At 66.8% G+C, this 53,255-nt stretch carries 39 protein-coding genes and 1 tRNA gene; 9 read left to right on the top strand and 31 right to left on the bottom strand.

Going from position 1 to position 53,255, the window contains the following annotated elements; genetic code table 11:
• Positions 1-358: Gfo/Idh/MocA family protein (locus tag EOE66_RS04600; protein WP_205702633.1), on the bottom strand; the 358-nt coding region annotated here is incomplete at its 3' end.
• Positions 359-761: 403 nt separating this feature from the next.
• On the opposite strand from EOE66_RS04600, the gene wecB reads away from it, so the two are divergent.
• The 3 genes from wecB to EOE66_RS04585 are packed head-to-tail and all read left to right on the top strand — an operon-like array spanning position 762 to position 4,610.
• Entirely contained in the window at positions 762-1,829 is a 1,068-nt protein-coding gene (gene wecB / locus EOE66_RS04595) for a non-hydrolyzing UDP-N-acetylglucosamine 2-epimerase (RefSeq protein ID WP_128227444.1), read from the top strand.
• Between the two features lie 31 nt (positions 1,830-1,860).
• On the top strand, positions 1,861-3,156 hold the full coding sequence (locus tag EOE66_RS04590) for a glycosyltransferase (protein ID WP_164884996.1): 1,296 nt from the start codon (positions 1,861-1,863) through the stop codon (positions 3,154-3,156).
• Entirely contained in the window at positions 3,153-4,610 is a 1,458-nt protein-coding gene (locus tag EOE66_RS04585; RefSeq protein ID WP_128227442.1) for an oligosaccharide flippase family protein, read from the top strand. Before EOE66_RS04590 ends, EOE66_RS04585 begins: the two co-directional genes overlap by 4 nt.
• 44 nt (positions 4,611-4,654) lie before the next feature.
• Here the strand turns inward: EOE66_RS04585 and EOE66_RS04580 are convergent, their stop codons facing one another.
• From EOE66_RS04580 to EOE66_RS04560, 5 genes are all read right to left on the bottom strand, one after another.
• Positions 4,655-5,785, bottom strand: a complete 1,131-nt coding sequence (locus tag EOE66_RS04580; RefSeq protein ID WP_128227441.1) for a glycosyltransferase family 4 protein — start codon at positions 5,783-5,785, stop codon at positions 4,655-4,657.
• Positions 5,785-7,149 (bottom strand): GMC family oxidoreductase, encoded by a 1,365-nt coding sequence (locus tag EOE66_RS04575; RefSeq protein ID WP_205702619.1) that lies wholly within the window; start codon positions 7,147-7,149, stop codon positions 5,785-5,787. The genes EOE66_RS04580 and EOE66_RS04575 overlap by 1 nt, the downstream gene beginning before the upstream one ends.
• A gap of 44 nt (positions 7,150-7,193) precedes the next feature.
• The gene (locus EOE66_RS04570; protein ID WP_164884995.1) at positions 7,194-8,237 is read right to left on the bottom strand and encodes an NAD-dependent epimerase/dehydratase family protein; all 1,044 of its coding nucleotides are present in this window, start codon (positions 8,235-8,237) and stop codon (positions 7,194-7,196) included.
• Positions 8,234-9,172, bottom strand: coding sequence for a glycosyltransferase family 2 protein (locus tag EOE66_RS04565; protein WP_128227439.1), 939 nt, complete (start codon positions 9,170-9,172; stop codon positions 8,234-8,236). The genes EOE66_RS04570 and EOE66_RS04565 overlap by 4 nt, the downstream gene beginning before the upstream one ends.
• A 153-nt stretch (positions 9,173-9,325) precedes the next feature.
• Positions 9,326-12,718, bottom strand: a complete 3,393-nt coding sequence (locus tag EOE66_RS04560) for a hypothetical protein (RefSeq protein ID WP_205702618.1) — start codon at positions 12,716-12,718, stop codon at positions 9,326-9,328.
• Between the two features lie 255 nt (positions 12,719-12,973).
• Here EOE66_RS04560 and EOE66_RS04550 point away from each other — a divergent pair, with 255 nt between their 5' ends.
• Positions 12,974-14,650, top strand: a complete 1,677-nt coding sequence (locus tag EOE66_RS04550) for an asparagine synthetase B family protein (RefSeq protein WP_128227437.1) — start codon at positions 12,974-12,976, stop codon at positions 14,648-14,650.
• A gap of 36 nt (positions 14,651-14,686) precedes the next feature.
• Here EOE66_RS04550 and EOE66_RS04545 read toward each other — a convergent pair whose 3' ends face one another.
• From EOE66_RS04545 to EOE66_RS04455, 19 genes are all read right to left on the bottom strand, one after another.
• Positions 14,687-15,649, bottom strand: coding sequence for a polysaccharide deacetylase family protein (locus EOE66_RS04545; protein WP_245478892.1), 963 nt, complete (start codon positions 15,647-15,649; stop codon positions 14,687-14,689).
• A complete protein-coding gene (locus EOE66_RS04540) occupies positions 15,642-16,982 on the bottom strand; it encodes a putative O-glycosylation ligase, exosortase A system-associated (RefSeq protein WP_164884994.1) in 1,341 nt (446 codons plus the stop codon). Before EOE66_RS04540 ends, EOE66_RS04545 begins: the two co-directional genes overlap by 8 nt.
• Positions 16,979-18,196 (bottom strand): glycosyltransferase, encoded by a 1,218-nt coding sequence (locus tag EOE66_RS04535; RefSeq protein ID WP_128227435.1) that lies wholly within the window; start codon positions 18,194-18,196, stop codon positions 16,979-16,981. The genes EOE66_RS04540 and EOE66_RS04535 overlap by 4 nt, the downstream gene beginning before the upstream one ends.
• An 8-nt stretch (positions 18,197-18,204) precedes the next feature.
• On the bottom strand, positions 18,205-19,452 hold the full coding sequence (locus EOE66_RS04530) for a glycosyltransferase (RefSeq protein WP_164884993.1): 1,248 nt from the start codon (positions 19,450-19,452) through the stop codon (positions 18,205-18,207).
• The gene (locus tag EOE66_RS04525) at positions 19,449-20,765 is read right to left on the bottom strand and encodes a nucleotide sugar dehydrogenase (RefSeq protein ID WP_128227433.1); all 1,317 of its coding nucleotides are present in this window, start codon (positions 20,763-20,765) and stop codon (positions 19,449-19,451) included. The genes EOE66_RS04530 and EOE66_RS04525 overlap by 4 nt, the downstream gene beginning before the upstream one ends.
• Before the next feature lie 35 nt (positions 20,766-20,800).
• On the bottom strand, positions 20,801-22,753 hold the full coding sequence (locus EOE66_RS04520; protein ID WP_128227432.1) for an XrtA/PEP-CTERM system amidotransferase: 1,953 nt from the start codon (positions 22,751-22,753) through the stop codon (positions 20,801-20,803).
• 16 nt (positions 22,754-22,769) lie between these two features.
• On the bottom strand, positions 22,770-23,927 hold the full coding sequence (locus tag EOE66_RS04515) for a TIGR03088 family PEP-CTERM/XrtA system glycosyltransferase (RefSeq protein ID WP_128227431.1): 1,158 nt from the start codon (positions 23,925-23,927) through the stop codon (positions 22,770-22,772).
• A gap of 7 nt (positions 23,928-23,934) precedes the next feature.
• Positions 23,935-25,215 (bottom strand): nucleotide sugar dehydrogenase, encoded by a 1,281-nt coding sequence (locus EOE66_RS04510; protein ID WP_128227430.1) that lies wholly within the window; start codon positions 25,213-25,215, stop codon positions 23,935-23,937.
• 50 nt (positions 25,216-25,265) lie between these two features.
• Entirely contained in the window at positions 25,266-26,822 is a 1,557-nt protein-coding gene (gene xrtA, locus EOE66_RS04505; protein ID WP_128227429.1) for an exosortase A, read from the bottom strand.
• A complete protein-coding gene (locus EOE66_RS04500) occupies positions 26,819-28,084 on the bottom strand; it encodes a TIGR03087 family PEP-CTERM/XrtA system glycosyltransferase (RefSeq protein WP_310733088.1) in 1,266 nt (421 codons plus the stop codon). The genes xrtA and EOE66_RS04500 overlap by 4 nt, the downstream gene beginning before the upstream one ends.
• A complete protein-coding gene (locus EOE66_RS04495) occupies positions 28,084-29,121 on the bottom strand; it encodes a FemAB family XrtA/PEP-CTERM system-associated protein (protein ID WP_128227427.1) in 1,038 nt (345 codons plus the stop codon). Before EOE66_RS04495 ends, EOE66_RS04500 begins: the two co-directional genes overlap by 1 nt.
• 8 nt (positions 29,122-29,129) lie before the next feature.
• Complete coding sequence (locus EOE66_RS04490; protein ID WP_128227426.1) at positions 29,130-29,984, bottom strand: XrtA system polysaccharide deacetylase; 855 nt, start codon at positions 29,982-29,984, stop codon at positions 29,130-29,132.
• Positions 29,985-30,059: 75 nt separating this feature from the next.
• Complete coding sequence (locus tag EOE66_RS04485) at positions 30,060-31,169, bottom strand: XrtA/PEP-CTERM system-associated ATPase (protein ID WP_128227425.1); 1,110 nt, start codon at positions 31,167-31,169, stop codon at positions 30,060-30,062.
• A gap of 3 nt (positions 31,170-31,172) precedes the next feature.
• The gene (locus EOE66_RS04480) at positions 31,173-32,732 is read right to left on the bottom strand and encodes a TIGR03016 family PEP-CTERM system-associated outer membrane protein (protein WP_128227424.1); all 1,560 of its coding nucleotides are present in this window, start codon (positions 32,730-32,732) and stop codon (positions 31,173-31,175) included.
• A 15-nt stretch (positions 32,733-32,747) separates the two neighbouring features.
• Positions 32,748-33,791 (bottom strand): XrtA-associated tyrosine autokinase, encoded by a 1,044-nt coding sequence (locus EOE66_RS04475; RefSeq protein WP_128227423.1) that lies wholly within the window; start codon positions 33,789-33,791, stop codon positions 32,748-32,750.
• Positions 33,792-33,803: 12 nt separating this feature from the next.
• A complete protein-coding gene (locus EOE66_RS04470; RefSeq protein ID WP_128227422.1) occupies positions 33,804-35,393 on the bottom strand; it encodes an XrtA system polysaccharide chain length determinant in 1,590 nt (529 codons plus the stop codon).
• 33 nt (positions 35,394-35,426) lie between these two features.
• Positions 35,427-35,975 (bottom strand): XrtA/PEP-CTERM system exopolysaccharide export protein, encoded by a 549-nt coding sequence (locus EOE66_RS04465; protein ID WP_128227421.1) that lies wholly within the window; start codon positions 35,973-35,975, stop codon positions 35,427-35,429.
• A 293-nt stretch (positions 35,976-36,268) separates the two neighbouring features.
• On the bottom strand, positions 36,269-39,052 hold the full coding sequence (gene prsT / locus EOE66_RS04460; RefSeq protein ID WP_128227420.1) for an XrtA/PEP-CTERM system TPR-repeat protein PrsT: 2,784 nt from the start codon (positions 39,050-39,052) through the stop codon (positions 36,269-36,271).
• A gap of 240 nt (positions 39,053-39,292) precedes the next feature.
• Entirely contained in the window at positions 39,293-39,952 is a 660-nt protein-coding gene (locus EOE66_RS04455; RefSeq protein WP_164884992.1) for a PEP-CTERM sorting domain-containing protein, read from the bottom strand.
• Positions 39,953-40,507: 555 nt separating this feature from the next.
• Between EOE66_RS04455 and EOE66_RS04450 the strand changes: the two genes are divergently transcribed.
• The 5 genes from EOE66_RS04450 to EOE66_RS04430 all read left to right on the top strand — a co-directional run bounded on the left by EOE66_RS04450 (position 40,508) and on the right by EOE66_RS04430 (position 49,062).
• Positions 40,508-41,842, top strand: coding sequence for a TIGR03013 family XrtA/PEP-CTERM system glycosyltransferase (locus EOE66_RS04450; protein WP_245478891.1), 1,335 nt, complete (start codon positions 40,508-40,510; stop codon positions 41,840-41,842).
• Positions 41,843-41,936: 94 nt separating this feature from the next.
• Positions 41,937-44,006, top strand: a complete 2,070-nt coding sequence (gene prsK, locus EOE66_RS04445) for an XrtA/PEP-CTERM system histidine kinase PrsK (protein ID WP_245478890.1) — start codon at positions 41,937-41,939, stop codon at positions 44,004-44,006.
• The gene (gene prsR, locus EOE66_RS04440) at positions 44,003-45,379 is read left to right on the top strand and encodes a PEP-CTERM-box response regulator transcription factor (protein WP_128227416.1); all 1,377 of its coding nucleotides are present in this window, start codon (positions 44,003-44,005) and stop codon (positions 45,377-45,379) included. The genes prsK and prsR overlap by 4 nt, the downstream gene beginning before the upstream one ends.
• 114 nt (positions 45,380-45,493) lie before the next feature.
• On the top strand, positions 45,494-48,238 hold the full coding sequence (prsT, locus tag EOE66_RS04435; RefSeq protein ID WP_164884991.1) for an XrtA/PEP-CTERM system TPR-repeat protein PrsT: 2,745 nt from the start codon (positions 45,494-45,496) through the stop codon (positions 48,236-48,238).
• Positions 48,235-49,062 (top strand): S1C family serine protease, encoded by an 828-nt coding sequence (locus EOE66_RS04430; protein WP_128227414.1) that lies wholly within the window; start codon positions 48,235-48,237, stop codon positions 49,060-49,062. Before prsT (EOE66_RS04435) ends, EOE66_RS04430 begins: the two co-directional genes overlap by 4 nt.
• Positions 49,063-49,104: 42 nt before the next feature.
• On the opposite strand, the gene EOE66_RS04425 is transcribed toward EOE66_RS04430, so the two are convergent.
• The 6 genes from EOE66_RS04425 to rpsD all read right to left on the bottom strand — a co-directional run bounded on the left by EOE66_RS04425 (position 49,105) and on the right by rpsD (position 53,170).
• The gene (locus EOE66_RS04425) at positions 49,105-50,112 is read right to left on the bottom strand and encodes an NAD-dependent epimerase (RefSeq protein ID WP_128227413.1); all 1,008 of its coding nucleotides are present in this window, start codon (positions 50,110-50,112) and stop codon (positions 49,105-49,107) included.
• A 59-nt stretch (positions 50,113-50,171) separates the two neighbouring features.
• Positions 50,172-50,759 (bottom strand): malonic semialdehyde reductase, encoded by a 588-nt coding sequence (locus EOE66_RS04420; RefSeq protein ID WP_128227412.1) that lies wholly within the window; start codon positions 50,757-50,759, stop codon positions 50,172-50,174.
• Between the two features lie 82 nt (positions 50,760-50,841).
• Positions 50,842-50,918, bottom strand: a tRNA-Met gene (locus EOE66_RS04415).
• A gap of 17 nt (positions 50,919-50,935) precedes the next feature.
• A complete protein-coding gene (gene rplQ, locus EOE66_RS04410) occupies positions 50,936-51,334 on the bottom strand; it encodes a 50S ribosomal protein L17 (RefSeq protein ID WP_128227411.1) in 399 nt (132 codons plus the stop codon).
• A 70-nt stretch (positions 51,335-51,404) separates the two neighbouring features.
• Complete coding sequence (locus tag EOE66_RS04405; RefSeq protein WP_128227410.1) at positions 51,405-52,391, bottom strand: DNA-directed RNA polymerase subunit alpha; 987 nt, start codon at positions 52,389-52,391, stop codon at positions 51,405-51,407.
• Positions 52,392-52,546: 155 nt separating this feature from the next.
• Positions 52,547-53,170, bottom strand: coding sequence for a 30S ribosomal protein S4 (gene rpsD / locus EOE66_RS04400; RefSeq protein WP_128227409.1), 624 nt, complete (start codon positions 53,168-53,170; stop codon positions 52,547-52,549).
• Positions 53,171-53,255: the final 85 nt, after the last annotated feature.

Genomic DNA, 53,255 nt, shown 5'->3' with positions numbered 1-53,255 from the left:
CGCAGGCACGCACCATGGCCAGCCCGTCGTGCCAGCGCGTGGCCATGGGCTTTTCCGTCATCACGTCGATGCCGGCACGGGCCACCTCGATCGCCTGGCGCGGGTGCAGGCCGCTGGGCGTCGTCAGCACCACGCAGTCCACCTGGGCCTTGGCCAGCAGTTCGGTGAGCGAGGCGAAGGGCTCCGCACCGGTCTTCGCCTGTGCCGCAGCCAGCGCCGCAGGGTCGGTGTCGCAAATCGCAACCAGCTCGGACCGCTCCGAGTGCTTCGTGATGGACTCGAAGTGGTTCTGCGCAATGCGGCCGCAACCAATGACCGCAAAGCGGACCTTGCGGTCGGTCACAGGACGGCGGTGGATGTGCATGAAGCCTAAAGCTGTTGAAAGGGCCCGGACAAGGCACGTAGTGACGGCCTACGTGCACAACGAGCGCCGTTCTTGAGCCCTGAGCATGTCGCGTACGGCTGGGAATTCTGCTACGCGACCATTGCCATGGCCGTCACACCTCAACCTCGACTGGCGCACTATGCACGCGCCGGAGCACTTTCTGCATGCGAAGGCCCGTTCGGGCTGCGCAGAACCGGGCAAGTTAGATGTGTGCCCTCAAAGCGTGATGCCTGCCACGGCACGTACCTCCATTAGGGCGCTGACGGCGCGCGTCCTGAGTTCGCTCTAGGCAAGTGCCCGAGAATCTGCCGACTTTGGACAGCAGCCGCACCATCGCGGGTGCGCCTCCTCCGCTCAAGAGCAAGGCTCGTCGCATATGGCAAAGAAGATAGTCTCGATCGTGGGCGCGCGCCCGCAGTTCGTGAAGGCTGCGGTGGTCAGCGCTGCCCTCGTGGAAGCCGGCTTGTCAGAGAGGCTCGTCCATACTGGGCAGCACTATGACGCCAACATGTCCGACGTCTTCTTTCAGACGCTGGGCCTCCCCGTGCCCGCGCACCACCTTGGTATCGGTGGCGGCATGCATGGCGAGATGACGGGCAGGCAACTCATCGCCATCGAGCGCTGCCTGGTCGATGAGCGGCCCGACGTTGTGCTGGTCTTCGGCGACACCAACAGCACGCTGGCGGGTGCGCTGGCGGCCAGCAAGTTGCACCTGCCTGTCGCGCACGTCGAAGCGGGCCTGCGCTCGTTCAACCGCAAGATGCCGGAAGAGGTGAATCGCATCCTCACCGACCGGATCTCCGACGTCCTGTTCACGCCGTCCACGGTGGCCACAGGCCATCTGCTTCGGGAGGGCGTGGCGCCAGAACAGATCGTGCAGGTGGGCGACGTGATGTACGACGCAGCACTGCGCTTCAGCCAGGTAGCGGCCTCAGACGGCACCCCGGGCCTTGCAGCCGGTGGCGTGCTGGTGACGGTGCACCGTGCAGAGAACACCGATGACGGTGAGAAACTGGCCAAGATCGCCACCGCCCTGGGCACACTTTCGCGTGAACGGCCGGTGCTGTTTCCGGTGCACCCCCGAACGAGGGCACGCATCGAACAGTTGGGGCTGGCCGACCGCTTCGAGGCGGTGGAGATGGTGGCGCCACTGGGCTATGTGGAGATGCTCGCCGTGCTTCAGCGCGCGTCCCTCGTCATCACCGACTCTGGCGGCGTGCAGAAGGAAGCCTACTTTATGCAGGTACCCTGCATCACGCTGCGCGAGGAAACGGAGTGGGTAGAAACCATCGAGATGGGATGGAACCAACTTGTCCCGTCACTCGACCCCGCCGAGATCGTGGCGCAGGCGAAAGCGGCCACCCGGCCGTCGAGCTCAACAGAGCAGCCCTATGGCGACGGACGGGCAGCCGCGAAGATTGCCGAGTATCTGGCGCGGATGTGAGTCCGTAGGCCGCCCTCAAGGAAGACAGCAATTGCGGCGCGTTCTCTTCATCGCCTACCTTTATCCGCCCATCGCCAATTCAGGCACCCGGCGCAGCATTGAGTTCGCAAACCACCTGCCCGACAACGGCTGGGAGCCGGTCGTGCTGACGATCTCGAACCCAGACTCCCGGCCCGACCGCTACGACCCCGAACTGCTCTCCGACGTTCGAGCTGGAACCCGCGTGGAACGCGCACCGCTGGCTACGGAAGCCTGGGCGCAGCGACTCGGTGCGCTGTTGCCGGCGCCGATGGGCACACGAGTCGCTGCATCGCTGGCCTGGCGCCTTCCTGCGCTGTGGAAGGTGCCCGACGATGTGGCCGCATGGCGTTCATCGGCCGCAGCCCTCGGTATCAAGCTGCACCGCGAACAGCCCTTCGATGCCATCTACGCCAGCGGCTCGCCATGGACCTCGTTCCTGGTTGCGCGCGACATCAGCCGGGCGACCGGGGTGCCCTACGTGATCGACTACCGCGACATGTGGTCGCCCAGCGGCGATGCCCCATGGGAGCAAGAAACGCGGCTGCAGCGCCGGTTCCGCCCTCATCTGGAACGCAAGACCGCCCGGGACGCAGCCGCCGTCGTCACGGTGACGAAAGCCCTGGTCGAGAACATCGGTGCGCGCGTGGGGCGCGATGATCTGCGCTGCATCACCAACGGCTTCGAACCCGCCGACTTCGCCGGACTTCCACAGCCGGTGGACGACGGCAAGGTGCGAGTGAGCTACACGGGCGTCTGGCGGATGGGCTACGGGCCCGAGTTGCTCTACCGCGCGTTGCGGCTGGCAAAGCTGCGCCAGGCCCCCTGGCTGGACTGCCTGGCCGTGGATGCCGCCGGATTCAAGCCAGGTCCCGCGCACGAGTTCGGTATCGAAGACCGGGTGACGGAGCATGGGCGGGTGTCTCACGCCCAGGCCCTGGGAATGATGGGGCGTTCGAATGCCGTGTTCCTCCCCGTCTCGGAAGGCTTTTACGCAAGCGCTTCCTTGCCCGGCAAGTTGTTCGAGTACATCGGCAGCCAACGTCCAATCATCGCTGCAGCACCTGCCAATAGCGAGGTGGCGCGGGTTCTCGACGACGTTGGTGGGGCTTGGCGTCTGGAACGCGACGACGAGGAAGGCCTGCTTGCAGTGCTGCAGTCGCTGTGCACGGATGGCGCCTATACGGGCTTCACGCCCCGACGATCCGAACGGCTGATCACGTACACACGCGCAGCCACGGCGCGGCAACTGGCCGACGTCCTTGACGAGGTGCAAGCCAGACCGCACCCCGGGCGCGCGGGCGCATGAGCAGCCTGCGCGGGGCGCTGGCCTTCTCCTTCATCGAACGATGGCTGTCCATCATCATTGCGCTGGGCAGCAACATGCTGCTGGCGCGGCTGCTCACGCCCCAGGCCATCGGCATCTACTCGGTCAGCCTCGCGGTGCTAGGCATTGCGCAGGTGCTCAGGGACTTCGGCATCGTCGGCTTCCTGATCCAGGAAAAGAAACTCACCGATGCACACCTGCAAACAGCCTTCGGCCTCTCTCTGGCTCTGGGCGGTCTGCTCTTCGGTGTGGTGTTCATGGGCGCGCCGTGGGTGGCACAGTTTTACAAGAGCTCCGACGTGGCCACCACGCTGCGCATCTGCGCCCTCAGTTTCCTGGTGCTGCCCTTCTGCACGGTCTCGATGGCGCTGCTGCGCCGGAACATGCACTTCAAGCAGGTGGCGGCAGCTAACCTGGCCGGGGCCGGGCTGGGTGCGGTGGTGAGCATAGGGCTGGCATGGTTGGGCCTCGGCGTTGTCAGCCTAGCCATCGGCGCAGTGGTGGGCACGGCTACCACCGGACTTGCGTCATTCATCTTGAACGCCGAGCGGCGCTTGCTGTGGCCGGCGTTCACGGCCTGGCGGCAGATGATCAGCTACGGGGCGCAAAGCTCGCTGACGGGCACCGTGACCTCGCTATCGATGGATGCCAACGACTTGGCGATCGGGCGCGTGATGGGCTTCGAGCCTGTTGCGGTCATCAGCAAGGCGCAAGGCTTGATGGGGCTGTTCCACAAGGACGTGATGGGGGCTATCCGCAATGTCATGCATCCTGCGTTTGCCAGGACGCACCGGGAAGACGGCGAGATGGAACCCTTCTACCGCTTAACACTGGCCAACGTGACGGCCATCGCGTGGCCTTTCTACGCATTTATCAGCCTATACGCGCTAGAGACAATGCGGCTGCTGTTCGGCCAGCAGTGGGACCAGGCCGCCAAGCTGGTTCCCGTGTACTGCCTGGCCGGCGCAATTGCTGCCCTGGCTAGCCTGATCGGCACCCTGTTTCTGGCGATGGGCCGCATCGACCTGACCACACGCGTCGAGCTGTTGTTCCAGCCGTTCCGCGCGGCCCTCATTGTGGCTGGAGCGGTGGTGTTCCAGAGCATGGAGGCCTGCGCCTGGGCCCTGGTGCTGGCCCTTGCTTTGCAAGTCCCGCTGCTGTATGCCTACAAGGGGCGTTGCGTGCCCACACAGTGGCTGGCACTGGGCCGGCAGTTGCAGCGCAGCTTGCTGGTGTGCCTGCTCAGTATTGTGGTGCCCGCCGCGATTGCTCTAACCTGGGGCCTGGACCGGGCCGAGCCCGTGCCCCTTGGTGTGTTCGTAGCTGCCATCGCCAGTTGCATTCTCAGTTGGCCGCTAGCGTTGACGGCCTGTCGGCACCCGCTGGCCGCCGACCCGACGTTTCTGAAAGTGCGCCGAGCCTTACTGCGCTTTTGAGGCGGTACCGGCCCGTTCGGGAGGACTCTCTCGGCCTGCAGGCCTCAGTTCAGCCGGTCGCCAGCCAGTACTCGGCGATACAGGTCAAGGTGCATCTGGGCGGTCTTGCGCCACGCGAAACTCCGGGCCCAGCGCTGTGCTGCGCTCACTCGCTCTGCCCGCGCCGTCGGCTGCAGGCTGAGAGCGTCGCGCAAGGCTACTTGCCAGGCTGCCGGGTCTTGGGCCGGCACCGCCCATGTCAGCGGCCCCACCAGATCAGCCAGGCTGCTGACTGGACTGAAAAGCACAGGCGTGCCTGCGGCCTGTGCCTCGACAGCCGGGAAGCCGAAGCCCTCGTAGAGGGTGGGATAAAGCGCCACCCGCGCCCCCTGATACAGCGCCACCAGTTCGGCATCCGAAACGAAGGGAGCGAAGTGCACGCGCCCGACCAGGGACGACGGTACGACGGCTGCCTGCGCTGCTGCAGCGCCGAAACCACAGGCCACCAAGTGCAGCGCGCTGTCGTCCGCGCTGGCCAACAGGTCCAGGGCCCACCCGAAACGCTTGCGCGGCTGCGGTCCGCCTACATAGAGCAAATATGGCTTACGTCCTTGTCCGTCTTCCAGCACCGCGCGCAAGGCCGGAGGAAGCGGGGCGGTCGCTGGCTGGAAGAACTCATCGGCAATGCCGTGCGGGATAACCACCAGCCGGTCAGCCAGAAACGGCCAGCGCCGGGCAATGTCGCGCCGCGATGATTCACTGATGGTGATGACCGCTGAGCAGCGCCTGTAGGCTAGGCCCTGCACGTGATGCAAGTAGTGGTAATCCAGTCGCGTGGGCCTGGGCTCCTCCCACAGCACCGTGTCGTGGATGGTCACCACCGTGGGCATGGGTTGCCACAGCGGCACGGTGTTTTCGCCGCAATGCAGCAGTTGCACGCCGGCCCGCCGCGCATGCAGCGGCAGCCCGATCTGTTCCCACAGCTCGAAGCGGTCGCCTCGAAACCCGAACACGTCGGTCTCGCCTGCCAGGTCTGCGGGCACGCGTAACGGCAAAGCGGGATTGTTGGCGAACACAGTCCAATGCACGCCGTCTGCAGCTTTGCTGTTGCGCAGCACTTCCTGGATGTACCGGCCCGTGCCGCGCAGGTGGGGCGCGTTCAGCGTGCGAGCCACCATCCCGATGCGCAGCGTCATCAGCGCCTCGCCTGCAGGTGAGCAGCCAAACGCAGGGCCAGAGCAGCAATCGTTAGCCCTGTATTCGCCACGCCGCTGGCGGGAATGACCGCCCCGTCGCACACGTAGAGGTTGCCGACGCCGTGCACTCGGCAGTCTGCATCGCAGACGCCGCGTGCGGCATCGACGCTCATGCGCGCCGTGCCCGAATGGTGGGCGCCTGTGCGCAGTTCTTCCCACCAGTTGGGAAACAGGTTGGCACGGCGCACCACGGGCTGCAGTTGTTCGAGCAACTCGTCGATGGCAGCGCTCAGCTCTTGCCGGTAGGCGGACGTCAGCACCCACCGCCGCTCGCGATGGCGCACATTGGCATCCTTTCCCTCCGCGGCGACGATGGCCAATTCAAGTTGCGGCGGCATCTCGGCCATCATCAGCAGCGTGTAGTGGCGGGTGGGCCAGTGCACACCAAACTTGAACGACAGGATGTCCAGCACGTCGTCCCAATGTGCGAAGAGCTTGAAGTAATTCCAGAGGTTCCAGGGAGCGCGGCGCAACTCATTCAGCACTGTTCCCACACGCTGGCGGCGGGTGTCTCGGTAGTAGGTGGCTGCAGGCCGGAGTTGGAAAGAGATGTCGATGCCCGGCCTCCGGACGACGAACGGCAAACGCAGATTCCCGTCGGTACCTGGCACACGAAAGTTCCAAAGGCGGTACAGAGGCACAGTCACCTCCACCTCGCCCACGAAGCCCATGGGGTGATCTTCGTAGTGCAGACCCGCATGCTGCAGCGCTGGCAAGCTGCTGCCGGCAGCCGCAAGTGTCTGCAGCAGCACCGGCGTGCCAAGGCCGCCGGCGGCGAAGACGAACACGTCGCCCTCAAGCCTTTGCGTCTGCCCTGGCGTGCGCAGTTGAAGCGCTCGCACGGACTCACCTTCCCTTAGCTCGACGCCCACCACGTCAGCCTGCACCAGCTTCACGCTGTTGGCGAGGCCCAGGGCCTGCCAAACGTTCATTGGTGTCTGGGGGTAGAACAACCCGGGCAGCCCGTCCGCCGGCAAGCCGAGGGCCCGGTAGCGCTTAGCCAAGTCTTCGATGGCTGCACGCACCAGCCCGATTTCCAGGCCCGAGAGCAATTGGAAGGCTGAGGCATAGAAAGCGTCGAGTTCGGACTTGGGGAAGGGCCACCCCCGCTCGAAGACCGAAGCCTCGATCTCGATGAGCCCGTTGTGCCACAACTGAGTGGAACCACCAGGCCCAGCGCCCACATGCGGCCACATGCCTGCCGGGCGAGCTCGGTCGACTACAGGGTAGAGGTCGTGCGAACCCGCGCTACCGCGCTCTACCAGCGTCACCTCGTGCGTGTCCTTGATGGCGTGGGCCAGCACGCAGCCCCCAAGCCCTGCACCCACGATCACTACGCGCGGGCGGGTCACAGCAGATGGCCTTTCGCGCTCAACCACGCCCGGGTGAGTTCTGCACCGCGCTGGAAGCTCACCTGCGGCGACCAATCCAGAAGGGTCTTGGCCTTCTCGTTGCTGAATGCCACGGGAAAGCACTCCCGCTGTACACGTCCGAGGGGCGGCCACGGAGCCAGGGGCGGCTGCCAGCCACCCAGGTGACGCACCTTGCGCCAGGCCCGCAGCCACAGCGCGGGCGGAGGGGCAGGCGGGTGCACGGCCCAATACTGCACCGCTGCGGCTGAAGAAAGCTGCACTCGGCGAGGCAACGGCTGGACCATCATCGCAAAAGTGGAGATGAACTCGCCCCACGTGATGGGATGGTCGTCGGTGATGAACATCGCTTCGCCGACGGCTCGAGTAGTCTGCAGTGCGGCCTCAATTGCCCTGCAGACGTCATCCACGTAAACCGCGTTACAGACGCCACGGCCCTCGTCGAACACCGTGTAGGCCCCAGCACGGGCTTCCTGCACCACCTGCATCACGAAATGGGCGGCTGGTCCATAGACGATGGTCGGTCGCAGGATAACGACCTCCACGTCACCGCGCGCGTAAGCTGCCTGGACAGCCTCCTCTTGCTCGGCCTTCGAATCCGAGTAGTCATGCGCATAACGACCGATGCGTGCTGAGGCCTCCCGGGCGGCCTCCGGGCCTGGAGCCGGGCCGTGCACGGCCATCGAACTGACGTACACGAAGCGCTTCACACCATGCTTTGCGGCCAGTTGCAAGAGGCAGCGCGTCACCTTCGGGCCCTGCTCACCGTGCGCCAGATGGACAACTGCGTCGCAGCCCTTCAGGCCGGCGACCACGTCGACGGGGTTTCGCAGGTCGCCCTGCACCGCTTCCAGTCCCTGCGTCCGGAGCAGTTCTGCGGACTGAGCGCCCCTGACGAAAGGCACCTGCCGCCACACGCCGGCCCCCTTTAGGTGCTGGCACAGATGGCCACCGATGAAGCCAGCCGCCCCCGTAACGAATACGCGACTCAGAACCGGGGTGTCTGCCGGGCGGTGGCTCACCGCGCCGCTCCTTGCGACAGGCTGCGCAGCCAAGCGCGGCCCCAGTGCAGCCAAAGGGGAAGCCTGAAGGGTCGCTGGCGCAAGCAGGCTGCGAAGGCCTGGCGAGCAATCGCAGGGTCACCACCTTGGAGGTGAGCCCAACCATGCTGGAAGTGCAAGGAGTACAGCCTGCGTTGAAGATCTTCCAAAGGAAGAGGTGGATGGTCGGACTGCTGAATTCGGAACCTTTCCAAAGCACGCTGCAGCACCAGCAGTTCATGGTTCACCCCATGTGGCCTGCGCGAGGCAGACCCAGGCACCACGCGGTACAGAGCGCCGTCGAAATTCAGGCGGTCGATGTTGGTGCGCAGGGCTAGGCGCAACCAATAGTCGTAGTCTTCGCCTACCGGCAGATTGATGTCGAACTCACCCTCGGCCCGTGCGATGCTGGAGCGAAGCATCACCGTGGTGGTCAGCAGCCGGCAGTCGAGGAGAAGGTCGCCGAATATGCGGCCCGAGCGGGCAGGCACTGCGGCTACGCCTTCGAAAACCTCGGGCCATCCTTCAGGCCGATGCCAACTCCCCGCAGTGGAGTGCCAGACATGCCAGCCCGTGTAGCAGACGCCAGTCTCGGGATGGGCCTGCAGGTGAGCCACCTGCGCAGACAGTTTGCCGTGAGCCCACACGTCGTCCGCATCAAGAAAAGCAATGAACTCGCCCTGGGCTTCGCGCATGCCCAGGTTGCGTGCGCGAGCCGGGCCGCCGTTAGGGACGCTGATGACGCGGATGGTCGAGCCGTAGCTGGCTAGGATGTTTGTCGTGCGGTCTCGCGAACCGTCATCGATGACCAGCACTTCTTTGGACGGATAGTCCTGCGCTAACGCGCTGTTCACAGCTTCAGCGACGAAACGCTCACCGTTGTAGACGGGAATGATGACCGAGACCTGGGGGTACATGGGAGCGGGCGTGCCGCCATGGCAGCCAAAAGGCGCCCGGGGGCGCGGTGCCAAGGATGATAGTTAGCGGCAACTGCCCTTCACGGGCCGCGGTCGGTACCCGCGCAGCCATTGTTCACGCTGCAGGCTCACTTCGGCCCATCTTCAAACCAATCAGGCCGTTCGCACGAAGAAGATATTTGCATCGGCTCTCGGCATGACGATGAACCCCCCCAGCGCCGGCACGTAGCGCAGTCGGCCGTTTATGCCCGCTGGCACAGTGGCAGGGGGCGGCGTACCCGTGATGGGCAGCAAGCTGATGTCCCACACATTGCCGCTGTTTGGCGTGATGGCATACACGCGGCCCACCGCAGCGCCCCGGCCGTCATAGAACAGGAAGCGATCGTTGGCCGCGTCGTAATCCATGCCGGCATAGATGGGCGCATCGCTGATGAACTGAGTCAGCGCCGCACTTTGGTTGAAGGTCAAGGCCGTTTGCGCCCCGGTACGAGCGTTGAACTTGGACGCCACCACGCCACGCGCCAGGTCGAAGCCCTGGCCATCACCGAACTGCAATGTGAAGAACTGGCCGCGAAGAGGGTCGTACACGGCAGGCCAGCGCCAAGACACGCTAAAGGCAAAGGGGCCGGTCCAGGTGTTGCTGGACTGGTTCCACAGCCGCCCACTGTTGGTCCACACGTTTCCCGTGGTGGGGTCGTGCGCCACCCCGAAAGAGTTCGCACCGGCCACTGTGCCCCAGGTCCCTGCTTGATCCCAGGCCCATGCGCCGGTCACGGAATGTCCGTCAACCGCGAAGCCGTCTCCTCCATTCGCATACCAGGCTCGCGCGCCGAATAGCATTACCCGCCCACGCTGCTTGATGTAGTGCGCGTGGTGGTAGCCGTGTCGAGACACCGGCTTGCCGTCAGGCATGTAACTGGCGTTGGCCGTTACGGTGGGGCTGGGTGCAATGCGCTGCACCCAGGTCGGCGCATCCTGCAAGAGGTCGATGCTGGTAACGCGGTTGTCGGCGCTGTCGTTATGGCCGCCGTTGGCTGGCGACACCAGCGTGCCGGTGCCTTCGATCAACACCAGCGTGCCCCAGGCATCGATGGCAGCACCGCCGCCTCCGTTGGTGCCAGGGATAGCCACCCACTCGTTCAATGGGCTGTTGCGCGCCCAGGACGGGGCCGGGCTGGCTGGGCCTACCGACCAGACAGGTCGCGGATCGAAAGCTGCTGCGAGGCTGGGCCAGTTCGCAGCGCCTGTCATGCGCTCGTAGGCATCGCGCGCGCCTGGCACGGCATGACGCACGGCGTAGGCGATGGCGGGCTGCAGATTGCCCCACATGCCACGTGCTGTGGCGCCGTAATCGGGCTGGAACTCGAAGGCCAGGGTGCCCTCGGTGCTGCCCAGCCAGCTTGGCGGCGTGGCATAGGTGGCGGCATAAAAAGCAGCATCGCTAGCCGCCCAGGGTCCTACCCCGGTGGTGAAGTTGCTGGCGCTCAGGGCCGCCGTGCTGATCCGTGTGTTGAACGGTGCACCGTTGATGTACCAGAACCCATTGCGGTCGCCCAGCCGCATCACGGCGCTGCGGGCCTTCCAGGTGAAGAACTCGGACAGCTTGGTCTTGGCGGCCGCTGCCACCGGCAGGTCCATGGAGACCGCCCATCCGAACACCGCGGTCACGAAGTCTTGCTGCCACGGCGCGCAGATGCTGATGCTGTTGTTGTAGGCCTCCCCGGGCAGGATGTAGCCGAAGGGGTTGTTGGGCTGCGCCACATAGCGGCCGTGGAAGTGATCGATGTTGCTTTCCACGCAAGCGATGAGCTCGGTCCGCAGGGCGGTGTCGTTGTCAGGCACCACCGTCAGCGCCTGCACCTTGCTGCGCCAATCCCAGGCGCAACTGCGGGTCTGCCAGGCCTGCACGGCCGTCTGCACCAGCCCCCGGGCGCCGGTTCGGAGTTGGGCGTTGTCGCCATTGCCCAGGTAGTTCGCCGTGGCGGCGAACAGCACCTCTTCCATGAAGTACCAGCGGCCGGTCACCAGGTAAGCCAGGTAGCCCACTGAGGGGCTGTGAGCGACGTCCCAGCCCGGCGGGTTGCCGCCCGTGGCCGCGGGCGTGCGCGTGCTCGTGGTACTGCCGCCGTTGTCCTTGAAGCCCTGCCCGTCAGCGATCACACGCGTCGGGTGCTGGCTGAAGCGCAGCGGCCGGTTGGTGCTCTCGTCGCGGTAGTGGATGCCGTAGCGGCCCGCGCTGAAGCCGTTGCGCACCACCGCAGCGTGTGTGGCCATGCTGGCACCCAACAGGTGCAACACATCGTGCTGGGGCAGCAGCCCGATCGGGTCTTGGTAACCCGACTGCGCCATGTCGTCGCTGGTGTAGTTGAAGCTGCCCGCCTGCAGCGGCGTGAAGCTCGAAGGAAGCGCATTGATCACCGTGGTGGCCGCACCCTCGGCCGCAAAGTAGGTGGGCACCAGTTCGGTGGACATCAGGTAGCGGGCGTCGTGCAGCACGTTGAGCTGCGGGTCGGCCACGTTCCAGTACGACAGGGCGGCGCCGCTAACGAGTGGTGTGCGCTGGTGGTGCTTCAGGTCGATAGCGGCGTTGAATCGCTCGGTGCCTGCCAGCTTGAAGGTGTAGGTGGCCGCCTTGTTCGAAGGGGCTGCAACGGCGATGTAGCCGTTCTCGATCCAGGGCAGCACTTCCACGGCGCCGGCCGCGAACACCCGCACTTCCAGCCAAGCCGTGAGATGCGCATCGGCACCCACCTGGCGGCGGTAGATCCAGGACGACATCAAGGGGCCGGAAACCCAATTCTCGAAGGGCGTGTCCCAATCGGTGCCACCCCAACTGACGGTACCGAAGCTGCCGCAGCCCACTTCGGCGGTGACGCCGGTGCGCTTCAAGTCGGCCAGGTTCAGGGGCGTGCCAGTCAGGGGCGCACTGGCGCGCCGCAGGTTCAGCGGCGTCGGCGTGCCCGCTGGCAGATCCACCTGCCCCGCCAGCACCGCGAACTTCAAGGAGCCGTCGGGCCAGGTGTTTTTCGGCGTCACCTGCAGGCTGCCCAGGCTGCCTGAGACCGAGGCCCCAGCCGGCACGTCGCCCTTGCGGAACGCGAAGCCCACGCAGAACGGTGCCGCGCGGGTCTGGGCTGCGCTGCTCAACCAGACCCGCATCGCCCCGGTGGACGAAACCACACCCACCGGCGCAGGAGGCGGTGGTGGTGGCGGTGGCGGCGGTGGTGGGGGAGGAGGAGGAGGCGGCGGCGGCGGTGGTGGTGGCGGCGGCGGGGGAGGAGGAGGTGGCGGCGGAGGAGGCTCGCCAGCAACAGGTGGCCTCTGCGCTTCTTCGGCGGGTGACCCGCCCCCCCCGCAGCCCACCACAGGTACGGTCCCTGCCACGAAAGCCGAGTACTGGAGAAACGCCCTGCGCTTGCGATCAACCATGCTGTTTCCTGAGGACAACGATTGCCCCACGAGAGGTGCGGGGCGGAATGGGGGGATTCTGTGCCTGGACAAAGGCAGCCTGCGTGATGAACTGGCCGCGGAAACCAGGTCTGACAAATGCTCACAACAGCTGGGCTGAGGGCGCCTTGACCGGAGACAGCGGAGGCTGCCATTTGCAACCGACAGTAAGGATCCCGCAGGCGGCCCGCTCGCGCAAGCCACCCCCCCAGCTTTGAAACCAGTGAAGCGGAAGCCCCGCTGGACAAGGCTTGCGCACGGCAAGCGGGAGTCGCCGTGAAATGCATCAAGAGTGATGCCCATGGACAGCGGAGACAATGTCGGGATGCCTTCCACCCTCGATCGCCTCTTCCCATGACCACCCCTGACGAACTGCTCAGCCTGGGCAGCCCCCGCTTCGCAGATGCTGCACTGCAAGCTGTGGAAACGGCCGAGGGCGCCGAGGCTGCCTGGAAGGTGGCACTGAGCCGCGCGCCGCAGCCCGCTGCGGCCATCGCCCTCGCCCAGGGGCACTTCGCCATGGGCCTGCGGCGCGAAGACGGGCACGCCGTGCTGGCTGTCGACCGCTTTGCCGCTCAATCCTTGTGTTACGCCGAGCGAGACGGCCGCCTGGTGTTTGCCGAGCGTGCCGACACGCTGGCCGGCCCAGACGCGCCGCTGGACCTGCAGGCGCTGTACGACTACCTTTACTTCCATGCCATCCCCTCGCCGCGCACCGTCTTCAAGGGCGTGCGCCGTCTCACGGCCGGGCACTGTGCCTACAGCGATGCCAGCGGCGTGCACCTGCAGCGCTACTGGGCTCCGCACTTCGAAGAAACCGCCACCACCTTCGAGGCCGCGCGCGAGCGTTTCCGCACGCTGCTGCGTGAGGCCGTGAAGGCCCAGCTGGACGGCAGCACGCCCGCCTGCTTCCTGAGCGGCGGCACCGACAGTTCCACCGTGGCCGGCCTGCTGGCCGAGGTGACGGGCAGCAAGCCGGTGTCGTACTCCATCGGCTTCGAGGCCGAGGGCTACGACGAGATGGAGTACGCGCGCATCGCGGCACGCCACTTCGGCACCGACCACCGCGAGCACTACATCACCCCCGCCGACCTGGTTCGCCTCATACCGCGGGTGGCGCAGCACCACGACCAACCTTTCGGCAACTCATCGGCCCTGCCCACCTACTTCTGCGCGCTGAAGGCGCGTGAAGACGGCGTGACGCGGCTGCTGGCCGGCGATGGCGGCGACGAGCTCTTCGGCGGCAACACGCGTTATGCCAAGCAGCGTGTGTTCGCCCATTACGACAGCGTGCCAGCCGGCCTGCGCAATGGCCTGCTGAACCCGCTGACCGACAGCGGCGCCATCGACAAGCTGCCGCTGCTGCGCAAGGGCGCCAGCTACGTGCGCCAGGCGCGTGTTCCCATGCCCGACCGCCTGCAGACCTACAACCTGCTGCACCGCCTGGGTGAGACCGAGGTCTTGACGCCGGCCTTCCTGGCCCAGGTGAACCCTGAAGATCCGCAGGCCCAGCAGCGCGCGGTGTGGGCTGAAAGCGAAGGCGCCAGTTTCGTGAACCGCATGCTGGCCTACGACTGGCGCTACACCCTGGCCGAGAACGACCTGCCCAAGGTGCGTGGCGGCACGCAGCTGGCTGGCGTGCAGGTGGCCTACCCTTTCCTGCACCAGGCCATCGTCGACTTCTCGGCCACGCTGCCCACCTCGTTCAAGCTCAAGGGCTTGAAGCTGCGCTGGTTCTTCAAGGAAGCACTGCGCGGCTTCCTGCCCGACGCCATCATCACCAAGAAGAAGCACGGCTTCGGCCTGCCCTTCGGCCTATGGGCCACGCGGGATGCCGCGCTCAAGGCCCTGGCGCGCGACAGCGTGCAGGGCCTGGGGGCGCGCGGCATCGTGCAGCAGGCCTTCACGCACAAGCTGGTGGACGAGCTGCTGCCCCAGCACCCCGGCTACTACGGCGAGATGGTGTGGATCCTGATGATGCTGGAGCAGTGGTTCCAGCACCACCAGCCGAACTTCAAGCTGGGCCGCTGAAGCCGGCAGCAGGCCGGCCACCGGCCTGCAGAGCCCTCAGGTGCGCAGGTTCATCGCCAGCCGCGTGCCCCACCGCCAGCGCTGGCGGTCCCACGGGGTGAAGCGGCGCAGTTCGAACAGCGGGGCCTGTGCGCCGTTGGCACCGGGGTGGGTGCTCACGGCAGCCTCGAAGCCCAGGCTTTGCGCCAGGGCCGCGTCACGCGGCAGGTAGTCGCGGCCAGGCTTGCCATTGGGGTAGGCGAACAGCGTGACCTCGCGCTGGAGCCATTGCTGCAACTGGGCGCGGCTGGCAGCCATCTCGTACCGCGCCGTTTCGTCGTCCAGTCCGGCCAGGATGGGGTGGTTCACGGTGTGGGCGCCCAGCACCATGCCGCCGGCGGCCATGGCCTGCACCTGCGCCGTGTTCATCATCAGATCGTCCGGCAGGCTCACGCCGGCACGCCGGGCCAGGGCCTCCACCACCTCGCTGCGGCGGGCTGGCGCCAGGTACTTGGCCGCGTTCAACACGCTGTGCAGCGCGTGGCGGCGCTGTTCGATGGTGCCGAGCGCCAGCGTCTGCAGGCCATCCAGGCCCAGGCCGGTCACATCCAGCTGGCTTTGCGGGCAACGTCGCACGGTCTCCACCACGGTGTCGTTCCACATGCGGCCGCCGTTGATGAAGCCCGTGGCAATGAAGAAGGCACCCGAAAGACCGTGCGCCTGCAGCACAGGCAGGGCGTGGTCGTGGTTGTCGGCATAACCGTCATCGAAGGTGATGCACAGCGCGCGCGCTGGCAGCCGCCCCTCGCGCAGGGCGTGCACGGCCTCGTCCAGGGGCAGCACCTGGAACCACGTCTTCAGCCAGCGGCAGATCTCGTCGAAGCGCTGCCGGTCGGGTTCGTCGGGGAACAGCGGGTCGGGCTGGGCGTGCACACGGTGGAAGATGGCGATGGACAGCCGACCCTGCGGCCCCGCAGGGGCCAGCCGGCCCAGGGCGGCGCGGAGCAGAGGGTCAAACATGGCGGCGTGGGGGGGGCGGCGGCTGCCCTGCAGGGCCACCCTGCTCGCGGGGTGCTGCCGGCGGAACGGCCATCTGCGGCCGCGCCGGGGCCCGTGCCGCATCGCGGACAGCCGCGCGTACCAGCCGCTGTGCGACGGTGGCCATGATCATCACGTTGTAGGGCAGGTCGTAGTAGGACAGGCTGAGAAAGGCACCGGCCGAGGCGTAGGAGATCATGCTCACCTGGATCATCGGGCCCAGGTCGGCTGCCCACTTGTGCTCGGGGTGGGCCCGGCCCAGTTTGATCAGGTCGCGCGCGGCAAACCACGTGGCAGCACCGATGGCCATCCACAAGCCCAGGCCAATGAAGCCGTGCTCGCCCATCACCTGGAAGTAGATGCTGTGGGCCGCGTGAACCCGATCGGGCTCCGGACCGTAGATGGCGAAGATGGACCCCGTCCAGATCATGAAGCCGCCACCGAAGATGCGGTCCTTGGCGAGGTTCCACGCCATGCCCCAGGCATTGATTCGGCCCAGGGCAGAGTCATCCTGCTCGTAAGTCTTGATGGTCTCCATGCGATCCCACCAGGTGTCGGGCATCATCGGCAATGCGAGCAAGGCGATGGCCAGGATGACAGCGCCCGACAACAGTTTGCGGTTGCCCTTGACCCAAAAAAAGGTCCCCATGCAGACCAAACCGACCAAGGCCCCTCGGCTCTGCGTCCCCAAGGCTGTGGCCACACACAGCAGCATGGCCCCGGTGAAGGCATGAATGGCCCAGCGCTTGGTCTGCTGCATTTGCAGGAAACGCAATAAGGGTGTGACGCTGAGAACCGCCAACGCAATCTCATTGTTGCCCTGGATGAAGCCGCCAGGGCCCCAAACCCTGTAGCTACCGCCGGTAGCGATGGTGAAGACGCCGCCCTTCACCCCGAAATAGCCGATGGCGATGACATTGATCCAGATGAAGACCGTGAGCTTTTTCTTGGTGTCCAGCAGGGCCAGCGTGACGAAGACCATCAAGTAGATCTTCATCGAACGCTCCCAGAGGCCAAAGCTGGCCTCATAGAGCAATGAAAACGGCAACGTGATGCAGATCCACACGGTGAAGGCCAGCAGCCACTTCGGCCCGGCACCGACCAGCGGGTTTTGCCGCTCTTGCGTGAACAACAGACCCAGTATGGTGGCTGCGGCATAGCCCGTGGCCACGGGCCAAGCGGCGGCGGCGTAGCCGAACTCGGCATGCGGGCTCATCAGGCTGACCAAGGTCCAGCCCATGATGCCTATCCAGGGGGCCTTCAGGGCCCACAAGACCGTGACCACCAGCAAACCCAGGATGATCAGGTCTCTCACGGGGAACCCCCAGCGCCCACCGGGGACTGCGCAGCACCCGAAGCCGCCACGCGCGAGAACAGTTCCACCTGAGCCCGGCTGACCGGGCCCCAGCCCATGCCGAGTGCGTGGCGCCGCACTTCTTCACGCGCATACGGGAACGCCAGCGCACCGCGCAGGGCTTCGGCCAACTGCGCCGGAGTGTCGAAGCTGACGGCCTTGCCCAGGCTGTCGTGGCTCACGATTTCGGGCACGCCCCCCACGCGCGAAGCGAGCACGGGCGTGCCGCAGGCCATGGCCTCCAGCAGCACGTTGGGCCAGCCCTCGCGGCTGCTGGCCAGCACCAGCAGGTCGGCCGCGCTGTACCACTGGGCCAGCACAGGCTGCGGCACCGGGCCTGGCAGTTGCACGGCGTCGGCCAGGCCCAGGGCGGCGGCCTGGGCTTGGAGTTCGGCATGCTGTGGCCCGCCCCCCACGATGACCAGCCGTGCCTGCGGGTGGGTCTGCCGCAGCAGCGCCAGCGCCTGGATCACCAGGCCGTGGCGCTTGACGGGCAGCAGGTTGCCCACGGAAAGGAGCAGCGGCGAGCCCTGCACGCCCAGCTGCTGCCGCGCTTCGGGCTGCGGCGAGAACCGTTCGGTGTCGACGCCGTTGCGCAGCACCTGCACCGTGGGCGGCGGGGCGCCCAAGGCCAGCAGGCGCTGCGCCAGCGCGGCGCTCACCCCCACGTTGGCCGCGGCGCAGCCGGCCGCCCAGCGCATCAGCCTGCGCGGCAGCGCGTGCTGCGCAATGAGGTTCACATCGCTGCCGCGCGCGGTGATCACCAGCGGCCTGCGGAACCAGCGCGCCAGGAGCGCCGCAGCCACGCCATCAGGGTAGAAGTAGTGCGCGTCGATGAGGTCGAAGTCGAAACCTTCGTCCCGCAGCCGCTGCACGGCGCGGCGAGCACCCAGCGCCAGCATCAGCGGTGCGCTGCTCATGCCGATCTTGGGCAAAAGGGCGTAGCGGGGGTGCAAAACGTCGATGCCGTGGCGGGTTTCGCGGTGGGGGGTGCGCGCCATGGCAGCATGTTCGCCGAACCTGCTGTGGCCCGACGGGAACCAAGGCACAGGGGCCACGACCCGGGCATCCACCTGCCCGGTCTTGAGCAGTTCGCGCAGGCGCGTTTCCACGAAGATGCCGTGCCCCGGCCTTTCGCTGCTGGGATAAAGCGTGGAGAACAGCAGCGTGCGCATGCGCTCGCTCAGGCCGCCGCAGTGGCTCGGGGCGCGGCCTGCGCCAAGGCCCGTTGGCAGATGCCCTCGAACACCTGCGCCACCTGCCGGTGCCCGAACCGCGCCTCCACCAGCGCGCGGGCCGCGCGCGAGAGCCGCTCGCGCTGCGCTCCGTCAGCCAGCAAGGCCAGCAGTGCGGAGGCCATCGCCGCGGCTTGATCGCACTGCACGAAATGCCGGCCGGGCTCAGCCTCCAGCCCTTCCATGCCGATGGTGGTGGACACCACCGGGCAGCCCATGGCCATCGCCTCGAAGGCCTTGATGCGCGTGCCGCCGCCCACCAGCAACGGAATGACGAAGGCATGCGCCGCATGCGCGTAGGGCCGCACGTCGTCCACGAAACCCGTGAACTCGACGTTCTTCGAAAGCCGCGCCGCAGCCTGCAGTGCGGCCGGCGGGTTCTTGCCCACCACGACGAAACGGGCCTCGGGCATGGCCGCCAGGACCAGCGGCCACACCTCGCCCAGGAAGAACTGCACGCCGTCGATGTTGGCGCGCCAGTCCATGGACCCTGTGAACACCACCGTGGGCGGGTGTGCGGCATCCACCGGCGGCGGCGCCTGCCAGGCGAAGAAATCAAGGTCGACGCCGGTCGGGATGGCCTCGGCCTGCTGCACGCCGTACTGGCTGCGGAAGGCCTGTGCGTCACGTTCAGACACCGCGATCACGCGCGCGAAGCGGCGCAAGGCTTCGCCCTCGAAACGCAGCATCTTGCGGTGCTGCGAACGCCACAGCCAGCGGCGCAGTGCGTTGGGCGCCTGCTGGGCATGACGCGCGAAGATTTCAGCCTCCACGTTGTGCGTGAAACACACGGCGGGTGCGCGGGCGGATGCCGGCTGCAGCACGGCGGCGTGCACGAAATCGAAGACGATGAGGTCGATGTCCTGGCGGGCCGCCAGCGCGCGCACCGCCGCCAGCCCGGCGGCCGTGCGGTCGGCCACCACGTTCACTGGCAGTTCGCTCAGCAGTTGCAGGGCGCGCGCCCACTGCGGGCGCGGCGGCGTGGGCTGCCAGGCGATGAACTCGTCGCAAACACCCTTCAGTTCGGCCTGCCAGCGGTCTTGCTGCTCGCCGGTGGCCGGCGAAAGCAACACGATCTCGAAACTGCCGCCCTTCAAGCCCCGCAGGATGTTGGTGCTGCGTATCTTCCCGCCCGCGTCGTTGGGGAAGAGAAAGACCGGCGAGACGAATGCCAGACGTGGCCGACGGCTGCTCACCAGCAAATGCCTTCGTAGGCGCCGGCACCTGCAGCGCGGAGCTCGGCATAGCCCGAGAGGTCCACGATGCGGCGACCGCCGGCATGCTTGACGATGAGGCGGCGCGCCTCCGCGTCGGCATGCCCCACGACGATGACTTCGGCGTCCTTCAGCAGGGATTCGGCGTCTTCCGAGAGCAAGCGGTCGAGGTGGGGAATCTCGCGCTCGATGAATTCCTTGTTCTTGCCCAGCAGCCTGCTGAGCTTGACGAAGCTGTCGAAGATGCCGATCTCGAAACCCTTGCCCAGCAGCTTCTCCACCAGGGCGACCAGCGGCGAATCGCGCATGTCGTCGGTGCCCGGCTTGAAGGCCAGGCCGAAGAAGGCGATGCGCTTGCGGCCGTCGCGCGCGATGAGGTCGTAGGCGCGCTTGATGTGCGCTTCGTTGCTGTCGATCAGCCCGCCCAGGGCCGGGATGAGCACGTCGTGCTCACGGGCCAGCGTGATGAAGCCCTTCACTTCCTTGGGCAGGCAACTGCCGCCGAACGCAAAACCGGGGCGCATGTACGCGGCCGAGATGTTGAGCTGGGTGTCCTGGCAGAAGATCTTCAGGACCTCGCGCGCGTCCATGCCGTAAGCCTTCAGCACCGAGCCGGCCTCGTTGGCGAAGACGATCTTCAGGGCATGGAACACATTGCACAGGTACTTCACCGATTCGGCCACCTGGCAGCTGGTGCGCACGAAAGCGCCGGGCAGGCCCGCGTACATCTGCTCCATGGCGGCGTAGCCGGCTTCGTCGAGGCTGCCCACCACGGTTTGCGGCGGCTGGTGGAAGTCCTTGACGGACGAACCTTCGCGAAGGAACTCAGGGTTGAACACCAGCGACAGGCCTTCACCGATGCGGCGCCGCGAGGCCTCCAGCAGGATGGGCAGGATGCGGGCTTCGGTGGTGCCCGGCGGCACGGTGCTGCGCAACACCAGCACGTGCGGGCCGGCCTTCTTGCGCAGCGCCAGGCCGATGCTGCGCACCACGGCGTCTACCGCAGACAGGTTGGGCGTGTAGTTGGGGTTGGAAGGCGTGGCCACGGAGATCAGCGAGACCTCGGTGTTCAGCACGGCGTCTTCCAGGTCGGCCGTGGCGCGCAGCTTGCCGGCCTGCACGGCAGCGCCGATCAGTTCGTTGATGCCTTCTTCCACCACCGGCGACTGGCCGTCGTTGATCATCTGCACCTTCAACGGGTTGGTGTCGACACCAATCACCTCGTGGCCCAGTTCGGGCAGGCAGGCGCAGGAAACGGCGCCGACATAGCCGAGGCCAAACACAGAGATCTTCAAGGCAGTAGCTTTCGGTTTGTGACGGGCGCTGGCGCTCAGGCGGCCAGGCCCAGGCGGGCGGCGCCGGGCTGACGGGCAGCGCCGGTCTCGCGCTTCAGGAAGGCATCGAACATCAGCAGCGTCCACAGCGGCGTGCTGTGGTCGTGCTGGCCGCTTTCGTGCTGCACCACCAGCTGGCGCAGCACGTCGGCATTGAACATGCCGCTGGCCAGCATGCGCTCGCCCAGCAGGGCCTCGCGCACGCGCTGCTTCAAAGGGCCGCGGAACCAGCGGGCCAGGGGCACGGCAAAACCCATCTTCGGGCGGTAGAGCACGTCGTTCGGCAGGTGCGGCTCCATCGCCTTCTTGAAGAAGTACTTGCCCTCGTTGCCCTTGAGCTTCAGCGACGAAGGCAGCGTGGCCACCCACTGCACCAGTTCGTGGTCCATCAGCGGTTCGCGCACCTCCAGGCTGTGCGCCATGCTGGCACGGTCGACCTTGGTGTTGATGTCGCCCACCAGGTAGGTGTGGGTATCGATGTACTGGATGAGCGCCAGCGGGTCGTCGGTGTTGGCGCGCCGGGCATGGCGCTCGAACACCTCCAGCGCGCTGTAGCCGCCGAGCTGCGCCTTGAATTGCGCGCTGTACAGGCGGCTGCGCAAGGGCTGGCGGATGAAGCTCATGCTGTGGAAGTAGGCCTCCACCGAGCTGCGTGCCATGCCCTCGAAGGTGGTCTTGGCGCGGAAGACGCGCGGCGCCCAGTCGGCCTTGGGGTACAGGCGCCCCAGCAGGCCGAACACGGGCTTGCGCACGCCTTCGGGCAGGCTCGCGCGCATGCGCTCTTCCAGCATGTGCATCTTGTAGCGGCGGTAGCCACCGAAGGTTTCATCACCGCCGTCGCCTGACAGCGCCACCGTCACGTGCTTGCGTGCCAGCTGGCACACGCGGTAGGTGGGGATGGCCGAGCTGTCTGCATAGGGCTCGTCGTACAGGTGGGCCAGGGTGTCGATGAGGTCGAAGTCGTCGCTGCTGACCGTCTCGACGCGGTGGTTGGTGCCGTAGCGCTGCGCCACCAAGGCGGCGAATTCGCTCTCGTTGAAGGCCGGGTCGTCGAAGGCGATGGAGCAGGTGTTCACCGGTCCCGAAGACAAGCCGGCCATGGCCTGCACCACGGCGCTGGAATCCACGCCGCCCGAGAGGAAGGCGCCCAGCGGCACCTCGGCAATCATGCGCAGCTTCACGCTCTCGTTGAGGCGGCGCACCAGTTCCTCGCCGGCCTCCTGCACACCCATGGGGCTGGTGAGCGTGAAGTTCACGTCCCAGTACTCGCGCGGCTCGCCCACGGGTTCGCCGCGCCGCACCACCAGCGTGTGCGCCGGCGGCAGCTTTCTGGCCTGCTTGAAGATGGTGCGCGGCTCGGCCACGTAGCCCAGCGCGAAATACTCTTCCAGCGCCATGGGGTCGATGTCGCGCCGCAGTGCCGCGCCGCCCGCCGAGGGGCTGTAGGCCATCAAGGACTTGAGTTCGCTGCCGAACAGCAGCGTGCCGTCATCCAGCAGGGCGTAGAAGAAAGGCTTCACGCCCAGGCGGTCGCGCGCGATGAAGAAGCTCTGGCGGTTACGGTCCCACAGCGCGAAGGCGAACATGCCGCGAAAGCGCGAGACGCAGGCGTCGCCCCACTCTTCCCAGGCGTGCACGATGACTTCGGTGTCGCTCTTGGTGCGGAAGTGGTGGCCCAGGGCCTGCAGCTCGGGGATGAGCTCCTGGTAGTTGTAGATCTCGCCGTTGAAGACGACCACCACCGAGTGGTCTTCGTTGAACAGCGGCTGCTGGCCGGTGGCGATGTCGATGATGCTGAGCCGGCGGTGGCCGAAGCCCAGGCCGGGCTCGATGTGCAGGCTGCCCTCGTCAGGGCCGCGATGGTGCTGGCTGTCGTTCATGCGCCGCAGCACGCCGTCGTCGATGGGGCGCGTGCTGCGGGTGTCGAAGATGCCGGTGATGCCGCACATGTCTGGTTCTGCTCCACTACGGGGCGCGCGGCAGCGCGCGTTCGTAGACTGTCTCGTAGGCCGCCACCATGGCCGGCAGGCTGAAGTGCTGTTCAATGCGCAGGCGGCCCGCCTGCCCCATGGCCTGAGCGTCGCTCCTACTCCGAGCCAGAAGCCCCAGCCCGTCAGCCAGCGCCTGCGCATCGCCGGCAGCTGCCAGCCACCCCGTCTGACCGTCGACCAGCAGTTCTGCCGCGGCACCCACACGCGTGGCCAGCACCGGCAGCCCGCAGGCCATGGCCTCAAGAATGGTATTCGAGATGCCCTCGGCCAACGAGGGCAGCACGAAGCAATCCAGCCCTCGCATGACATCCGGCACATCGTCACGCACCCCTGGCAGCCAGGCCAGGTGGGCCACGCCCGCCTGCTCGAGGATGGCCTGGCACTCGGCGCGCAGCGGCCCGTCGCCCACCATCACCAGGCGCAGCGTTTCGCGAAGCGCAGGGTGCTGCTGCAGCAGCTGAACGAAGGCCTGTGCCAGCAGCGGCTGCGCCTTCACCGTCTGCATGCGGCCCACCGTGCCCACCAGCCACAGCCCGGGGTCGGTGAAGGGGCAGCCGGGTATGGGCAGGCGCGCAGGCGCGGGGCAGAAGCGCTGGTGGTCGACGCCGTTGTAGATGGCCGTGAGCTCACGCTCAGGCACGCCTATCTTCGTGCGCAGGTAGCCCGCCAGCTCGCCGCCCAGGGCGATGTGCTGGTGCACGAAGTGACGGTACACACGCCGCATCTGGATGTGGCGGCGGTTGGTGCCGTCCACATCGTCGGCATCGCGCCCATGCTCGCCATGCACACGGCCGGGCACGCCGGCCGCCCAGGCCGGCACCTGGGCCTCGAGCGCGCCCAGGTTGCGTGTGTGCACGATGGCCGGCCGAAGCTGGCGGAACAGGCGGTACAGCTTGGGGAACTGCCAGAAGCCCTGCCCGGGCGGCTTGTTCAGGGCCAGCATCTGAACGTCGGGCCGCTGGATGCGCGAGGCAAAGCCCGCATCGATCTCGGTCAGGGCCACGATGGCGTGGCGCCAGCGGTCTGCGGGCAGGCGGTTGATCAGGTTGACGACGCCGTTTTCCAGCCCGCCCATCGAGAAACGGTAGACCACGTGCGCGACCAGCGGCCGCTTGTCTGCAGCGTCGCGCACGGTGACGTCACAGACGCCAGAGTCGGTAGCCGGCTCCCTGCAACGCCTGCGCGTCGAAGGCCGCCTTCACGTCGATGAAAGCTCCGCCCTTCACGAGCTTCTGGCCGATCTCTTGCACGCCCAGGCCCATGTACTCGCGGTGCGACACGGCGGCCACGATGGCGTCGGCCTGCGGCAGTTCGCCGAAGGGCAGCAGGCGCACGCCGTACTCGTGCATGGCCTCTTCCACGTCTGCCTGCGGATCGCTCACGAACACTTCGACGCCGTAGCTCTGCAACTCGTGGATGATGTCGATGACCTTGCTGTTGCGCAGATCGCCGCAGTTCTCCTTGAAGGTGAGGCCCAACACGTTCACGCGCGCGCCCTTGATGGTGCTGCCGCTGGCGATCATGTTCTTGATGGTCTGCTCGGCCACGAACTTGGCCATGCCGTCGTTGATGCGGCGGCCGGCCAGGATCACCTGCGGGTGGTAGCCCAGCATGTCGGCCTTGTGCGTGAGGTAGTACGGGTCCACGCCGATGCAGTGCCCGCCCACCAGGCCGGGCTTGAACTTCAGGAAGTTCCACTTCGTGCCGGCGGCCTCCAGCACTTCGCTGGTGTCGATGCCGATCTTGTCGAAGATGATGGCCAGCTCGTTCATCAGCGCGATGTTCAGGTCGCGCTGGGTGTTCTCGATGACCTTGGCTGCTTCGGCGGCCTTGATGGAACTCGCGCGGTGCACGCCCGGCACGATGATCTTCTCGTAGACCTGGGCCACTTTCTCCAGCGTCTCGGGCGTGTCGCCGCTGACGATCTTCAGGATCTTGGTCAGCGTGTGTTCCTTGTCGCCCGGGTTGATGCGCTCGGGGCTGTAGCCGACGAAGAAATCCTGCTTCCACTTCAGACCGCTCTCGCGCTCCAGCACCGGGATGCACACCTCCTCGGTGGCGCCGGGGTAGACCGTGCTCTCGTAGACCACGATGGCGCCCTTCTTCATGTGGCGGCCCACGCTGGTGCTGCTGCCGACGAGGGGGCGGAAGTCGGGGATGTGCGCTTCGTCCACCGGCGTGGGCACCGCCACGATGATGACGTCGGCCTCGGCGAGCATCTTCGGGTCGTCGGTGTAGACGGCATGCGTGGCGGCCTGCACCTCGGCATCGGTGAGCTCGCGGCTGGGGTCGGTGCCGCGCTGGCAGGCCTGCACCTTGGCGGTGGCGATGTCGAAGCCGATCGTCCGCATCTGTTTGCCGAATTCAACAACGAGGGGCAGGCCGACGTAACCGAGGCCAATGACTGCGATGGTGTTCATGGGGTGGTGCAAGGGTGGTTCAGTGATCTTGTGGGGCGAGAGTGTGCACTTCAGCGCTGCATGCGCACGCTGTTCAGCCAGGTCGACAAGGGGCCGAGCTGCTGGGCGATGAACAGGTCGAGCTGCGCCTGGGCTTCAGGGCCGCTGCCTGAGATGTAGAAGGTGAGTCCCGCGGCGTCGTCGCCCCGGCCGGTGAGCTGCCCGGCCACGCCCAGCAGGGCCGCCAGGTGGTTGCTGGTGGTCAGGCGGCCGTTCACCCAGTAGAGCTGGCGCACCTGCAGCGTCTGCTCGGCAGAGAGGCCGCCCACGCTGCCGCTGCGCAGTTCGGCCGTGCGCAGAACCAGGGGCTCACCAGCCACCGTGACGGCGGTGGACGAACGCGAGGTCTGCCGCCAGAGCTTGTCGTCTGACGTGACCAGCACGTTTTGCGAGTTCACGAGCTTGCGGCCGAAAGTCTGCTGGCGGTAGTAGGCCACGTGCACGGTGATGGCCGCGGCCCCTTGCCCGTAGACCCGCGAGGCCTCTGCGCGCGGGTTCTCGTACGTCGGCTTGTGCAAGGGCTCGGCGCCCGGCACATCGGCGGTGCCGGGCAGCGCCGGCAGGCGCAGCAGGGGCGTCGGGGTGTCCGCCATCTGCAGCCGGTTCGCAAGCAGGGGCGGCGCACTCAACACCAGCACCAGGCTGGCAGCCACCCACCACTGCAGCGGGGCCCTGCGCAGTTGCCACGCGGCCTGCTCGGCAGCCGAGACCGGCGGCAGGGCCAGCTCGGGTTCGGCCCAGCCAGAACCCACCAGGAACATGATGCCGATGACGATGCCGAAGAAGACCCAGCCGTAGATGAGGTGGTCCACGCCAACGGCCAGCTTGTTGCCCGAGTAATGGCCCAGCAGCACAATCATCACCGCGCGGCCCCAGTTCGCCACGATGGGCATCAGCAACGAGAAGCCCACGAAGGCCAGCCGCCGCCGCGTGGAGTTGTAGTTCAGGTAGGCGAAGAGCGTGCCCACCATGAAACTGGCGATGAGGTAGCGCACGCCGCTGCAGGCTTCCACCACGCTCCAGCTGCCCGTGGGGATGACGAACTGCAGGCCTTCGCGGTACACCGGGATGCCGATGGCACGGACGGTGGCCACGGTGACGTCGGCCGTCCACTCCATCATCAGCGGCATCACGAACTCACCGATGGGCACCATGAAGAACAGGAAGCCCAGCGGAAACGCCAGCACCCGCGCCACCTGCCAGCCCAGCAAGGCGGGCACGGCCAGCACCAGCAGCGCGGTCACGGCCAGCTGCGTCAGGGCATTCACACCTGCGAGGTCACCCACCAGCCAGGCCAGGCCGCACAGCAGCGCGGGCAGCAGCATCCACGGCAGCGGCTTGGGGTTCAGGCGCGCCAGCCGTTCGCGCTGGCGCCACACCAGCCACAGGCTGATGGGCGGCACCAGGAAGGCGTGGGCGAAGGTGCCCGAGCGCTCCCAGATGCCGACCATGGCCAGGAAGGTCTCGCGGTACTGCCACAGCAGCAGCAGCAGCACACCACCGAGCACCGCGAGCGGCAGTCGCCAATGCTGCGGGGGCGCGGCGGGCATGGAAAGAACGGCACTCACGCGCGGGCTCCGGCAGGGTTCGGGGCCATCGCTGCCAGTGGCAGGCTGGCCTGGGCTTTCAGCGTGTGCTGAAGATGGCGTTCCAGGGTCTGCAGATGCGCAGGCCAGGCGTAGCCCTGCACCACGCAGCGGCGGCCGGCTTCGCCGAGGGCCGAGGCACGGGGGGCATCGGCCAGCAGCGCGAGCAGTTCGCGGACGTAATCGGCCGCCTCGCGGGCCGGCACCACGTCCTGCCCGGGTACCACCCGCATGGCGCTGACGCAGGTTTCTGCGGCCACCACGGGGCGACCCATGGCCATGGCTTCGAGGATCTTGTTCTGGATGCCCCGCGCCAGGCGCAACGGCGCCACCACCGCCGCGGCGTGCTGCAGGTAGGGGCGGACATCGGGCACGGTGCCCGTCACCACCACGGCGTCACCGGCCAGCGCCAGCACGGCCGGCGTCGGGCTGCGGCCCACGATGTGCAGGCGCAACTGCGGATGTACGGCGCGCAATTGCGGCAGAACCGCAGCTGCAAACCAGCTCACGGCGTCCACGTTGGGCCAGTAGTCCATGGCGCCGGTGAAGACCAGCGGCACTTCGTTCGTGGCGAAGGGCGAGGCCCGCCCGGGCTCTGGCGCGAAGTACTCGGCATCCACGCCGTTGTCCATGCCCTCGACAGATTCGGCCACCTCGGGCGCCAGGCTGCGGAACAACGCGGCTTCCTTCTCGGTGGCGAAGAAGCTGCGGCGCCCCTGTGCCGCCACGCGCCGCTCGCAGGCCAGCAGCATGCGGCCCTCGCGCGCATACAGCCACGAGAGCGGCCAAGGGTGCTGATGGGCGTAGTCGGCCCACTTGGCAGAGTCGACATCGACGAAATCCACCAGCATGGGCACCGCCGGGTGGGCCTGGGCGTACTGCGCCATCGACGAAGAGAACACCACGGTCGCGTCGATGCGCTCGCGAGCCACCGTCTGCGCCACCCAACGGGCCAGGCGGGGGCTGCGGTAGTACACCTCGGTCAGCGCCTCGCCCGTGGCCAGGCCGCGCAGGCTGGCCAGCCTGGCAAGGCGGGGGTGGAGCTGCTCGGCATGCACACTGGCGCACCAACGCTGCACGGTGGGCAGGTGCTGCAGGTCGTCGGGGTCGTCGACGAAGGTGCCCAGGTGTACCTGGTGCCGCTCGGCGAGGTGGCGCAACAGGTGGTAGCTGCGCACCTTGTCGCCCTTGTTGGGCGGGTAGGGCAGGCGGTGCGCCAGAAACAGGATGCGAGCCACGGCCATCAACCCAGGCTGCGCACCACGAAGGGGCCGAGCCAGTTCGCGAAGCCCAGCGGCATGCGCCGCCACGTTTCGATCATCAGCTTGTACTTCTTGTTCGCCGGGTTGTTCTGCGGCACGGCGTCGCGCTTGTAGAGGCGGTACTCGTAGTGCAGCGGCGTGGGCTCGAAGCCCCAGTTCTTCTTGAAGCTGTATGGGCCGGTGCCGACCTTGCTGCGCCCGTAGTCGAAGGTCTTGAGGCCGCGCGCGCACGAGCGGCGCATCAGCTCCCAGTACTTGAAGTCGTTGGCGGCCAGGTCACGCGCGGCCCATTCGTCGCCGGCGTAGTAGGGCAGCACCTCGTCACGGAAGTAGAAGCTCAGCACGCTGCTGAGCAACTGGCCTTCGGGGCCGGTGACGGTGAGCACCTCGCAGTCGTCGCCGAAGTGGCGGCGCAGGGCCTCGAAGTAACGGCGGCTGAGCGCCGGCGTGCCATGGCGGTGCACGTTGTCGGCGTAGAGCTGGAAGAAGCGGTCGACACCCGGGTCGATCTCGCTCTTCAGACCGTTCTTGATGCCCTTGCGCACCATCGCGCGCTGCTTGCGCGGGATGGCCAGCATGTTGGCCTCTTCTTCCGCCAGGATCTCCTTGCGGAAGGTGACGTAGAGCTCCTGCCGCGGCCAGCCTTCGTGCTGGCGTTGCAGCTGGCGCAGTTCCAGGTGGTCCACGCCCAGCTGTTGCGCCAGGCGCTGGGCTTCGGCCTCCAGCGCGGCAGCGGTGGCTTCGTCATCGGCCGCCACGCCGCCATACACCGCGAAGGGCAGGCTGGTGAGCGCGTTGCCGAAGAGCAGGCTCTTCATGTGCGCCAGCGGCAGCACCCCCGTCACACGGCCAGCCTCGTGCGCGAAGAGGTAGTGCGTGTCGTGGCGGAACACCTCATGCATCACCTGCTGCCAGGCGCTGCGGTGGAAGAAGGTGGCCTGCGGGCAGGCCATGACAAAGGCGTCCCACAGCGCGGCGCCGCGGGCGTCCTGTGGGGCCAGGCGCTCGATGGTGGGCACAGACAGGCTCAGCTGCGGGCCGCTGGGCCGGCGAGGAAGATGTGGTCCATGCGGCCCCAGCGGAAGTCTTGCAGCAGCTGGCGCAGCTTGGCCTCGTTGCGGTCGAGGTTCACGTAGTGGCGAAAACGCGTCTTGGCGTCGATGCCGGGGATGCGCGGCTGGCCGGGGTCGATCTCCCAGGGGTGGAAGTAGAAGATCGCGGCCTCGTGGTCTTGCTGGTTCACGCGGCGCAGCATCCAGCGCGACAGGGCATAGGGCATCAGCCGGAACCAGCCGCCACCGGTGGAAGGCAGGTTGCGCTGCCCCATACGCACCGTGGTGATCGGCACTTCCATCAAGCCGGCACCCACGCGGTAGGCGAAGCGCGGCGAGTCGGGCATGCCGTAGTGGTCGTGCTTGATGGGGTAGATGCTGCTGCTGTAGGTGTAGCCGGCCCGCGCCAGCTCATCGAAGGCCCAGAGATTGCCGGTGCCGATGCTGAAGCTGGGCGCGCGGTAGCCGAGCACCGGACGGCCCGAAAGATCTTCCAGCAGCAACTTGGCCCGCGTGACGTCTTCGCGGAAGGCCTTCTCGTTCAGGTCGCTGGCCCGTTCATGGCCGTAGCCGTGGCTGGCCAGTTCGTGGCCGCCTTCGACGATGCGGCGCACCACCTGGGGGTAACGCTCGGCCACCCAGCCCAGCGTGAAGAAGGTGGCCTGCACCTGGTGTTCGGCGAGCATCGCGAGGATGCGGTCGACGTTGCGCTCGACGCGGCACTCGCGCGCTTCCCACTCATCGCGGCGGATGTAGGGCGCGAGCGCAGAGACCTGGAAGTAATCTTCCACGTCGATGGTCAGGGCGTTGGTGATGGCGGGTGCGAGCATGGCAGCGCGCATTGTGGCCGCCCTCGCGAGCGGCCCGGGTGGTCATATGCCACGCCCGAGCGGGCTCGCACGGGCTCAGGCGCCCGGAGTGTCGGGTTTCTTGACGGCCTCGACCAGCTTGGTGAGCATGGCCAGTGTCTGCACGTTGATGCGCTCCAGGCGCAGCAGGCTGCGCTCCAGCCGCTGGAGCTGGTCGCCACGCTGATCGGCCGTCAGCGCGGCGATCTGCTGCGACATGGCGTCGAGTTCCTGCGCGCCCATCTGCACCGCGCCGAGGTCCACATCCAGCAGCGCACCGGCCATGCCGCCGGGCATGGTCGGGTCGGCCACGGCGGCCACCGCGCGGCGTGCGGCCGCCCGGCCGGCGGGCACGGCGTTTTCCTGCTCCAGTTCGCGCACCACCTCGGTCACATCGGCCACGGTGATGAGCGTGCGCCCGGCCAGGAAACCTGCGAGCAGCAGGCGGTCGCAGACCGCATTGATGCGCCGCGGAATGCCGCCCGTGGCCTTGTGGATGCCGTCGAAAACGCCGGGCTCGAAGCTGGGCTTGCCCTTCGCTCCGGCGCACTTGAGCCGGTGCTCGATGTAGCCACGGGTCTCTTCGGTGTCCAGCGGCCCGATGTGGCAGGTGGCCGCCACCCGCTGGCGGAACTGCTCCATCTCGGGCTGCTGCAGGATCTCGCGGAACTCGGGCTGGCCCACCAGAAAGCTCTGCAGCAGCGCCTGGTTGCCGAACTGGAAGTTGCTGAGCATGCGCAGTTCCTCCACCGCGCGCGGCGTGAGGTTCTGCGCCTCGTCGACGATGAGCAGGCAGCGCTTGCCCTTGCTGGTCTGGCTGATGAGGAAGGCTTCCAGCGTGATCAGAAGTTCGCTCTTGGGCACGTCCTTCACGCGGAAGCCGAAGGCGGCGCCCACCATGCGCAGCGTGTCTTCGGCGCCCAGCTGCGTGGTGACGAGGTGGCCGGTGATGACGTTGCTGCCGTTGAGCCCCTCGATGAGGCTGCGCAGCACCATGGTCTTGCCGGCGCCGATCTCGCCAGTGATGACGATGAAACCTTCGTTCCGCGAGACGCCGTACTCGAGGTACGCCTTCGCACGGCGGTGCTGCTTGCTCGCGAAGTAGAAGCTCGGGTCGGGGTTGAGCTGGAAGGGTTTGGCGCTGAGGCCGTAGAAGGCTTCGTACATGGCTCAGTACCTCAGGCCGAGTGTCGCGCTGACCGCGGTCTCGCGGTACGGCGTCGTCACGCTGTTGAACACACTGTAGCGGGCGCTCAGCCCCGCCGTGGTGTGGCGGCCGAGGCGCTCGGTCAGGTTCAGGCCCAGCGACTTCAAATCTGTGCCCGCCTGATTGTTCGTTGCTTTGGTCATGAGGCGCGAACCCTGCAGATTCAAGGTGGCCGTCGGCGTGAGGCGGTAGGCGACATTGCCGGTGTAGCCACGCTGGCGTGGCCCGGCTTCGGTGGCCGCCGCGCCTTCCAGGCCCAACTGCGTCGAACGGCTCGCAAACGCCTGCCCCGAAACGGTGAGCCGCTGCCCGCCGTAGATCCAGCCGATGTCGCTGCGCTGCTGCACGGTGGGCCCGCGGTTGATGCTCCCGCCGGTGACGGTGGCGGCAGGGTCCAGCCCCAGGCCCGACAGGAAGTTCAGCACGAGTTGCTGACGCTGCACTGGGTCGGGCTCCTGCGAGGCAAACTGCTCGAAGAAAAGATCGTAGAGCGACGCCGGCTTCGCCAGGCTGTCGGCGCTGGCCGCCAGGGTGATGTCGCGAACGCTGCCGAAACGGAAGCTCGATCGCGCCAGGCGGTAGGACAGGTTCACCGCGTGGGAACGTCCGAAGAAGCGCCGGTCGGTGGTGAAACTGGCCAGGGTTCGCGGGCTGGGCTGCCAACGCAACGAAGCACCCCAGTTGTTCTGCTGCACAGCCTCGCCCGCCACCTGGGTGACTTCTGCCGTTTCACGGCCGGCACGCAGGCTGAGACCGAGATCGACATCGGGCCTCAATTCCAGCGCCAAGGTGGCCCGGTCGTTCTTGGCGTCGGCCCGGGTTCGGTAATCGGTGGTGATGGTGCTCGCGCTCAGGCTCCACCCCAGCAAGGCGCCCGCGTCGACGGAACTGAGCGACAAGGACGCGCCGGTGCTGAGGCTGTCGCCCTCGAGCGACTTCCGCGTGTTGGAGGCGGTGGTGTTCACGCGCAGGTCCACCGCAGCGACACCCGCCAGCCGGCCCCGCAGCGAGGGGGTGATGTTGAGCGTGCCCACCTCTTGCTGGTTGGGGTTGTCGATGGCCTGCCCCGTCACCGACTGCTGCCCGAAGGCCGACACCGATTGCTTGGCGATGGACGCCGAGACATCCAGGAAGGCCAGGTCCTCCACCAGGGCGCCGTTCAGCGCGGCGGCCAGCTGGTTGCGCGCCTCGAAGTTGGGGTCGTTGCGCGTGCGATGCACCAGCCCCAGCCCGTAGGCGACCGACCCCTGCATCCGTCCGGCGCGGCCCGTGAAGCGAAAGCCAGGCTGCAGTTCGACGGTGGTTTCGCTGCGGGACGGGCCGGTGTCGAAACGGCGAATGTCGACATAGGTGACCTCGCTGCTCAGCGAGGGGACGAAGGCAGCGCCGCGGGCCTGCCCCTGCGCCAGTGCGAAGGCCGGCAGCAGAAGCAGGCACGCGGCTGCGCTGCGCCCACCGCAGCGGGCCACCGCAAGCAGCGCTCGCCTGCTATCGCGGCACAGCGCCGCGAGTAGGGAACTCATCGTCGACGGCCCAATTCAGCGCGGCGGTTCGGCACCGACCGCACCGCCGTCCGATTCAGGGGCTGCAGTGCCCGCCTGGGCGGCGCCATAGCCGTAGCCATAACCGTAGCCATAACCATAGCCGTAGCCGTACCCGTAGCCACTGCCGTAGTCGCCAGAGGCGCCGCTGTGGGCCTTGTTCAGGATCATCAGCTTCAGCGGACAAGCCTCGATGGCGGCCAGCGCCTGCTTGACGGTCCCTTGCAAGGTCCTGCCGGCATGCACGACCACCACCACCTGCCCCATGTGGGAAGCCAGCACACGCGACTCGGTCGTCAGCAGCAGGGGCGGCGAATCGAACAGGATGATGCGATCGGGGTAACGCGTGGCCATGTCGGCCAGCAGGTTGCGCATCGCGTCGCTGGCCAGCAGCTCGGTCGCCCGGGGGTGCGGCGAACCGCTCGGCAGGATGGTCAGCTTGTCGACGTTCGTGCGCAAGAGCACGCTGGCCATGTCGGCCTTGCCTTCCAGCAGGTCGAGCAGGCCTGGGCCGGGCTGCAGGCCCAGCATGCGCAGGATCGAAGGCCGGGCCACGTCAGCATCCACCAGCATCACGGTGTGGTCCAGTTCCGCAGCGATGCTCATCGCCAGGTTCACGGACGTGAAGCTCTTGCCCTCACCCGGCAGCGCGCTGGTGACCATGATGAGGTTGCCGTGCGCGACGGTTGCTGCGCCCTTGCCCATGGCGTTGGCGATCAGGGGCCGCTTGATCACGCGGTACTGGTCGGCCGTGTGCGAACGCGGCGAGGTCGGCGTGACGATGCCTGCGCGGCCAAGCATCACGAGGTCGATTTCAACCTGGCGAGACTGCGGCTGCGGCGGGGCCTTGCTCTCGAAGGGTTCGACGAATGCGGGGCCCGGGTGGCTGGCGGGCACGGGATCGCTGTGCGGCAGGCCTGCCCCGGCATCGACCGGCGCATCGGCTTCCAAGGCGATACGGGGCGCAGGCTCAGGGATGACAACCCCGGCTTGGCGGAGTTGCTCCAGCCGCTGCGCAGCTTGCTCGATGATGCTGCTCATGGCGTGCTGAAACTAGGTTCCATATCGGTTGGTCAGGGTCATGACGACCAAGCCTGCGGCGAAGAGCCCGACCAGGCCGCCCGAGGCGGCGACGAAACGCATGAGGCTGGCCCGTTGGTAGCGCCGGTCCGCGTCGGTGGTCAGGGCCGACACCACACCCAGCAGTGGCAGCCCCGTCACGGTCCGGAGCTGCTCGGGGTCGGAGAAGGTCGGGCGCAGCTGGCTGGCCACGAAGGCCACCGCGAAGCCTGAACCCAGCGCCAGCACCAGCACCAGCGGCAGGATGAGGAAGCGGTTCGGAGACACCGGCTTCGGCGCCACGCGCGGCGGATCGATGAGACGGAAATCGGCCACACCGGAGGCCACGTCAAGCTCGCCGGACATCACGGCCGACTGGCGCCTTGCGACGAGGTCTTCGTAGTTCTTCTTCGTGATGGCGTAGTCGCGGTTGAGCTGCGCGGCTTCGGCTTCGATCTGCGGCGCCAGCTTCAGCGACTCGCGTGCGGCGGCATACCGCCCGGCGTACTCCGACACGCGTGCGCGCAGTGCCGCCACCTGCACCTCGGAAGAGGCCAGCATGCGCCCCAGTTCCTGCGCGGCCAAGCTGCTGGTGTTGCCCGCCGACGGGGACCCCACCTGCATCGCCATGGCCGACTTGCGCAACTCGGCCATCTCGCGCTTCTTCTGGTCTTCCAACTCCTTGATCAGGCGCCGGGCACTCTGAACGTCGGGGTGCTGCTCGGTGTACCGCTGCAGCAGGCCGTCGAGGTTTCGTTTCTGTGCGTCCAGGCGCGCGTCCAACTCCGGCGTTGATACCGCCAGCGCCGACTCCTGCAGCAGGCTCTGGGTGACCGAACTGCCCGAGCCCTGCCCCTTCTCTGCCTGCAGCTGGGCCTTGGCCGCGTCTCTGGCGTTTTCTGCTTCACGCAGCTGCAACTTGGCGGCCTCGAGCTGCGCGCCGATTTCCGTCAGGCGAGAAGCGGCATCCTTGCCATCCGCCACCTGCGAATCGAGGTTGCGCAGGCGGAATTCCTTCAAGCGGGCTTCGGCTTCCTCCAGCTTGGTTTCGAAGGTCTTGATCTGCTCGGCCAGGAAGGTCTTGGCCGAATCGGTGTCCTTGCGGCTGGCACCCAAACCCGACTCGATAAAGATCGACACCAGGGACTGGATGACGCGTTTGGCCTTCTCGGGCTCCTGGTCGCGGTAGGCCATCGAGTACAGGTTCACGCCCCCCGCGCTGCGGATCTCGATGCCCTTGGTGAGCTTCTCGATCAACGCATCCTGGTCGGCCTTGCTGGCAGCACGCAGGTCGAGGTCGGCCATCCGGATGAGCTTCTCGATGTTCGGGCGGCTGATGAGGGTGCGGCTGAGCATGCCGATCTGCTGCTCGACATCAGGCTGCACCGTCAGCCCGGTCATCAGCGGCTTCAGGATGGAATCGGTATCGACGTAGACGCGCGCAGACGCCTCGAACTGGTCGGGGATGCGCCAGACCACCACCACGCCGATGGCCGCAATGACCCAGGCCACCACCACCGAAGGCCAACGGAACTTCCACATGCCACGCAGGGTGGCCAGCAGCTGCTTAACGGGTTCTTGCATTTGCGTCAGAGCGGTTGCCCGAGGAAGGCCGCCTCAGAACAGGCCCTGCGGAATGATGAGGATGTCGCCGGGGCGCATCTCCACGTTGGCCGAGAGATCGCCTCGCTTGAGAAGGTCCTTCAGGCGCACCGAGTACTGCTTGTTGCCTTCGGAGGTGCGCTGGATGATGGCGCGGTTGCCGTCGGCGAAGTCGGTGAGCCCACCCACCGCGATCATCAGGTCGAGCACGGTCATCTTCTGCTTGAAGGGGAGGAACTGCGGCCGCGCCGCCTCACCCACCACACGGATCTGCTCGCTGTAGGGGCCGACGAAGCCCGACACCAGCACCGTGACGACGGGGTCGCGCACATAGGTCGAGAGGCGCTTTTCGATGTCACGCGCGAGTTCGGTGGGGGTCTTGCCCTGGGCGGGCAACTCTTCGACCAGAGGCGCGGAGACCTTGCCATCCGGGCGCACCGGAACGGTCATCGAGAGGTCGGGATTCCGCCACACGACGATGTTCAGGGTGTCGCCAGCGCCGATGACATAGGTGTAGTCGCTGCTTGCCGCGGCGGCAGGGGCCGGCGTGATGTCCGCCGGCATCTGCGCGCAGCCCACCAAAGCGAATGCGACCGCAGCGCAACCGAGCCGTGCGCCGCACCAAAGTTGAAGGCGATTCAAGTTCACCGTATGCCCCGTCACAAGATAGACCGCCGCCAGCGGTGCCGCCGACGGATGCTGGGCCGCAGGCCATGGAGCCCGTGCCTGAGCACGCGCAATGCCCGCGTGCCGCCCACGATGATGGCATAGGGCTCTGCGCCGAGAACCGGCTCTTCCTTCAGCCAAACTGGCGGCGGGCCACTACTTCACAGAATCCGCGCCGCCGGCTGGGCGCCTCACAGCCGCGCGAGGAGGGCGCTGACCTCGGCTTGTTCCTTGAACTTGGGGCCCAGCGCCTGCAAGCGGGAGAGTTCTTCCTTCGCAAGAGCCTTGTCACCGGCCTGGAAGGCGAGTTGCGCCAGATGGAAGCGGAAGAGGTGGTCTCCAGGGGCCCGGGCCACGGCCCGGCGCTGCATTTCCAGCGCAGGCGCGAGTTGCTTTTCGTAGGCCAGCGCCGAAGCCAGGGTGTCCATGAAGTCGGCACGCTCCGGCGCCAGCAGGTGCGCCCTGCGAGCGATCTCAACGGCGCCGCTGCCCCCGAGTTGCACCGTCACCCAGGCCAGGTTGTTGAGTGCTGCGGCGTTCTGCGGCTCGACCGCGACGATGCGCCTGAGCCGACGCTCTGCCCCCTTCAGGTCCTGAGAGGAGATGTCTGCCATCGAGAGAATCAGCTCGACGGCGGTGTCCTTGGGGCGCTTGGCGAGCCACTTCTCACCCACCCGCCGGGCCTCGTCCTGCTTGCCGGTGGAAAACAGGTGCCCCAGCAGGCGAATCACCAGCTCGGGGCTCTCAGCCCGGGCCAGGCCTTCCTGCAGCACCCGCACCACGGCTTCGTTGTCCTTGAGCTTGGTGTACAGCACCGACTCGATGATGTAAGGCACATGGTCGCCCGGGCGAGCCCGCTTCAGGCTGGCGATGTACTCGACAGCGGCGGCCTGCCTGCGCGAATTCAGGTAGAGGTCGACCAGGGCATTCTGGGCTGCAGGGAGCGCTGGCGAGATCGTCAGTGCCTGCTTCAAGGCCGCCTCGGCCTGGCCAGGCCGGGCGGAGATGCTGTAGATCTGCGCCAGCAGCAGGTAGGGTTGTGGCGAGTTCGGAACCGCGGCGGCGTAGCGCCGCGTGGTGGTGATGGCTTGCTCGACATCGCCCGCACGCAGCTGTGCATTGCCGACGGTCAGCAGCAGTTCGCTGTCGTTCGGCAGCGCGGCCACGGCTTCCTGAGACGCCGCGAGCGCTTCCTTGAACAAGCGCTTGCCCAGCAGGTACTCGATCAACTGCAGACGGGCCATGGGCTCTGAAGGCGCCACGGTGATCGCTTGCGCCAGCGCCCGGCGCACCTCGTCCACGGGGCGCCCCTGACGCTCGAGCAGGTCGGCCAGCGCCACATGCAGCTGGCCGCTCTTGGGCTGGGACTCGATGCTGGTCTGCAGCCGCTGCACCCCCTGTTCAAGCTTGTTTTCGCGGGCGTCCAGGACGGCCAGGTTCACGACGGCCGCGACCAGGGCCGGGTCGAGCTTCAGCGCTTCTTCAAACGCCGCCCGGGCGCCCGCGAAGTCTGCACGCGCGAGATGCACCCGGCCCCGCATCTCGACGTAGGGCGCATGATTGGGACGCTTCTTGAGCAGGCCATTCAGCGTGTTCAGGGCAGCGGCGTGGTCCATCCGGCGCATCTGCGCGGCCAGCAGGGCCTCGTCGGCGTAGGTTTCCGACGATCGGGCAGACAGCGCCTGAAGCTCCGCCAGCGCCGCCTCGGCGTCGCCGGAAGACAGCCTGACGACGGCCGCCGTGGTCTGGCGCCGGACGTTCGAGGGGTCCTGCCTTGCGGCTTCAAGGAAGTAGCGCTGGGCTTCGGCCGGGTTGCCCAGGCGCAATGACGCATCGCCCGCCAGCGACAGGGCTTCAGGGCGCGGGGGGTTCATGGCAAGCAGCGGGCGCAGCGTCTCCAGCGCGCCGCTGTACTGGCCAAGGCGGATCTCGGCCTCGGCCAGGTTGGCCCGCAGGGCGTGCAGATTGGGGTAAAGCTGCATGGCCTTGCCGAAGTGCGCCGCCGCCTGCGTGACCTGCCCGAGACCGTACTCCGAGGCTCCCGCCAGGATGAGGACACTCGGGTTGTTAGGGGCCACGGTCAAGAGCTTCTGCGTGAGCTCGCGCGAACGATCCAGCCGGTTTTCCATGTAGGCCACCTGGGCCTCGACCAGCAGGGTGTGCGGGTGCACAGGCGCCACCTTGCGCAACTGCGTTGCCAGTTCCTTGGCGCCAGCGACATCCCGCTGGCGCACGCGCGACGAGATCAGGGCGGCATAGGCCAGCACGCTGGAGGGGTCCAGTTCGAGCGCCTTGCGGTGTGCAGCCTCGGCAGCCTTGCTGTCGCGCTGCTGGAACTCGAGGATCTCCCCCTTCAGGACCCACAGTTCCGGCAGCTTGGCGCCGCGTTCCGCGATCTGATCCAGCAGCTTCAGGGCGCCGTCGAAGTCCCTGCGCCCGGCGACCAGGCGCGCCTTCAACAGCAGCACCTGGGGGTCATCGGGGGCCGCGGCGGCGGCGGCGGCGGCGGCCGCCTCTGTCTTCTCGCGGTCTCCCAGTGCCCCCCAGGCGGTCGCCACCTGCACCTTGAGGTTGGCTTGTGCCACCGGGTTGTCGAGCTTGAGATCGCCATAGGCATCGACCAGGCGCTTGTACTGGCCCGAAAGCACCAGCGCGCGCGCCAGGCTCGGCAGCACGTCGGCTGCGGGCGCCTGCTGGTCCAGGGCCTTGGACAGCTCCACCGCAGCGCCGGCTGCATTGCCGCTCGCCAACAGCGACTGGCCGAGCAGGATTCGAGCAGACGCCGAACGCGCATCTGCCTGCAGCGCCGACTTGAATTCGATGACGGCCGAGCGGTGATCGCCCTTGGCCGCATGCGCCTTGCCCGCGGCGATCAGTTGTTCCGCTGACTTGTCACCGCAACCCGTCAGCGTGATCACGACGGAGAGGGCAAGAGCGCAACGGATCAAGTGCATGGAGCGGGAGGTCTCGGTCATGGGCGATTGCTCGCGCAGGGCCAGCGGGCCGCGCGAGGGTTCAGGTGCGATGTTGGCATGCAAGCGCACCCATCACCACCCTGGCAGCCACTGCAACCTGGGCGAATGATCCGCCGCGAGGAGGAATGCACGGGCCCGCAGCCCCCGGGGCGTGGCCGTCTTCGAGGCAGCTTGCGAAAGACGCCGTGAAAAAGAAAAAGGCCCCGCCTCGGCGGGGCCCATCCACGGAACTGTCGAGACTCAGGTAGAGCGGCGACGCAGAGCGCCGAGGCCCAGCAGAGCGATGCCGGCCAGAGCCAGGGTGCCCGGCTCAGGGATAACCAACTCGAAATCGCCCGAGTAGTTGGAAGGACCGGTCGCGGTGATGGTGATCACCTGCGTCAGCGAATAGGTGCCGCTCAGCGGAGCGAGTTGGCTAAAGTTGTTTGAAAAACTGCCGCTGGTCACCGGACCCAGCGTGCCAAGAAGCACGCTCTGCTCGAACAGCGTGTTTGAAGTACCGACGTACGCAGAGGCGGTCACCGATGCAGAACCCGATACCGTACCGCCCCACTGGCCCCAAATGTTTCCGAGGTCAGAGAAGCCCGTGTCGCTGAAACGAATGATCAGCGAGCCACCAGCCGTAGTGCTTGCGTTGATGGAGTTCAGGTCCATCAGGTTGATCGGGGAAAACAGGTTGCCGGTACCGGTGGTCACGTTCAGGACAAAGTTACCGAGGCTGCCGACAAAGGTCACGGCGTGAGGCAAGGCGTTGGCGTCGCCCGCCCCGCCGTCAGGCACCGTGGTCCAGTTGGCGCCACCGTCGATCGAGAACGACAGCGAGGGGGATGCGAGCGCCGAGGAAGCGGCACCCAAGAGCACGGCCGCTGCGACGGCGCCGATAGCGAAGACTGATTTCATTGCGTGTCCTTCCAAGTTCGTAGATCCGTGGTGCTTCGGCATTTTTCGCAGCTTACCTGCAATGGCCGCCGGGTACCAGCTCATTTGCAAGGCATGGGCCAGGCAGAAAAATCTGTTTTTTATCAGCCACTTAGCATCAATCAACCCAAGCACAGGCCCCGCACCCGACCGCCCGTGTAAAAAATCCTGACGGTCTGCTGAGCCCCGACCTGGAGGCCCGGAGCGCCGCGAATTGTCGAGGGCATGCCACCTTCGTGCACAAATCGGCGCCTTCGGCTTCCTGCTGGTGGGCGGCCGTCGCGGTGCCGCCCATCCTGACTATCCTCGCGCCCGGTGCTGAGCAGAGCTTCTGGCAAAGAGCGGGCCTGCCAGGCACCCACTGCGGGGATGTCTCGCCCCTGGGCACCCCTCTTACATTCAAGTACAGATTCAGGCCGCTCGGGCGGCTGACATGTGTCGCGGCCCCTGGGCGGCATCCCTCAGCACCGAAGGCGTCCGGTCAGCAGAATGATTCGAATCTTCAATCACTACGTTCACCGCTCGGCCGTCCAGGGCATGTTGTTCGACCTGGTGCTGGTCTTGCTGGTGGCGGTCGTCGCCGTCGGCCTTCAGGTGGGCAGCGTCGACCAGGCTGTTCCGATGGCAGCCACCCAGGTGATGTCGTTCGCGCTCACGGTGTTCGTGATCAGCAGCGCCTCGGGTCTGTACGAGCCCAGCCACTCGGTGTCTTTCGGGCGCTCGGTGGTGCGCGCCATGCTGGTTTTGGGCGCCGCGCTGCCCCTGACCTACGTCATCTTCGGGCTCTTGCCCGCCGACTTTGCCAACCGCGCAGCGGTGCAGTACTCCACCATGGCCGGGGTGGCTGCGCTGGTGCTGCGCCGGGCCTACCTGGCCCACTCGTCGGCCAACGCCCTGGGCCGCACCCGCATCCTGGTCTTCGGCGCCGGAACGGCCGCCTGCACCGTGGCCGAAGCGCTGCGCGAGCGCGACCCCAACGCCTACATCGTCGGCTTCGTGCCCGGGCCGAACGAGCGCGAACCGGCCGTGCCCCAGCGCGACCTGATCGACCTGCGCAGCACCCTGCCCGAGTTGGCCTACGAACTGGGCGTCGACGAGATCGTGGTGGCGCTGACCGAGCGACGCGCCGGCAGCATGCCGCTGCGCCAATTGCTGGACTGCAAGGTCTCGGGCATCAAGGTCTACGACCTCGCGACGCACTTCGAGAAGACGCTGGGGCAGATCCGGCTGGACTACCTCAACGCAAGCTGGCTGATCTTCGGCGATGGCTTCAACCAGGGCGCGTGGCGAACGGCGGTCAAGCGTGTGTTCGACATCTTCAGTGCCCTGCTGCTGATCGTGCTTTCGGCACCGGTGATGCTGGTGACGGCGGTGATCATCAAGTGCGAAAGCAAGGGCCCGGCCCTTTACCGCCAGGAACGGGTGGGTCAGAACGGACGCACCTTCAGCATCGCCAAGTTCCGCAGCATGCGTACCGATGCGGAGAAGGACGGCAAGCCCCGCTGGGCGAGCGCCAACGACGACCGCGTCACGAGGGTGGGCCACGTCATCCGCCGTCTGCGGATCGACGAGCTGCCGCAGCTTTTCAACGTGTTGCGCGGCGACATGAGCATGGTCGGGCCGCGCCCCGAGCGGCCTTTCTTCGTTGAGAAGCTGACGCAGGACATTCCCTTCTACGCGCTGCGCCACAGCGTGAAGCCCGGCGTCACGGGCTGGGCCCAGGTGCGCTATGCCTATGGCGCCACGGTGGAAGACTCGCAAGAGAAACTGCAGTACGACCTCTACTACGTGAAGAACCACACCTTGTTCCTCGACCTCGTGGTGCTGATCGAGACCGTGAGCGTGGTGCTGACGGGGCGCGGCGCGCGCTGATCCTGCTGCGCGTCAACTTCAACCCGCCCACGGCAAAGTGGGCCTCGCGGGCATGAGCTTTTCTGCTGCCGACATGGCCTTGTACGGACACGCCGTGTCCGCCCTGGCTCATGGGGTCTTTGCGCTGTACATGTCGCTCGCCTCGGCCCGGCAGCCTGTGGCTTCGGAGACCCCGCGGCGGCTGTTCATTGGCGCCCTTGTGGCCAGCGCCGCCTGGAACCTGCTGAGCGTCTGGCACGAAATGTCGGGTGCCGCGGTGGCGGCCCTGGCAGCTTCGGCTGCCGACCTGGTGCGGTATGGGCTCTGGTTCGGGTTTCTTCTCACGCTGCTGGGCGCCAACGGGCAGGTCGGGCGCCAGGGCACGCTGCCGGCACTGAAAGGCGGTGCGTCACTGACCTGGCTGGGCGCGGCAGCGCTCTGGGCCGTGCAGGGCTTCTCGGGCGGCACCGTCACGCCCGGGGTCGGCAACATTGCCGCGGCGCTCACGCTGGCCGTCTGCGGGCTGCTGCTGGTCGAACAGCTGTTCCGGAACATTGCCGAGGGCGGGCGCTGGAATGCCAAGCCCGCCTGCCTGGGGCTGGGCTGCGTCTTCGGCTTCGACCTCTATCTGTATGCAGAGGGCCTGCTCTTCAGCAAGTTCGACGACGACGTGCTGGCCTTTCGCAGCGTGGCGCATGCGCTGGCCATCCCCTTGCTGCTGATCGCGGCTCGCCGCAACGTCAACTGGCTGGCGCGCCTGCAGGTTTCGCACGCGGCGGCGTTCCACTCGGCAACGCTGCTGCTCACCGGCACCTACCTGCTGCTCATGGCGGCCATCGGCTACTACGTACGCTGGTTTGGTGGCGAGTGGGGGCGCGCGCTGCAACTCGGCCTGCTGGTCGCCGGCCTGGTGAGCCTGGGTGTGCTGGTGTTCTCGGGTTCGGTGCGGGCTTGGCTGCGGGTGTTCGTCAGCAAGCACTTCTACCGCTATCGCTACGACTACCGCGAAGAGTGGCTGCGGTTCACCACGCTGTTGTCGGCCAACCGCAGCCCGCAGGAGATGGGTGACGTCATCCTGCAGGCGCTGGCCAAGATGGTGGAAAGCCCGGCAGGCAGCCTGTGGCTGCGCGGAATCTCCACGCCCGACTTCCACCAGGTGTCGACATGGAACACCGCACGTGCAGTGCAACCAGAACCGCGCGATGGGTCGTTGTGCACCTTCCTGCGCGACAAAGGCTGGGTGGTCGATCTGGACGAGTACCGGGCATCCCCGCGGCGCTATGAGTCGCTGAGCCTGCCTGCCTGGCTGCTGGGCATGCCCAACGGCTGGCTGGTGGTGCCCTTGATGGCCGGCGAAGAACTGCGCGCCTTTGCCGTGCTGGCCCGCCCGCGCACGGCCATCCAGCTGAACTGGGAGGTTCTGGACCTGCTGAAGACCGCAGGCCGGCAAGCCGCGGGCTACCTGGCTCAGATGCAGGCCACTGACGCGTTGCTGGAGGCCCGCAAGTTCGACGCCTTCAACAAGATGTCGGCCTTCGTCGTGCATGACCTCAAGAACATCGTGACGCAGCTTTCATTGATGCTGAAGAATGCGGAACGTCTGCACGACAACCGCGAGTTCCAGCAAGACATGTTGTTGACCGTGGCAAGTTCGCTTGAGAAGATGAAGCGGCTGATGTTGCAGTTGCGTGAGGGCGCCACCCCACCCGGCGGCAACCATGGCGTGGAGTTGGAACCCATCTTGAACCGTCTGGTGGGCATGGCACAGGCCCAGGGGCGCACAGTGGACGTAGGGGCGAGCGAGCCACTGGCTTCTCGCGGACAGGAAGAGCGCCTTGAACGCGTGCTGGGCCACCTGGTGCAGAACGCCCTCGACGCGACGCCACCTTCGGGACGGGTCTGGGTCAAGGTCGAACGGCACAGCGGGCAGGTGAAGGTCGAGGTGGGGGACACGGGCAGCGGCATGAGCGAGGAGTTCATACGCTCACGGCTGTTCCGGCCGTTCAATACAACGAAGTCAAACGGCATGGGCATCGGCACCTACGAGAGCTTTCAGTACATCCGCGAACTGGGCGGGCACATCGATGTGCGAAGCGCCCTGGGCGAAGGCACCGTCATCACCGTGCTGTTGCCCCTGTTCGAGTCGGGTCGTGGTGCCGAGCTTCTGGGTGCCCACCGCAAATGAGTGCCGAGCAGAACGGAAGGACCAGTCCCGTACTCATCGTCGAAGACGATCTGGCCCTGCAGAAGCAGATCAAGTGGTCGCTGGACCGCTTCGAATCGGTGACCGCCAGCGACCGCGAGTCGGCGCTGCTGATGTTCCGCCGCCACCAGCCGGCGGTCGTGACGATGGACCTGGGGCTGCCGCCCGACCCGGATTCGGTCTCCGAAGGCTTCGCACTGCTGGAGCAGATGCTGGGCATCGACCCCTCGGTGAAAGTCATCGTGCTCACGGGTCAGAACGACCAGTCCAATGCGCTGCGCGCCGTGGCCTTGGGGGCCTATGACTTCCTGGCCAAGCCTTTCGAGCCGGACATCCTCACGCTCACGATCGAGCGGGCCTACCGGCTGGCGGAACTGCAAGCCGAGAACCGTCGGCTTCAGGCTCTGCACCAGCCCGACGCACTGGCGGGCTTGATCACGCGCGACGCCGACATGCTGCGCATCTGCCGCACGGTCGAGCGTGTGGCCTCGAGTGACGCCACCGTGCTGTTGCTCGGGGAAAGCGGCACGGGCAAGGAAGTTCTCGCGCAAGGTCTGCACACCGCCAGCAAACGGAGCGGGCGCTTCGTGGCGATCAATTGCGCGGCGATTCCGGAAAACCTCCTGGAAAGCGAGCTGTTCGGCTACGAGAAAGGCGCTTTCACGGGCGCCGGCAAGACAACCCAGGGCAAGATCGAAACGGCGCATGCCGGCACCCTGATGCTGGATGAGATCGGTGACTTGCCCCACTCGCTGCAGGCCAAGCTGCTTCGGTTCCTTCAGCAGCGCACCATTGAACGCATTGGCGGCCGCAATGAGATCCCGGTGGATGTGCGGGTGGTGGGTGCCACCCATCAGGACCTCAAGAACCTGATCGCTGAGGGCCGGTTCCGCGAGGATCTCTACTACCGCCTGGCCGAGATCGTCATCGACATTCCGCCCTTGCGTGCGCGGGCGGGCGATCCGGTGATGCTGGCCCAGGCCATGCTGCGTCGCTTCGCCCAGGAGCAGCGCCGCACCGGGCTGGGCTTCAGCGAAGACGCGTTGAGAGCCATCGAGAAGCACAGCTGGCCGGGCAACGTCCGCGAGCTGTTGAATGCGGTGAAGCGGGCGTCCATCATGGCGGATGCCGACCGGATCACTTGCGCCGACCTGGGGTTGCCCTTGCCTGAGCAAGCCGGCGAGGTGGGAGCCGTCTCGGATCTGGACCTTCGCACCGTGCGCGAGGCCGCAGAACGCCAGGCCATCGTTGCTGCGCTGGCGCGCAGCAACGGCAACATCCTCAAGGCCGCGGAGATCCTGGGGGTCAGCCGCCCCACGCTCTACGACCTCATGCGCCGTCTGGCGATCAAATAGCCCACCTGCAGTTGACCGCATGCTCGCGGTCACGGAAGTTCCATCAAGGTCGATCCCATGAACTCGAACGCCTTTGCTCACTCTGCAGCCACTCTGCGACGGATACACGCTGGCGTGGGCGCTGCCTCCGTCTGCTTGCTGCTGCTGGCTTGCAGCGGCCCCACCGACAAGGAGTTGATCGCGTCGGCCAAGGCGTCCATGGAGAAGAAGGACACCCGCACGGCCGTCATCCAGCTGAAGAACGCACTGGCCTCGAACCCGCAATCGGGCGAGGTGCGCTTGCTGCTCGGCCGTGCCCTGCTGGCCCAGGGCGACGCCGCATCGGCCTTGCTGGAACTGCGCAAGGCCCAGGAACTTCAGGTGCCGGATGAGCAGGTGGTGCCTGACCTCGCCAGAGCCATGCTGCTGACCGGAGAGCAGACACGGCTGATCGCCCAGTACGGCACCTTTGAACTGCGCGACGCCAGCGCCGGCGCCGACCTCAAGACATCGCTCGCTTCGGCCTATGCCATCCAGGGCGACGCCATCCAGGCCAACACCGCCGCAGAGGACGCTTTGCGCCTCAAGCCCGGGTTCGCGCCAGCCCTCATCGTGCAGGCCCGCTTGCGCGCGCAGGACGGTTCTGCAGATGAGGCGATCGCCTTGCTGGACAAGGTACTCGCTGCCGACCCCTCGGATGTTCGTGCGGCCACGCTGAAGGCCGACTTCCTGCTGTACGGCAAGCGCGACCCGGAGGCGGCGCTGGCGGCCTTCCGCCTTGCGCTGAAAGCACAGCCGGATTCGGTCATCTCACGCGCCGGCGTCATCAACATCCTGCTCGGCCAGCAGAAAACCGCCGACGCGCGGACGGAGTTCCAGCAGCTCAAGAGCACCGCAGCCGGCCATCCTGAGACGCTGTACTACGAGGCCCAGTTCGCCTTCATCGACAAGGACTACCCACGCGCCCTCACGACGATCGAGCAGGTTCTCAAGGGCTTCCCGAACAACGTTCGGGCCCTGGAACTGGCGGGTGCCACGGAGTTCCAGCTTCGCAACTATCTGGCCGCCGAAGCGCATCTCGGCAAGGCCTTGAAGCTCGTACCGCAGCAGCGCCTGTCTCGCCTGCTGCTGGCGCAGACCTACTTGCGCACCGGTGATCCGCAGAAGACGCTCGACACGCTCAAGCCTGTGCTCGATGCCGGGCTGGCAGATGGTTCCGCACTGGCGCTGGCGGGCGAGGCGCATCTGCAGCTCGGTGACGCGAAGGCTTCAGAGCAAGCCTTCCAGGCCGCGGTGAAGGCCGCGCCTGCGGACGTCCGTGTCCGCACGTCCGCCGCGATGGCCCAGTTGGCCCGTGGCAACGACAGCAGCGCCATCCTTGAGCTGGAAGCCGTGGCGGCCGGCGACAGCGGCCCGCGCGCCGACCTCGCGCTGATCAGCGCCCGCCTGCGCCAGAACGACGTGGCCGGGGCGCTGAAGACCATAGACGGGCTGGAAAAGAAGATGCCCGACCAGGCCCTGCCGCACCAGCTGCGCGGCCGGGTGCTGACACTGAAGAACGACCTGCCGGGTGCGGCGAAGAGTTTCGAAACGGCCATCGCGAAGGAGCCGAGCTACTTCCCGCCCGTGGCCAGCCTGGCAGCTCTTGATCTGGCCGCCAACAAACCCGAGAAGGCCCGCGAGCGTTTCGCCGCTTTCATCCAGGCCCATCCCAAGAGCTGGCAGGCCCACATGGCCGTGGCCGAGCTGGAAGCGCGTGTCGGCGCGCCGGCAGCCAAGATCACCGAGGCCCTGAGGGCTGCCGTCAAGGCCAACGCCGGTGAGGCGCGGCCGCACGTCGCGCTGGTCAACGACCTGATCAACCAGGGCGACGGCAAGGCGGCCTTGCTGGCGGCGCAGGACGCTACCGCAGCCTTGCCGAACAACACCGAAGTGATGGATGCGCTGGGGCGTGCCGAACTCGCCGCGGGCGACACCCAGCGCGCGCTGACCACGTTCAAGAAGCTCGCCAGCCTGCAGCCGCGCAACGCCTTGCCCGAGATGCGCCTGGCCGAGGTGCACATGGCTGCGAAAGACAATGAGTCGGCCGCGCGCTCGCTGCGCCGGGCCGCCGAGCTCGCGCCGGGCAACCAGGCGATACCGCTCGCACAGGCCCGCCTGGCGATGATGGGCGGCAAGCCCGACGAAGCCGTGAAGGTGGCACGCGACCTCCAGAAGCGCCTGCCGCAAGACCCCGTGGGCCTGACCCTCGAAGGCGACGTCGAAGCCAGCCGAAAGAACTGGGACGCCGCAGCGAACGCCTATCGCGGCGTGTTGAAGCTGGCGCGTTCGTCCGAGGTCACGGCCAAGCTGCACACGGTGCTGGTCTCGGCCAACAAGGGCGCCGAGGCCGAGCGTCTGGCGGCCGATTGGCTCAAGGCCAACCCCAAGGACACCAGCTTCAACTATTTCCTGGGCGACGTGGCGCTGGCCCAGGGCGACCTTCCGCGGGCCGAAGCGCGCTACCGCGCCGTGCTGCAGGTGGAGCCGGAGAACGCTTTGGCCCTCAACAACGTGGCCTGGCTGATGGTGAAGCAAGGCAAGCCTGGCGGTCTGGCGCTGGCGCAGCAAGCCAACAAGCTGTTGCCCGACCGTGCGCCCATCATCGACACGCTGTCGTATGCGCTGGAGGCCGACAACAAGATCTCGGAGGCCATCGACGCGCAGAAGCGGGCCATCGCTCTCGCTCCGAAGGACGGCAACCTGGCGCTTCGCCTGGCCAAGCTGTACATCAAGGCTGGCGACAAGACCCGGGCGCGTGCCGAACTCGACAGCCTGAGCCGTCTGGGCGACAAGTTCAGCGGGCACGCCGAGGTGAGCGCGCTGTTGAAGACCTTGTGACGGAGCACCTGCCCGGCCTGGTGCGCCGCCGCGCAGGGTTGCGGGCGCTGGGCGCGGTGGCGTGTTTCTTCCTGGGGCATCGCCCGCAGGCTGCAGCAGCAGCGGAGCCGGCAGGTGACCTGCGTGCTCTGGTCAGGCGCCACAAGGCCGCTGTGCTGCCTGTGGGCACTTACAGCCCGACCGACAGCCCTCGTTTCGGCTTCCGGGGCTCGGGCTTCGTTGTGGCTGGAGAGGGCGGCGCCCACAGCCGGCTGTTGGCCACCAACTTCCACGTTTTGCCCGACGGCGCGGAGGACTCGGCGTCCGTGCGCATGGCCGTCTGGGTGGGCGGCGGCGAAACACCCCCTTGGCGCCTGGCACGCGTGGTGGCGGCAGACCGCTTCCGCGATCTGGCGGTGCTGGAACTGGAGGGCCCCGCCCTGGCGGGGCTGGTGCTCGCGGCCGATGACACCGTGCAGGAGGGTCAGGCCATCGCCTTGATGGGCTTCCCGATCGGGTCGGTGCTCGGCTATTCGGTCGTGACGCACCGGGGCATCGTCAGCAGCATCACCGCAGCGGCCTTGCCGGCGGCGAATGCGCGGCAACTCGACCCACGCGCCGTGAGCCGCCTGCGCGAGGGCAACTTCCAGCTCTTGCAGTTGGATGCAACGGCCTACCCGGGCAACAGCGGCGGGCCGGTTTTCGATGTCGAGTCAGGCCACGTGGTCGGCGTTCTGAGCTCGGGGCTGGTGAAGGCGGGCCGCGAAAGTGCGCTGAGCAGCCCGACGGGCATCACCTATGCGGTGCCTGTGGCACCGCTGCGCGCCTTGATGCGGCAGCGCTGAAGCCCGTGTGTGCCGGGCCGGCAAAGCCGGGCCCGGCTGGTTTCAGACCTTGTAGTAGGCGCGGTACCACTCGACAAAGCGGGCCACCCCAGTGGCGATGTCGGTGGCCGGCGTGAAGCCCACCCACTCGTTCAGCGCGTCGACGTCGGCATACGTGGCCGGCACGTCGCCGTCCTGCAGCGGCAACAGGTTCTTCTCCGCTTCGCGGCCGACGGCCTTTTCGATGCAGCCGATGTAGTCGAGCAACTGCACCGGGCTGTGATTGCCGATGTTGAACACGCGGTAGGGTGCGTTGCTGGTGCCGGGGTCGGGCTGATCGGAGACAAAGGCGGGGTTGGGCGCTGCCGGCCGGTCGAGCACACGGATGACGCCCTCGACGATGTCGTCGACGAAGGTGAAGTCGCGCCGCATCTGGCCGTGGTTGAAGACGTCGATGGGGCGGCCTTCCAGGATGGCCTTGGTGAACAGGAACAAGGCCATGTCCGGCCGTCCCCAGGGCCCGTAGACGGTGAAGAAACGCAGCCCGGTCGTGGGCAGGCCGAACAGGTGGCTGTAGGTGTGGGCCATCAGTTCGTTGGCCTTCTTCGTCGCGGCGTACATGCTGACAGGATGGTCGACGCTGTCGTGCTCCGAGAAGGGCATCCTCGTGTTGCCGCCATAGACGCTGCTGCTGGAGGCGTACACGAGATGCTGCACCTGCGTGTGGCGGCAGCCTTCGAGCACGTTCATGAAGCCGACGATGTTGCTGTCGATGTAGGCGTGCGGGTTCTTCAGCGAATAGCGCACGCCGGCCTGCGCCGCCAGGTGGATGACGCGGTCGAAGCGTTCGGCGGCGAACAAGGCTTCCATGCCGGGCCGGTCGGCCACGTCCATCTGCACGAAGCGGAAGCCGGGGTGCGGGGTCAGGCGCGCCAGGCGCGCCTGCTTGAGCGTGACATCGTAGTAGTCGTTGAGGTTGTCCAGACCAACGATCTCGTCGCCACGCGCCAGCAGGCGCAGCGCAGTGGTCATGCCGATGAAACCGGCGGCACCGGTGAGCAGGATCTTCATGGAAAGAGGAGCAGTTGCGCGCAACCTCCGATTGTGCGGGGCGGCACGAACTCACCCCCTCATAGCAGCGTGACAGCCTGCTCGAATTCGAGCCGCGGCCCGCGCGGATGATTGCCGCTCGCATCGCCATGGCCGAGATTCACCAGGAAGTTGGCGCGCCAGCGCCCGTCCGGGAAAAACTCGGCGTTCAGCTTGGCGGCGTCGAAGCCACTCATCGGCCCGCAATCGAGACCCAGCAGCCGCGCAGCAATCATCAGATAGGCACCCTGCAGGCTGCCGTTGCGGTCGGCCGTGGCAGTGGCCAGGGCGGGGTTCGCCTCGAACATCGGCCGGGCGTCGTAGGCCGGAAACTGCAGCGGCAGATGCTCGTGGAAATGGTTGTCAATGGCGACGATGGCGACCACCGGCGCAGCCAGGGTCTTGTCGACGTTGCCCGGAGACAGGGCTGGCTTCAGGCGCTGCTTGGCGGCCTGCGTGCGCAGGAAAACGTAGCGCGCAGGCTGGCAGTTCATGGAGGTGGGCCCCCATTTCAGCAACTCATACAGGGCTGCCAGCGTCTCGTCAGTGACCGGCTCGGCGGTGAAACGGTTGAAGCTGCGGGCCTCGCGAAAGGCGAGATCGAGGGCGTGGTCGTTGGCGGGTTTCATGGCGCGATGCTAAGCGGGCCAGCGCAGGGACTGAAATCGCGGCCCGAAAAGACGAAGCCCGCACAAGGCGGGCTTCGGGGTTTGGTTGCGGGGGCAAGATTTGAACTTGCGACCTTTGGGTTATGAGCCCAACGAGCTACCAGGCTGCTCCACCCCGCGCCAGATTCTTGGCAGGCTTACTCGGCCTTGTCGGCCGGTGCGGCCTCGGCGGCGGGCTCGGGGCGGTCCAGCAGTTCGACGAAGGCCATCGGCGCGTTGTCGCCGACACGGAAGCCCATCTTCAGGATGCGCGTGTAGCCGCCCGGACGGGTGGCGTAACGCGGGCCGAGTTCGTTGAAGATCTTGGCCACGACATCGCGATCACGCGTGCGGTCGAAAGCCAGACGACGGTTGGCCAGGCTCGGCGTCTTGCCCAGGGTGATCAGCGGCTCGACGACGGCGCGCAGTTCCTTGGCCTTCGGCACGGTGGTCTTGATGGCCTCGTGCTTAATCAGCGAGTTGGCCATGTTCCTCAGCATCGCCAGGCGGTGCGAGGTGGTGCGGTTCAGTTTGCGGGGGCCGTTACGGTGGCGCATGGTGCTTGTCCGATCTTTTATTGAACCCCGGCCGTGTCAGGTACCGGGGGTTGCACATGACGAGCGCGGATTAACGCTTGTCCAGGCCCTGCGGGGGCCAGTTCTCCAGGCGTGCGCCCAGCGTGAGACCACGCGAAGCCAGCACTTCCTTGATTTCGTTCAGGCTCTTGCGGCCCAGGTTCGGCGTCTTCAGCAGCTCGGTTTCGGTGCGCTGGATCAGGTCGCCGATGTAGTAGATGTTCTCGGCCTTCAGGCAGTTGGCCGAACGCACCGTGAGTTCGAGCTCGTCCACCGGGCGCAGCAGGATGGGGTCGAAAGGCGTCGGGCGCGACACCGCCGGCACCATGCTGTCGATCGGGTTGACGTCGATCTGGCCGAAGAAGGCCAGTTGCTCGACCAGGATGCGCGCGCTCTGGCGGATCGCTTCCTCCGGCGCGATGGCGCCGTTGGTCTCGATCTCCATCACGAGCTTGTCGAGGTCGGTGCGCTGCTCGACGCGAGCGTTCTCGACGGCGTAGCTCACGCGGCGCACCGGCGAGAAGCTGGCGTCCAGCACGATGCGGCCGATGCTCTTGGTCGGCTCGTCGCCATAGCGGCGCAGATTGCCCGGCACGTAGCCACGGCCCTTCTCGACCTTGATCTGCATGTCGAGCTTGCCGCCGGCCGACAGGTGGGCGATGACGTGCTCGGGGTTGATGATCTCCACGTCGTGCGGCGTCTGGATGTCGCCGGCGGTGACGGGGCCTTCACCTTCCTTGCGCAGCACCAGGGTCACTTCGTCGCGGTTGTGGAGACGGAAGACCACGCCCTTGAGGTTCAGCATGATGTGAACGACATCTTCCTGAACGCCGTCGATCGCCGAGTACTCGTGCAGCACGCCAGCGATGGTCACTTCGGTCGGGGCGTAACCCACCATCGACGACAGCAGCACACGACGCAGCGCGTTGCCGAGGGTGTGGCCGTAGCCGCGCTCGAAAGGCTCGAGGGTGGCTTTGGCGCGATGGCCGCCGAGCGGCTCGACCTGGATGGCCTTGGGCTTCAGAAGGGTGGTTTGCATGAAGTTCTTTAGTTCCTGTCAATACCCTCGGCTCGTTACACCGATAAGGCTGTAGGACCGCGCCGGGTCTGTTGTGGCCGCTTCGTGCCCGGCGCACGAAGCACAACCGGAGATGGGCTCCCGGCACGACACCGGCAGCCCGCTCCCCCACCTGATCAGCGCGAATACAGTTCGACGATCAGGGCTTCCTTGATCTCGGCGCCGTACTGGTCGCGGTCGGGCACCTTCTTGAAGGTGCCTTCCATCTTGGTCGCGTCCACCTGCACCCAATCGGCCAGGCCGATGGACTGGGCCAGCTTCAGGGCCTCGGTCACGCGCAGCTGAGTCTTGCTCTTTTCGCGCAGGGCCACCACGTCACCGGCCTTGACCTGGAACGACGGGATGTTCACGACTTGGCCGTTCACCGTCAGGGCCTTGTGCGACACCAGTTGGCGCGCTTCGGCCCGCGTGCTGCCGAAGCCCATGCGGTAGACGACGTTGTCGAGGCGGCTTTCCAGCAGGGCCAGCAGGTTCGCACCGGTGTTGCCCTTGCGGCGCTCGGCTTCGGCGAAGTAGCGGCGGAACTGGCGCTCGAGCACGCCGTACATGCGCTTGACCTTCTGCTTCTCACGCAGCTGCATGCCGAAGTCAGAAGTGCGGCTGCCGCTGGTGCGGCCGTGCTGGCCGGGCTTGCTGTCGAACTTGGCCTTGTCGCTGATGGAGCGGCGGGCGCTCTTCAGGAAAAGGTCGGTGCCTTCGCGGCGGGAAAGTTTGGCCTTGGGGCCGAGGTAACGTGCCACTTGCGTGTCCTTGTTGTGTCTGTCTGACGCGGCAGCAGCCTTGCGATGGGCTGCCCGCGCGAGTCTGGCGCCGGTGATGCTGGCT

The sequence above is a fragment of the Rubrivivax rivuli genome, from assembly GCF_004016505.1.
GTDB lineage: Bacteria > Pseudomonadota > Gammaproteobacteria > Burkholderiales > Burkholderiaceae_C > Rubrivivax > Rubrivivax rivuli.
Note: the sequence above shows the minus strand (reverse complement) of the source record. Positions and strands in the feature narration are given on the sequence as shown.

Excerpts from the sequence above, each read along its gene's own strand:
- EOE66_RS04550 (WP_128227437.1), top strand. The coding sequence starts at position 12,974 with ATGACCACCCCTGACGAACTGCTCAGCCTGGGCAGCCCCCGCTTCGCA.
- EOE66_RS04485 (WP_128227425.1), bottom strand. The coding sequence starts at position 31,169 with ATGTACGAAGCCTTCTACGGCCTCAGCGCCAAACCCTTCCAGCTCAAC.
- EOE66_RS04520 (WP_128227432.1), bottom strand. The coding sequence starts at position 22,753 with ATGTGCGGCATCACCGGCATCTTCGACACCCGCAGCACGCGCCCCATC.
- EOE66_RS04545 (WP_245478892.1), bottom strand. The coding sequence starts at position 15,649 with ATGTTTGACCCTCTGCTCCGCGCCGCCCTGGGCCGGCTGGCCCCTGCG.
- prsT (WP_128227420.1), bottom strand. The coding sequence starts at position 39,052 with ATGACCGAGACCTCCCGCTCCATGCACTTGATCCGTTGCGCTCTTGCC.
- EOE66_RS04405 (WP_128227410.1), bottom strand. The coding sequence starts at position 52,391 with ATGCAAACCACCCTTCTGAAGCCCAAGGCCATCCAGGTCGAGCCGCTC.
- EOE66_RS04470 (WP_128227422.1), bottom strand. The coding sequence starts at position 35,393 with ATGCAAGAACCCGTTAAGCAGCTGCTGGCCACCCTGCGTGGCATGTGG.
- EOE66_RS04465 (WP_128227421.1), bottom strand. The coding sequence starts at position 35,975 with ATGCCGGCGGACATCACGCCGGCCCCTGCCGCCGCGGCAAGCAGCGAC.
- EOE66_RS04585 (WP_128227442.1), top strand. The coding sequence starts at position 3,153 with ATGAGCAGCCTGCGCGGGGCGCTGGCCTTCTCCTTCATCGAACGATGG.
- EOE66_RS04455 (WP_164884992.1), bottom strand. The coding sequence starts at position 39,952 with ATGAAATCAGTCTTCGCTATCGGCGCCGTCGCAGCGGCCGTGCTCTTG.
- EOE66_RS04425 (WP_128227413.1), bottom strand. The coding sequence starts at position 50,112 with ATGAAGATCCTGCTCACCGGTGCCGCCGGTTTCATCGGCATGACCACT.
- EOE66_RS04535 (WP_128227435.1), bottom strand. The coding sequence starts at position 18,196 with ATGCGCACGCTGCTGTTCTCCACGCTTTATCCCAGCAGCGAAAGGCCG.
- EOE66_RS04475 (WP_128227423.1), bottom strand. The coding sequence starts at position 33,791 with ATGAGCAGCATCATCGAGCAAGCTGCGCAGCGGCTGGAGCAACTCCGC.
- EOE66_RS04480 (WP_128227424.1), bottom strand. The coding sequence starts at position 32,732 with ATGAGTTCCCTACTCGCGGCGCTGTGCCGCGATAGCAGGCGAGCGCTG.
- EOE66_RS04510 (WP_128227430.1), bottom strand. The coding sequence starts at position 25,215 with ATGAACACCATCGCAGTCATTGGCCTCGGTTACGTCGGCCTGCCCCTC.
- wecB (WP_128227444.1), top strand. The coding sequence starts at position 762 with ATGGCAAAGAAGATAGTCTCGATCGTGGGCGCGCGCCCGCAGTTCGTG.
- rplQ (WP_128227411.1), bottom strand. The coding sequence starts at position 51,334 with ATGCGCCACCGTAACGGCCCCCGCAAACTGAACCGCACCACCTCGCAC.
- EOE66_RS04580 (WP_128227441.1), bottom strand. The coding sequence starts at position 5,785 with ATGACGCTGCGCATCGGGATGGTGGCTCGCACGCTGAACGCGCCCCAC.
- prsR (WP_128227416.1), top strand. The coding sequence starts at position 44,003 with ATGAGTGCCGAGCAGAACGGAAGGACCAGTCCCGTACTCATCGTCGAA.
- EOE66_RS04565 (WP_128227439.1), bottom strand. The coding sequence starts at position 9,172 with ATGTACCCCCAGGTCTCGGTCATCATTCCCGTCTACAACGGTGAGCGT.
- EOE66_RS04500 (WP_310733088.1), bottom strand. The coding sequence starts at position 28,084 with ATGGCCGTGGCTCGCATCCTGTTTCTGGCGCACCGCCTGCCCTACCCG.
- EOE66_RS04420 (WP_128227412.1), bottom strand. The coding sequence starts at position 50,759 with ATGAAACCCGCCAACGACCACGCCCTCGATCTCGCCTTTCGCGAGGCC.
- EOE66_RS04490 (WP_128227426.1), bottom strand. The coding sequence starts at position 29,984 with ATGCTCGCACCCGCCATCACCAACGCCCTGACCATCGACGTGGAAGAT.
- EOE66_RS04450 (WP_245478891.1), top strand. The coding sequence starts at position 40,508 with ATGTTGTTCGACCTGGTGCTGGTCTTGCTGGTGGCGGTCGTCGCCGTC.